We start from the raw sequence: 57,671 nt of genomic DNA on the forward strand, positions 1-57,671 counted from the left end.
ACTTTTACGTGCAGGAAGAGAAATAATGCACCCTCCTTTTACGGAAGCCTAACCGTAAGGTCGGGTTTAATACTTTCTTTAGCTTTAATGACAACTGTAACTATTTGTACTACGATTTAAGCTGAATATTCTATAGCTCTAAGAAATTAGAGGGAGAAAATGCTTCAAAAGCAATTCAACAAGCTCATCACTTATTCAAGTGCGATCGCACCTAAATCCACTATTCTATACAAATAAAGAAAATTATACTCAGTCTCTACCTTAATAAACTGTCTAAACAGCCCTCTCCAATTGGGGGGGATAAAATCACCTGAATAGCGCTTGTCGATTACAGTTGTTAACTTGTATCTTGGTAAGAGGTTTTTACTGATTAAAAACTATGAAGACTTTACCGTCCGTCAAACCTAGAGAGCTGCTATCCAACCATATTCACATTCGCCTAACTGACTCTGACTACAATCAAATCAAAGCAAGAGCAGAGCAAGTAAATTTAAGCATGAGCGACTTCATGCGCCGTGCAGCTTTGAGGAGAACCATGCCACGCCCTCTAGCTGCATTTGACTTGAAAGCCTATCAAGTTTTGTGCAAGATTGATACCCAATTGAGGATTGCAGGAAACAACCTCAATCAAATTACTAAAGCTTGCAATAGTGCTGTGGCATTGGGAGAACCAGTTGTTGTCAATAAAGGACTCTTAGAAAGCGTACAGCAACTCATTCGAGAGAACCAAGCTACAATTAAAGCAATAGTTGCAAACCTTACCAATTCTACAGTCCGCTAATTTTTAACAAGCCTGAGAAATTGATGTAATAAACCTACTGCGAAACGGTTATGATTGGCAAACAAATTAAAGGTACAGGCTTTCGGGGCTGTCTGAACTACGTGCTGGGCAAAAAAGACGCCGCTCTAATTGGCGGTACTATGTGCGGACAAACTCCTGAAGAACTGGCTGCTGAATTTGCGATCGCCCGACAACTAAGACCTAACCTGAAAGTAGCAGTTTTTCACGCCACTTTATCTGTCGATAGCACCGAAAAACTAGAAGATTCTGAAGAAAATGACCAACGCTGGCTGGCGATTGCAGCCAACTACATGAAAGCGATGGAATTTGACAACAACCAATACGCAGTTGTCAAGCACAGCGATACACAACACGACCACATTCACATCGTCGCCAGTCGCATTTGTCTAGATGGAGGTGTCGTTGACGATAGCTGGGATTATTACAAAAGCCAAGAAACTATTCGCCAACTCGAACGGAACTACAGCCTGGAAACTGTTACACCCAGTTGGGAAACAGACAAACGAGCTCAGACTACAGGAGAACACAGGCAATTAAAAAGCAAGGGAAACCAGAGCGTCAGGGTGCAATTACAAGACCTAATTGATGAAGTTACCCAAGACAACCCAAGTATGCCAGAATTCGTTGAGCGGTTGCAGCAACAAGGCGTAGAGGTGCAAGTCGGATTGACTCGAACTGGAATCGGCTTGAGTAAAGGCATTTCTTACAATTTAGATGGGGTCGCTTTAAGTGGCACTCAGTTGGGTAAAGCCTACACTTTTTCTGGATTGCAGAAGCATCGAGGCGTTAGCTATGACAAAGGGCGAGATAACGCCCTAATTGAGGCTTTAATGCAGCCACAACACTTAGCTATCGCCCTCAGTGAGGCAGAGGAAACTGAGCTAGAGTCGTCACAATCCGAGTTAGTAGCAACCGCACCTGCAACTCCTGCAAGAGAAAATAAATTAGAGTTGTCACAATTCGAGTTAGTAGCAGGCGCACCTGGAACTCCTGCAACAGCAAATGAGTTAGAGTCGTCACAATCCGAGTTAGTAGCAACCGCGCCTGCAATTCCTGCAACAGCAAATGAGTTAGAGTCGTCACAATCTGAGCTAGAAACAACTACACCTGCAATTCCTGCAACAGCAAATGAGCTAGAGTTACAACTGTCAATCCTGCCTGAAAGGAATGAAACTCAGTGGCAAAAAGTGCGATCGCATCTAGCAGTCGAGTACAGTTTACCTTTAGAATTGCTCGATTTATTGCACTCTCATTCTTGGCTGTATGCCGGCTCAGAAAAGGCTGTCTTTACAGGACGGACGCTTGAGGGGGAACCCAGGCTCGCTTTTGTCCTCGATGAAAGAGGCAACTTTACTACAACCCATCCCCTGTCATCTGAAGCTGCTTTCTGGGTAGCCACTACCGGAGAAATTGAGCGAGCTGTAATTGCCTGTAACCCAATCGAAGCCCTTTCACTTTTGCTTATTGAACAGGATAACTCTACAACAGCACCACCCACAATTTACCTAGGAATTGAACGAGCTTCACAACTACCTATACAATTCTTACAAGAACTCGATAGCGTTATTATAGCGATTGCCGAAAATTCTCAGCTCGCTCGAAATGCGATCTCGTTGCTACCGGATGCAGAACTTGTCAATCCACCGTCAAGTTGGAATGATATCTGGATACAATTAATTGAACAAGAACAGCCAACTCATAAACAAAATCACCAACAGCATAAACCGCACACCCAAAACCTCGAACTGGATTAGTTATTGCCACTTAAAAATTTGATTTTTATTAAATAAAAGCGCTAGCTAACAAATTTCCTGGTTGCGACATAAATTACTGGGTAGTTCTGGCATCTCAGGGTTTTGATAACGGTGGGTAAACCGTTTTATCCCCCCAATTATTCTTACCAGGCAGGAATACCAATTACTGATATTGCTACCACTAATTTTGACAGCTTTTTTAACGTATTTATCAACTATTTTGGCGTAACTATTAAGTAAATTGAGGCCGTGCTTGCTCAAATAATTTGTGAGTCAACATGGGTAAAAATAAATTATTTATACATTTTATCGTACTCACTAACATTTACGAAAAAACAAATTTATGAGCGCTGTCGCGCCCAAAAATAAAGCATCGGAAAAAAAAATGGAACTATCGCAAACCTACACCTATTACTTCAATAATTTAACCTGCGTCCACCAAACAGAAAACGAACTGTACATCATGGGCAAGGAAACAACACTTGTACTGAATTTTCAACAAACAAGCTATCAAACGCTCGACAAAATAATCCACGCTCTGCGACTTGTGAGAGACAAAAAAGTCCAAGATCGAAAGTCAATTATTGAACAAGAACTGCTGGCATTAAACTTCCAATTCCCTCTCGAAAGCAACAACGATAGCAACAACGACAGCAACAACGACAGCAGCAATGGTAGCAGCAACGGCAGCCACAAAAACTGCGAGCTAAAAATCGACTGGTAATTCAATTATGCCGGAGAGACAAGTTTGTTTCTCCGGCAGCCAATAGCCAACATTAAAACCACATTCAAAAATGGCAAACACAATAGCAGGATATGTATATCTCCTGCACTTTGAGCAGCCGATATGTCCGACTCGTCCGTCTCAACACTATGTCGGCTGGACTAAAGATTTGGACGAAAGGCTTTATCAGCATAAAAAAGGCAGAGGGGCTAAGTTTTGCGGCGCAGCCCGAGAACGCGGAATAAAATTTGTTCTGGCAGAATGCTGGGTTGCAGACAAAAGTTTTGAGAGAACAATCAAGAGGCAAAAGAACCACAAACGCTTCTGCCCTATTTGCACAAATTTGGTAAACTAAGATAATGCAATGTTTGCAACACTGATGCTTGACCGGAACTGTTTTGTCCTACAAATGCGTGTAGGCGTGAACTATCGTTCTGTATCTTTGACCTACTTAATTCTCTCTCAAATCCTGGCTAGCTGGTTTACAGATTACTGCTACCATACCTCACACTTAGTAGTAACCGCCATATTAGTTTAAGCTGATTAAAAATTAGGAGCAGAAAATCCGATGCTCCCCAAGAATAGCCGCAAAAAGTTACCATTATTGGCAGCGTTCTTAATCTCGCAATTTATCCCTTGGTTCTTGAGTGCGATCGCGCTATTTCTCAGTTTATGGGTCATCGTACCAGCACCCACGCTGTTTCTGTACCCTTTGGCGGTGGGAGCACCAGAAATTAGTCCTTGGTTAGTCGGTATCAATGCGATCGCCCTTCTGCTGAACCGGCCCAGACGACATCAACGCAAAGTCTACATTATTTTACCGATTTGTAACCTGTTCGCCCTAATTCTGAGCCTGCTTCCCCTGATGCAATTCCCAGAAGCCAATGCAGCAATAGCTACCGAAATGCAAGCAGTTCTAGGAACAAACTATTTAGCAACCGTTCCTCAAGCTCTACGCGCGCAGCTACACCCTCAACCGTTTATCCTAGCAGATGCGTTCCGGGGAATTCCGATTAGAGAGGTTAGGATCGATCGGGCTATTGGATTTGCCAACCCTGACGGAGTTTCACTGCAACTAAACCTTTATCGGCCGGTGGAAATTGGCAAATATCCGGCGATTATCACACTCTACGGGGGAGCTTGGCAGAGAGGCAATCCCGATTCCAATGAGGAATTCAGCCGCTACATGGCCGCCCAAGGCTATTGTGTGGTTGCAATTGCTTACCGCCACGCTCCCAAGTATCGATTTCCTGCTCAGCTTGAGGATGTACAAGCCGCTCTTTCCTATATCAAAACTCATGCTGGTGATTGGTCCATCGATCTCGATCGAATTGCTTTGATGGGAAGGTCTGCAGGTGCCCATTTAGCAATGCTAACTGCTTATGATTCTAGTGTGCTTCCAGTTAGAGCAGTGGTGAACTATTACGGGCCAAACGACCTTATTGGGGGATACAATGACCCATCTTTTCCTGATGCGATCGACGTTCGAGCCGTCTTGCGTGCCTTTCTGGGAGGAACCCCAAACGAACTCAATGAGCTTTACCACCGGGCTTCCCCCATTAATTATATTAAACCCAATCTTCCCCCTTGCCTACTGGTTTATGCAGGTCGCGATCATATCGTTCAGGCTAAGTTTGGGCGATCGCTCTAGGAACGATTGCGAGCCACGGGCGATTCCCTACGGGATAGCTTCGCCGCGCGTACTATTTTGCTCGAAATTCCTTGGGCTGAACACGCCTTTGATGCAGTTTTTAATGGCCCTAGCAATCAACTTGCTTTGTATTATACAGAACCTTTTTTGGCTTTGGCTTTGAAATATTCCGATTACCAGCCAATTAAATAAAAATTGAAATTTTACTCATTTATGCTTAAATAAAGGCGCCTCAAACTGTCTTAATTATTGCCATAAATCTCTTCTGTTTAAAATCTTATAAATTCCAAAAACTACGCCAGAAAGGTTTTGTGGCGCTGCTGAATCAAAGTATTATTTTGCCTATACGTAATTAGGGCTGACTGAATAAAAACAGAAGGCAGACCAGATAAGGGTTTCAATCTTTTTGGGCTCGAACAAGTACAAGTTATAAGATAAGCGAGGTTCAAAACCCTTGGACTTTCACAGGGAAGTCTCTGGGTAAATTTGGGAATTAGGCAACGAACCTACTATTTTTCAAGCTGTCTAGTCTCAATACTTCGGACAGTTTTTGAATGAGAGCCTGAAAGTGCCATTCTACCGTTTGTATCCGAGCTTGACGAAAGCCTGAAACCCTCATTATACCGTTAGCGATAGAAAACTGTCCGAAGTGTTGTAGTCTCGTTTATCCACTCTGTACACTTTTTTAGCAAGCCCTAATTATAAGAGTGCTTACCCGTCACGTCAGCGGTGGGCAACTACGGGGTGATTGCCCCTACAAATTTAATACCCAAATTCAGCCACGCCAACCAAAATTTTCCTCCTTGTTGATAGATGGATTAGCCCTCGGGAAATGAGCCGCGTTCGCGGCTAACTCTCAGCCAATTCAAATCCCTTCAAAAATATGGATTTAACTCTCACCTTACAACATTTGTCTGGGATTGCTGTTCCAGAAGCTCAAAAATTAGCAAAACTAGGTCTTCGCACCATTGCAGACCTACTCTACTATTTTCCTAGAGAACATCTCGCCTTCAAACGCACTCGGATTGCTGAGACAAAAACAGGAGATTGCGTAACAATTGCAGGCAAAATTATCAACCACAGTATCTTCGACTGCCGTACTAAACCAGAACTTACATTACAAAAATGGATTGTCTGCGACCAAACCGGCAGAATAGTTTGCACTCAATTTTACAACCACAGCTATTACCAATCGCAACTATGGCGTTCCCACCAAGCCGAACTTTACAAACAAGGTGCTATTGTATTAGTGACAGGAAAAGTCAAACAAGATAGCTATGGTAAAACCATCAGCAACCCAACAGTTAAAGTTGTTAGCTTTGAAGATGCTAAAGCCAGCACGACCTCTATTGTACCAGTTTACCGCTTAACTAAAGGCATAACTAACGAGCTAGTCCGGCATTGTATTCGTACAGCACTTGACTGTGTTGGTTTTATTGAAGACCCGCTGCCACAACGACTTCGCAAACGTTTTGGGTTAATAGCTCTCCAAAAAGCTATCGCACATATTCACTGTCCCCCAGACAGCAATACCCTCGAATCTGCCCGCCACCGCTTAGTGTTCGATGAATTTTTCTACTTGCAATTAAGGCTATTGCAGCACCGATATACCTTGCAACAACAGCCAGGATACTCCCTAAACTCAACAGGAAAACAGCTCAGAAAACTTTACAAGAATTTACCTTTTACCCTAACCAAAGCACAGCAAAGAGTCATTGCCGAAATTCTGTCAGACATGAGCAAACCAACTCCGATGAATCGCTTAGTACAAGGAGATGTCGGTGCCGGCAAAACAGTAGTAGCAGCAGTCGCCATCCTTGCAGCAATTCAATCCGGTTATCAAACAGCACTAATGGCACCGACTGAAGTGTTAGCCTCCCAACACTACCGCAAACTCAGTGAATGGTTTGAGCCGCTGGGATTGTCTGTAACGCTGTTAACAGGCTCCACAACAGCTAAGATTCGTCAAGAAATTGCCAAAGGATTAAACTTGGGGCTTCTTCCCTTGCTAATCGGTACTCACGCACTGATTCAAAATACTGTAAGCTTTAAGAAACTGGGTTTTGTGGCGATCGACGAACAGCATCGATTTGGAGTTCAACAGCGGCTCAAGTTGCAGCAAAAAGGCATTAGCCCTCACATTCTGACAATGACCGCCACACCCATCCCTAGAACTTTAGCCCTGACACTGCACGGCGATTTAGACATCAGCCTGCTGGACGAACTGCCACCGGGGAGAGAGCCAATTCAAACTCAGCTATTTACGAGTAGAACTCGCCACAAAGCTCACGAAATAATTCGACAACAAATCCAACTGGGCTATCAAGCCTACATCATTCTGCCACTTGTCGAAGAATCTGAACGGCTTGACCTCAAAGCCGCCATTGAGGAGCATCGGTACTTGAGGGAAAATATTTTCCGCAATGTCAATATCGGGCTGCTACACGGTCGCATGAATTCCGCCGAGAAAGAAACAGAAATCGCCAACTTTATTGCCCATAAAACTCAAATTCTCGTCTCTACGACGGTTGTTGAAGTCGGAGTTGATGTCCCCAATGCCACAGTCATGTTAATCGAACACGCGGAACGATTTGGCTTGTCACAATTGCACCAACTCAGAGGCAGGGTAGGACGGAGCACGGCACAATCTTACTGCTTGTTGGTAAGCGATTCCAAATCAAATAATTCTAGAGAGCGGCTCAAGATAATGGAAACTTCGCAAGACGGCTTCTTTCTAGCAGAAATGGATTTGAGATTGCGAGGGCCAGGTCAGGTATTAGGAACCCAGCAGGCGGGACTGCCAGAATTTGCCAAGGCTGATTTAATCAACGACCAGGCCATACTAGAGCAAGCTAGGAAAGCAGCACAGTTGGTAGTCGCAAAAGACCCCACTCTGGAAAGGTGGCCCGAACTTTCACAAGAATTGTTCGGGCGACAGCAGGTTAACAAACTCGATGCAGAAGCAGCACTTAACTAATAACCTGTTGTGCATCTAGATTAGACTTGAATTGCCTAAATCTTTGATTAATAGGTTAACCGCAGATTCAAGACAGCTCAACGCAAATAAACGCAGATAATTTCCTGATTGAAGAGCGAATAAATGCAATGCAACTCTATTGTCTATGGTGCAATACGCTTGGGTTAACGCTCTCTAACGAATTCTATCTCTGTTACGATTTTATGGCAATATATGCATCTTTTAAAAGTCAGATTGTTCTTAACCCAAGCATATTGGTCTATGGTGTTCGAGGGAGAGAGGATTTGACAATTTTTGAAGGTCATTGAGCTCTACAATTTAAATGCAGTACAACTTACTAATTGCATAAATAGTTGCAACTGAGTGTTGAGTTTTATGATTCTACTCAACACGCAGTTGCTTGTGCATAAGTTCTGTAGCTACTGCTTTTGCCAGCGAGCATCTACCCCTCGCCCCCGACATTGCAAACGCCCAGCATCTCTCTCCCGGCGCAATAAACGGCGAATTAAATCAATGCCCACTGTCGGACACCTTTCCTGCAACCCTCTAATTGAACTGCGGGTATCCCTTTTTTCCTGGTTTCTTGGCGAAAGCAATTAGCCCAAAAACGTTGGATAGCAAAAATGGCACGTTCGGCAGAAGCCTGACGTGCCATCGAATTAAGCTTACCTGCCCATTCAAACTCTTTTGCCATAATGGCGCATTGTTTGTACAGGTCAACTAACTTAACCCCTTGATTCTCTGTCCAATACCTAAGAGTTTTATTTCGGACAAATTGAGCCGTCCTAATCATCTCGTCAATGACTCGGTATTGCTTCCCTTTGGCTTTCAACTTAAACTCTAATGTTATCATTCAAATATCTTACCGTATTACGAAACACTATGTTTACAAAATGCGTATGTTTAATCATTCTTTACACTTTATAGAAACTAAAGCCGTCCTAGAAGGACGGGGCTTTAAACCCAATTTTTCTGATAAAATAAACCCTGTACTAAAAGGAATGTGGGTATAATTGGTGTGAATTGTAGTTAGCACGTCCCGATAACCCGCAATTTCTTGTTCTGAACTATCGCGCGGCGTTGTTTTTTCAGTTACTAATTTCTTAATCCGTTCTAGCGGCACAGTAATTCCTTCAATGCGGTTAGAAGATTCGGTACTCTGAATAACCGCAGCTTGGCGCAAAGTGCCTAAAACTTGTGGCGCTTGTTGCTTAAATAACTCCTGCTTTCCCTTGTACTCTCCAACTAAGCGAATCGTTTGCAAAAGTCTTTGGTTGAGTTGTTGACTTTCAATGAACCCCTCTTCAAATGACAGCATATCTATTTTATCTCCTTTGTATTAATTATAAACATTTATCGCAGTCAATAACTCGGATATTGCGTGTGCTTAATCAAAACTTTGAAAGCCGATCGCAAGCAGAACCGACACCAAATCCAGGTAAATAAGTAAGGCGATAGTTGCTTTTAGCCATAGCCCTTGCCTCTCTTGTTGTCCAAGGTTTGACGCTCAGCAAATCGGGTTGAGTTTCCAGTTGCTTTAAATAAGAGCGATCGCCCGTTACAAAGGCGATCGCAATCGCCAGGAATTTACAGCAGCTCAAAGGAGCCTGAACCACCTGCTTTTCAGTAAACCTAACCACAATCCAATTCCACTCTAAGAATAATTGATTGCGGCGCATATCCCTGTCAGCATCGCAACAGTGAGTGGGCTTCTTAGATTTGCCAGCATAAGGTTCATCAATCTCGACATCAATTCCGAGTCCAGATGGAGTGTGAATTACAGTAAAATCTGCTGAATAGCTCCTCTGAGATAACGGAATTTTAAACTCTGCTGCTTGGACAACTTCCTCGAAATATTGCTGTAAGTATTGCAAAAAGCGTTGTTCACTCACTCCTTGCCGAGCTTGAGATGTGCCATTAGGACTAACCCGAAGTGACATCAAATCCTTGAGCGCTCGATTTCTGTGATGTAAGTCAATTTTTACACTTTTAAAAACTGTCTGCAACCCTTCTTTTCCTAGCTTAAAACTAGAAAATTCCTGCTGTTGGTTGGATAATATCTCTTGTTGGTATAATATCTCTTGTTGGGATAATCTTTTTTGTTGGGATAATATCTCTTGTTGGGATAACATCTCTTGTTGTTTGTACTCAAGAACTTGCTGCTTATACCTGGATACCAGCTTTTGGCGACAACCAAACACATAACTATAAGCAGCCGCAATTAAACATGAATAAGCAGCTACTACCAACAGCATTTCCCACCACAGCCAACCCCAAGAAATAGCTAATAGCGGAAGTGCGATCGCACCATAGAGCCAAAACACCCAAATTAACCACAGCAACTTGACAGGTAACACCACAGGTGGTTGAGGCGGAGTCAGCAAAACAACAGGTTGCTCGAATTGTTGAGTTTCTTGAAGTTGGGATGAGGTGGCACAACTAGAAGTTGCCTCTGGCAAAGGATATTGATGGCAGAATTGCATTACCACTTTTGGGTAAAAAACTATAGGATAATTCATAACTTTAAATACTCCTTTTTTTAAGAGCGCGGTCGCGCTATTTTTAAGAAAGTTTTTTGAATTGTATGCAAAAAATCACCCAGTCAAACTCACAAAATTTAACTCATTCTCAACCAGTTAGCAAAATTCAAAAGGACAAACAAATCTCTCTTAAATCCGACCCGGAAACAATGGCTGCGCTTACTCAACTCGAAGAACGCCGCGATTATTATCACACCTGCATCAACGGAGGATACTAAGCATGAATTTAGCCACAGCGACGCTTGCTCAAAGTTCAATAACTGCGGCTCAAGTTTGGCATCAACTAGAATCTGCAGAAAGCTCAGAAGAAATCGACCAACTGCTGCAATCCCTTTGGCAAACCCAAGAAACCCAGGAACTCGCTGTTGATGCCCATGCCGACTTAGCCGACCAAATTGATGCCGAAATTGCAGGAATTACAGCGCGAATGCAGTATTTGATAGAACTGCATTCAAGAGCTCTCAACAAACTCCAGGGGTGGAGAGAGCGCTTAGACAAAACCGTTCTCTACTTCAACGAGTGCGGCGTGTTAACTTCCGAAGTTATTGGCAAACACCGCCGCATTACTGTCAAGGAAAATCCGCCTACCTGTGAAGTTTTGATTGACCCATCTCAACTGCCAGAACCCTATCGCCGAGTCGAAACAAAAATCGTAATTTCTGCCGACAAAAAGGCGATTTCAGACGCTTGGAAACAAGGAATGCCTGTAGATGGCACTAGGGTTTTTCGCAAGCGCAAAGTGGTTTACAGCTTGCTTCCCGGTAACAATTTGCACTCTCTTCAAGCCAACCAGACGCTTGAGAGTCGTTCTTCGGATAAAACGCCGTCCAAAAAACGGCGTTAGCCATCTCTTCAGGTGTCAGGAAGGCCTTGATTTGACACCTGAATTATTAGACATATCCGAATTAGACCCCTCCGAATTATACCATTTATGAAAAGTCATGCAACAGTAGCAACAGTAGGTTGATTTCGTGAAATAAACCCAACGATGCAAATTGTAGCAAGACTTTTTAGAAATGGTATTACAATGTGACACGTTTGTTTTGTAAGAGCGAAGACTTAATTTCGGTCGGTATCTCTTATAAATCAATCCAGTATTGAGGGTTCTCCACTTGTTCTTCGGTGACGTTGAACAACGTTGATGCTCTACCTTTAATAACCCCGTCAGCATCAAAACTCAAACCGCCAAACTGCTGACTGTTTTCACCTTCTCCAAAAGCAACGCGAGCAAGTGCATCGCTATCGCTATCAGAGAAATAATCCCGTTGGCTTTCCATAGCCGTAGTTGTGCGAACTACTTTCACTTTTTTTCTCCACATTGGGATTGTCATTCTGATTGTAACACGCTACTTCTTTCTTCTAAACCCTCCAATTGGAGGGGGAGAATATCACTCAGTAGCAGGAATTTGTGAAGTAACAACCTTGTCAAAATCGGGACTATTACTGTGCGTAAGTCCTAAAAATGTAAAAACTAGGATTCAGGAGCTAATCAATGAGCAGAAGAAAACTTACCCCAGAATATCGCTCCACAGAATGGGTAGCTGGGGAAGGACTAAAAATCCCAGTCTTTGATATGTCCTTGGCTGACGGTAGAGCAAAGGGGCGGTACCAAGCTGAATCAGAAGTGCTGCGTAACTCCCTGCTTGAACTGCTTTTTGAACCTGAAGAATTAGCATCCCTAACCATCGTTAAACCAGACCAAAATGATAGCAGCTTCGACCCTCTGAAAAACATCGATTTCGGAGATGGTATTACCAGAAGAGTTGCTTTCAGCTCCGGCAAAAATGTGTACTTTGCAGACATTGAACTCTCAACCCAACTGTTGAGCGTATTCAAAACCCAACCCGACCACGCCTGTCGCTACGGCTCACTGCTAGTTAGCAGTTGCAACCAAGGAGCCAAATTGTTAGATAGCTCCCTTGACGGCGAAACCTTGCGACTCAAAATTGTTGATTCTCAAAGCGATGACCAAAGTGAAAAAGCGAAAGCTCATAAGTGGCAAACCGGAGACTGTCACGGTAAAATTTCACCGGCACTAGCCCAACAATTAGGAGGGAATTACAACCGACCTTTTCAATTCAGATTTGCCTGGATGCAGGAATGGGGACAAGAAGACTGCCACACTCCAGAAATTAGCTTTCTTGCCAAAGGAACGCTGTTGCCTGATGCTAATTTAACCTCCGACTTGGATTATGATATCATTATGGATCGCTCCTCTATCAAAGGAGTTGCTAAAGAGCAATTAGCTGAACTTATCCCCTGTGGCGACTACGAATTTCCCAAAGCTATACTGGGAAACCGAGGCAACGCCAAAGTAACTGAATACGAAAATTCCTGGCAATTTTCGATTTGGTATTCCGAAGCAGCTATTGGGGCTGACATAGCCACACCGACCAAAATTGAAGCCCAAAAGCTAGCTGACTTGCAAAATAACCGGCTGCAACTTGCCAAATACTTAGTGGAGCAGCACGACAAAAAAGCTGCTTTTCAATCTAGCCTTCACGAAGACAGCAGCGGATTAGAAGACGAAACAGATGAAAAAGCCCAACGCAACGAATCCCGGCTAATTTCAATTTTGAGGAACGACAAACTCGGTCAACTCCTCGACTTTCCCAAAGTCGTCGATTTCATGCAAGAACAACTGGCTAAAAAGTGGAAAGACTTAGCAATTAAGGGAGCAATTCATCATGGTTCAGCAATGGCTCAACCTTGTGAAAACCTCCAACCCGGTACAATTGTGGCCCCCCACTTGCGACACGGCACAGAAGTCATCGTTACCCGATACCCAATTGTCAGTAAAGATAACATCCGCCGCTACACAGTAGACAACAAAAGCCATCGCGCATTAACGAAATACAAAGGGTGCGTTTTCATTCACCCAGACCAAGCCATGCAGCATCACCAATGCGATTTTGATGGCGATCAATTAGTGATTACGCCTGCTTCCCGAATGCCGAATATCGCCTCTGAAACCAGGCACGCTAATCAAGAGAATGAGTACGATGCAGTTGAGAAGCGAGAGAAAGTTGACTACACTAAAGCTACCGATAGTGATGGCGATCGCAAGTATACCAAATTGCGGCAAATTGCCGTAGCGATCGCCCAAAATAAAATCGGCTGGGTGGCTACCTTAATCGGGAGAGTGCAATCGTCAGCAGCAGAACCGGGACAGCCAGAAAGTTTATTCAATCAACAGAAGCGGCAGCTTCTTGGAAAGCTGTTTGATGCCCTGCAAATTGAAGTGGACAGTCCCAAAAGTGCTACTCGTACAGAAGACCACCACCCCACCTTGTTGTCCAAGGCTAAGCAGTGGTCAGAACAGCACCCAAGCTACCTATTTGACTACAAAGACGACCCCAGGCTTTACAAAACGGTGCCATTACCTATAGGAGACGGCACCGCTATCAATTGCATCGCTAAGGAGGCTGTTAATCCAGAGTGGGAACCGACTCGTCTAAAAAGCCGCCACCGCGACGAATTTCGCTACTTGTTTGAGTCTCCTTCTGACTTAGATGAGCGAGAAAAATGGGAGAAATATTATGTCAGGTGGGCACAAGATATTAAGGAACGCTATCGAGAAAGGATGGGCGAAATTCACTCGGAGTGCGGCGGCGATTCTAAGGCAATTAAAGAAGCAGTCAGCAAGTTATACGAGAGCTTAAGAGCCGATGTAACTGAAGCTTGGACTGACCCTGAAGAACGGTTTTTAGCTGCTAGTGCGATGTGGCACGTCGAAACCGCAAATCCCAACTTAGAAGTTCCTCGCAAAGCTTGTAAGGAACTTTCTCGCCAACTGGTGATTGAATTCACCCTTGAACCTGAGTACGAGCGACTGCACGAAGCAATGCCAAAAGACACTTACGTTCTGAGCGTCCCTTTCGAGGAATTTGAACTGGACGGCAGCGGTAAGACTGTCAGGGATAAGAAGCGACAGCCAGTTGGCAAAGACTTAGCTGGACATTGGAAAGAATTGTTAGACAGCAAAGGCATTAAATATGAAGCAACTTTGCATCTGAGTCTGCCAATGGTCAATTTTGCGTTAATTGAACCCAGCGACAAACTGGTGGGAATTCTTGAGAGGAAATTTGGCGAAAATCTCAACGACATCGACAGTTTAGACTTAACCTATCGTGATGGTCTTGGTCGCACCAAAGATGTCAGTTCACGCATTGTAGCTCCTGCTGATTATACTTGGCTTGAGTCCCAAAACCAAACACCTAAAGCAGCATTGGTTCTCAACTTGTTTACAGATGAAATTTGCCAGCAGTTGCAAACCTTTCAGTTTGACAGAGCTGAACTGATTGGACAGAAGTACAATGACTTGAAAGATGTTGACTTTAGCAGTCCCAAATGGAGGCAGAAAACATTGACTTTTGAGGTGGGTTCTGTTAGCGGTACCGATTCAAGGCGCGACGGTAGCCCTATTGTTCTCCTTGACGGACAAGAATTAGCCATGTTCTCTGCTAATTCACCTAAATTGCCGATCGGCACTACCTTTGAGGCCACTATTGAACCCTCGCCTAAAGGCAGCGCTCTGATCTTAAACATCAACCCTAGTTCTGTGCAACTAATTGAATCAGTTGAGGAACTTTCAGAAGTCGTACCAACTCCTTGTCAAGGGCGATCGCAATCCGTATCGCCAACTCCTTGTCAAGAGCGATCGCTTGTATCGCCAACCCCTACCCAAAACAAACCACCGTCTCAACCCCAAGACATTGCTGCCAGCCCCGCCCACCTCTCACAATTGCTGAAAGATGCGATTTCTGAAGCATATAAGCAAACTGGAGAAACTACAATCCCTGTGGGAAACTGGACAGCTTTTATTACCCAATCTCGCAACAATGTTAGGTGTTTAGTCAGAGATGAAGCTGATAATCCGGTCTTAGCTGCTGACTTGAAAACAGGTCAAATAATTAAGAAGCTTTCTGAAAACAACAGCTCTCAGTTTATCAAATACCTCAGAGAGGTTGATGTTGAATTAGCTTCTACATCTTCAAAAAAAAGAGATGCAGATACACAACTTTAATATCAACTACCGCACATCTAAGAGCGGGTAGGTGTGAACACCAGGAAAGCTCGTTGACCGAACAGTTAGTTTTTTAGTGAGTTTCAAACAGGGGATAAGCTGTCGCGCCTTTAAATTGTATACTTCAATCTTTGTGGGAAAAGCGTCAAAGTCTCTCCCCCTCTCTCTTTCTCCCCCTCTCCCCCTCTCTTTCTCCCCCTCCCCAACCAACAGATACTTTAGATGCGTAGCAGCTTAATTATTAGTGGGCGACGATTCCCCCTCCGATTGGAGGGGGTCACTTTAACTCCCCAAAACCGCACTTTAGAGTGAAGTCACTAGCCATACTGCTCGAATTTCATGGGAAATATCCACTCACCCCGCCACAAAGATTATGCCCACAAAAACAGCATCCCGAAGCCGAAGCCAGGGAAATTACATCACCCCTAACACAGCCGAGGGCAAGAAAATCCTCAACTACCTAAGAAATCGCTGCGAGAAAGCTTTAGATTACTGCCAGGAAAATGGACTCACCAGCGTAGAAGATTTTGCCGATGCAATTGAAGAACTAACGGAAGCCGACGGCAAACCTGGCATTAGCGTGGAGGTCAAGCACAACGGACTCGTCCTCAGTTTGAGCGATCGACCTGAGTACGGCTCTACCACAGGAAAATACATGATGGAACACTTGGGAGAGCCGGACGACAACCGATTTACTAAAACAGGAATTGAAGCATTACTCGATTCGCCTCGAACTAAAACAAGGTCTAAAAAAGACAATTTACTAGATGAATTGGATGATGAGCAACCCTCCCCCAAGTCTAAATCTAAAGCTGCAACTAAGTCTAAAAAAGACGATTTACTAGATGAATTAGAGGATGAGCAACCCTCGCATCGATCGAAATCTCAAACGGCAAACAAGTCTAAAAAAGACGATTTGCTAGATGACTTAGAAGATGATGAACCATCGCACAGATCGAAATCTAAAGCCAATATCAAATCCAGAAAAGATGAAATAGAAAATTCGGATGACGACGAGCCATCACCCAACTCTCAAACCAAAAGAAGATCCCGAAAAGATGACGTAGATGAGTTGGAGTCGGAAGAACCACTGGTTAAATCTAAAGCCTTAAGCCGCTCTCCGAGAGATGAGCTAAGTGAGTTAGATGAGTTTGAAGTCAAAAAACCTCAACCTAAAGATAAGTCTCCAACTAAAAGCCACCTTCAAAACTCTGAACAAGAAGATTTGGAAGAAGAAGAATTATCAGCTAAATCCCAAACCAAAAGAAAACTTCAGACAGATGAACCGGTAGAAATTGCTGAATCCTTAGCAGCCACACCTTCCAAAACCAGAACTAGCCAACAGCGACCTCAAGGCAAAAAATCAAACGACCAGAACATCGATAGTATCCTCGATGCTGCTGTACAAGTCAGTGGTAGAACAGCCATTTCTGGAAGTGAGGTAGAAGGTACAACTGTCAGCGGCATGAGTGCTCAAGTTGCGGTTCTCGCTACTCTGATTGGCAAAAAAGCAGCTTCTCAAATTATAGAAGCTGCTCTTGGGGCTGGAAAAGAGCGCCAAGTTGCCGATATTGTCAAAAGGCTCAAAGCTCAAAGCCAGCGAGCTGACTCGCTCTCCCAGCGAGTTACCAACTTGGTTGAAGCGGATTCAGTTGCAGATGCAATGGTTGAATCCGAAGCTTTACCAATAGCTGAACCGGAGCCAGAACCGGAACAAAACATCTTACCTGAACCCGATGCCGAACTTGTGTCAACACCCGGTATGCTCTTAGCTAAAGCTGTTAACAAAGTCCACGGAAAAGTTGATAAAATTTCCGGGAGTGTGAGAGACAACGATTCTGAAAAAACGGCTTCTATTAAAATTGACACAGAGGCGAGTTTTGAAGAACAACTCGTACAAATAAATGAAGCACTCAACCGACTTGAAAAGCGACTCGATACCCTAGAAGAGCGAATAGAAGCTTTAGAGAACAAACTTTCTCTTCAAAGCGAGACAGGCGTTCAAGCTGTGGATACAAAAGTAGAACCGCCCGACAGCTCGACTCCATCTCTCAGCGACCAATTCGTACAAAACGCAACAGAAATAGATGAAAAACTTTCATTAGAATCAACAATTCCAACTAGCAGCGCTAACGCTACTGCTAAAAAAATTACTCTGACAGCCCAGAATTTTACTCAGGACTCCCAACTTGCAGCAACACTGGCAAAAATTTACAGCCTAGCTGAAGAAGAAGCAAATGCGGAAGGCATTGCATTAGAAGATGGCGTTGATTTGGGAGAAGCCAAACTTTATGTAACAAATTTTGACTCCTCTACCGCTATCAGCTTAAAAACGAAAGAAGGCGAGGAAATGTTCTCAGCAGTACAGGATAAAACTGGAGAGTGGAAAGTGACAAACGACTTCTTGAAACCTGAAGAAAAAGAAGAACTCGACCGCTTAAAAATTTTTCAACAAGCTCTCAACCAAGAACGTTTAGCTGAAATGGTAAAGAGAAGCAATCAAGATGAAATCAGCTTTACCGATTCCCAAGGCTCGCGCCTCGACTTTGAAGTCGAATTCAGCGATAAATCCAAGTCGAAGGGTACTGTCAAAGGCTTTAACTCTCACAGCGAGATAGTTTTTGAGGCTAGCCTCCAAAAAGGTAATGTTGAGGTACTTCTGTGCGACATTCCACCAGAAGTAGTTGAAAATCTCCTCTCCCAACAGCAACTTGCTCCAAACCAGAACTCCAACAAGCAGGAAGCGAGAAAAACTGAGGTGGAAATGGAAATTTGAAATAATTTTTTTCACTTGTACCCTCCATTTGGAGGGGGTCACTCTCACTGTATAGAATCACCTTTTTTGGCGATTTTGCAGGGATTAGATGCAACTTAAATTAGCATTAAAGCACTAAATTAATCGAGATAGTGACATGGCTACTTACTTAGACCAAACAAGAAATGAACGAAACCGCAACTCATTATCACGCTGGTTAAAACAACAGAAAATCAAACTGGGCGACCTTCCATTCCTCGGCATTTGCCTAGCCTCGCTCATCTACTTCAGCATTCACGACCCGCTCCTAATAACAACTTTAGGCTGCTCCAGCATAGTCTTTTTGAGTTTGTGGCACACCGCTAAAGCAATCCCAATTGTAGAGCGATATATCGGCTGCAAAATTCGATTTTGGCACATTACCACTGCCATCATCACCTCCACTGCACTGTGCTCCGTGCTCGATTCCCCCGCCAACGCCATCTTCCTCTCCGGCTTAGAAGAATTCATGAAAGAGCTAGCAGAAGGAGCCTCTTCAGCGGGAGGCGAAGCCATTGATGCCGAGGTCATCGAACTGATTTTTAACCTCATTCGTGGTGCTTTTCTTTTATTAGTAGCATCCGCGTCTCTTTTTGCTTACAACCAAGCGCAACAAGGTAATGACTGGCGACCAATTGTTACCCAAGTCGCCTTAGCTTTTGCCATTGTAATTGCCATTGATGTAATAACTTTCCTCTTCGTTGGTAATGGCGGTGGCGGAGGTGGAGCTTAGGGAAGAAGGGGAAGGGGAAGGAAGGATAATTTTTCTAGTTTGGAGTTGAACCTTATTCTCTGATTTGTCAAATTGTAAAAATCAAAGACCGATTTGATAATGAGGTTATTTTAAGCAACTGTTTCCACCCCTACTCTTATTTATGGAACAAAACCAACATACTGAATAGTGGGGATTAACAGGTAATAATATAGCACTCTGTTTTTCTTTCCGTTTCCCTGCTTTAACTCCGAAAATCGCACAAGTAGCAACAAAAGCTATTAAAAACCCGGTTTTCCCTTCCCCTTCCCCCTCCTTTTTCCCTTCCCCCTCCCCTTACTACCATGCTCAAAGACCCAGACAAAGACTTCATCTCCGTCAATAAAATTCTTGGCAAACAAGCCAGCATCGGCATCATTCCAGCGGAACAGCTAATTCCGTGGATGCTAATCACCGTAATTTCCTACATCCTCACCAACGGCTTATTCAGCTTAGGAATGCCTTGGTTTTTCACCACTACTTTCTGGCTAATTGTAAGCTGGTGGCTCCTGACAGGTAACAAACCTCACCTTTTTGTAGACAGGTTTAGACCTCCGCCGGGGAACGAGTGGTACAACGGTAATCTTTTATACCTTTCTCCCCTTCCCCAACACCGACCAAACCCGATTCGCCACCGAATCAGCGATTCACAAGTCCGAGTCAAACTTAAACCCAAAGTTGCTCCCACTCAACAAGGAGGTAACAGCCGACTTATGCCCTTCCAAAACTACCAAAACCTCCTGTGTTTAGTCACTATCAAAAAGGATGGTCGAGAAGTTTCAGGTTACTTACTGAATGAAGGCAGTCAATACCAAATTGTATTCGGATTCGAGACGGCTGGCTTTCACAACATTCTCTACCGCCATGAAGTAAACAATGCAGCCACCGCCTTAGAAGAGGGACTAAAAGACATTCCTCCAGGCGAAAAAATGACCTTTCACACTGGCTGCTACAGCAGCGATTGCGTTCGCCAACAAGAGTTAACTGAATTGGCTGACAACTGTCACCTCAAACCCATTTCTGTACTCGTTCGTAACGAACAGAAACGCATTCAAGAACTCAACTTAGCAGGCACCCGACAACTGTGGAACCAAACTATTTTCTGCACTTGGACATTCAACGCTCAATCTGGCTCCAAATCCAACGACCCTCTGAGTAAATTCATCAATGGAATTATCAACACAGCCAACAGCATTGCTGCACAATTTACAGGCAACGAACGCATCTACTCTGAACGCTTTTACAAACAACTGCTACTCGACGCTTTCGAGCAAGGCTACATCCAATGGGAACTCTTACTAAACACCAAAATTGGACTGGAAATTCAACCCATGAATGCCCAAGCACTATGGGGCTGGCTGTGGCAAAAATTCAACAGCGCACCCATACCCCCTATCCCCCAACTTCTCACCTTAAAAGAAACCGCATCCGACTACAAACTCACCGAAACCATCAACAGTCACAAACACGCCTGCACCATTTTAATTGAAGGTATGAGCGGTCGTTCGAGCTGCCCGGAACACAGAAAAGCTAGCTCACGCATTTTGCTCCCCGGCAGAAACGCAGAATGCGGCGTGCTCACAATGGAAGACAGCCCCGGCGGTTGGCTCAATACCAGAGAGCAACTGCAATGGCTGTGGAAAATTATGAGCAACAGCTACGTCCGCGATACTGAAGCCGTTGTCGAAATTAGCGCCGCTCCCAACTTTATTATTCAAGACAACTTAGCAAGGCAAGCTAAACAATCTAAAACTGCCAAAAAACGCGCTTTAGAAAAAGGTCAAGGTCGCGATGTAGGAGCCGAAGTCAAACAGGAAGAATCCTTTGAAGCCCAGAAAAAAATGTACAAAGGTGCAAGAGCAATTCACGCTGCTGTCACCTTCTTAGTCTACCGACCAACGCCGGAGCAACTAACACACGCTTGCCAAATGCTCTCCCACAGCTTCGGCTCTGCCAAGGTATTAAGAGAGCGCAACATTGCTTGGCAACTGTGGCTAGAAACTTTGCCCATTACTGTAAGCTGGCTGTTGCACAGCAGTTCGCTAATTAACGAACGCCGCCTCACCTTAGACACCGAAACTGTCCCCGGTATTTTGCCCTTAACTGCTGTAAGGGACATCGACTCAAAAGGAGTTGAATTCATTACCAAAGGCGGCAAACCCGTGTACGTTGACCTCATGCACAACCAAACCAGCCGCGCCGTTATTACAGGTGAATCCGGTTGCGGTAAAAGCGTTGTAGGATGGCGATTTGCGGTCGATGCTTTAGCCGCTAATATTCCAGTAGTCGGTATGGACATCTCAGCAGGAAGCGGCAGTACCTTTGAGACCGCAGTGAAACTGTTAGGCGACGACGGTGCGTACTACGACATCACCTCTGGCAGCTCGAATCTACTCGAAATACCCGATTTGAGGCGTTTTGACAGAGAAGAGCGATCGCGCCGACTAGACCAATGGAAAGAGTTTATCAGAAAAGCGCTGACTATTATCAGCATGGGTAAAGTCCGCGACCCAAAATTAGCGCAGCGAGTCGATGCCATTTTGCTGCTAACTCTGAAAAAATTTCTGGAAGACCCAGACATTATCGAGCGCTACAATACTGCCTTTGAAAAAGGCTGGAAATCGACCGCGTGGCAAGAAATGCCAACCCTCACAAACCTCCTGAAATTCTGCACAAAAGAGCAACTAAACCTACAAAACTTTACCGACTTCGACCGCATTGCCATCAACCAAATTATCACTCAATGCAACGCATTACTAGCCTCACCTTTAGGGAAAGCAATTGGCAGACCGAGTACATTTTCACCCGAACCCGCTGTTAAGTTTTTTGCCCTTAGCGGTCTGGGCAACGAACAAGACCAGTATTTAATGGCTATTAACGCCCACGCTGCTTGCATCCGCAACGCACTTTCTCACCCTAAAAGCCTATTTATCGGAGACGAACTTTCGATTTTGTTTAAGAAAGACGGATTTGCTGAAGTAGTAGGCGAACTCTGTGCAGTGGGTAGAAAGAATGGCATTTCAGTGCTCTTGCTAGCCCAAGATATCGACAGTATTTGTGACTGTAGTGCGGGAACTATGATTATGCAAAACATGGTGTATCGAATTACCGGAAGATTGACATCAAACGGAGCCACTTCTTGGATTAAAAATTTGGGATATCCGGCTGAAATTATTAGCCAAAATGCCACAGAAGCTTTCCTTCCCCGAGCTGCCGACCTTTATTCCAATTGGCTAATTGAAAAAGGAGGTCGTTTCTGGCAAAGCCGATACTATCCAGGCGAAATGATATTAGCAAGTGTGGCTAACAATCAAGCTGAATTGATGGCTCGCGCCCGAGTGATGGCTCAATATCCCAATACGTTAAAAGGGCAATTGCTAGCACTCAAACAATTTGCCTCTGAATATGTACAAGCCGTTAAAGAAGGACGTTCATTAACCAATATTGGCAAGAATGCAGTCACTGATATCAACGGACACAAATCCCCTCAAGACCTCATGGCTAGCTAGAACGTTTGGTGGATTGAGAAGTGCGTTGATTTTTGCCATAAAAATTCTGTAGGAATTGGTTGAATTAAAGTGATGACAATTATTGCTCAAACATGACTAATGAAACCAGCTATAGCAATCAGAGCGAAGATTTACGAACAAGTTTTTTTGAACCACAGAGAACACAGAGGACACAGAGTATGAAAATAGAGAGAGAAAAAGGGGTTTATAACTGATAAGTGAGTGCTGTTTGTAAATCGAAATAGGAGCACTAATTGCCTTTCCCTTATCGTTCCTTAACTCAATTACTAATTACCACTCCTCAAATCACTGCACGCATAACGGAGAAAAACCGATGAAATCACCAAAATTTCTTGTCAAACTTGCCCTCGGCATTCCTGCAATTTGGCTGAGCTTAATACTGAATTCTGTTGAAGCAAAAGCTCAAACCTCTGACAGCAATCCGACTGCAACACAGCTTCCCACCTCAAACAATCCTAACAGCAGCACTTTCAACCGCTCCAGCTTCACAGTTGCCAATCAACAAATAGAAAGCAAAATCCAACAATCAGCTAATAACTTCTTGAGCAACCCGAAAGAAATAGGAGGTATAGAAAACAAAATTAGCGACATAACAGGCGAAATTTCAGATACCATCTCCACCATCTCCGACAGCATCTCAGGCATCTGGGACAATTTGTTAAACAAAGTCGAAAATTTCAGCAGTGAAATAGAGTCAACCCTCTCTTCATTCCTGGGAGAACTGAAAGTTCCAGACCTAAAAGAAGCAGTTAAAAGCATAATGGACGGCAACACCTCCGAAAGTGAAGGGACAAAACTATCCGCTGCTTTAGAGAAGAGACCGCAAGATTCTTACAGCCTCAAAGAGAATACCGCAGAACTCGCAGAAAGAGAAAGTGCTGTCAGTGAAGCCAATAAAGCCACTCTCAGTAAAGAAGCTCAACAAAAGCAAGCTCAGATGAAAGAAATTGTCCAGCAGAACGTAGAGCAAACTAATCGCGAGAGCCAAAATTCAATGGAATTGGGTGCTGATTCCGAAGGTCAAGATGTCACCCAGAACATTATGAGAAACATATCTCAACAAAGTGCGATCGCAGCTAAGCAAGCAGCCTTATCAGCAGAAAATCAAAGTGCCTTAGTCATGCAGGGCCAGCAAGCTCAAATCGATCGCAGTTTTGCCAACATTCTCAATGCTCAACAAGCTGAAGAACTCAACGAAATTAACACAGCCCAGAGACGGCAGGATGCTGCGGCGGCTACCGCTTCTTCTACTCAAGCTGGATTGTTTCAAATGCCGGGAGGCATCGCTCTAGGGGCAAACGAAGACTGAAATCACCGTAAGGAGATACCGCAATGTTTATACAATTTATTGCCCAAACTAGCACAGCAGGACAAGCCCTGGACACTCTATCTGATGCCATAGAAGTCTCTCAAAAAACTGTCGAATCCTGGAATTTAGTTTGGTTTAACACCTTCAATACTCAAGAATCCTCTCTCTGGATTGCCTTAGTCAAACTAGGACTAATTCTGGCGGGAATATCTGTTACTTACCTCGCTGTCACCAGTGGCAAAGAAATCATCGAAAAACAGTCTTGGTCAGAGCTAGTAGCCATGTTTATCTGGCCGCTTGTGATTGTAGTATTTCTCAGTAACAACGGTAAAGTCTTAGCTGAAAGCGTCAAATTCATCAAAGCTGTAGGCAGCACTCAAGTGCAAGAAATTATGAAGATTCAAGTCGGAGAAATGACCTTCAGAACTGCCCTGAGCGACGTTAACCTTACCAGTGCTGGCAAAGAAGAGATTGAAAAACTCTACAGCGAATGTCAGGGCAAAGTTGGATCAGCTTTAGTGGAATGCTGGAACAGCAAAAAACAGCCAGCTCAACAAATCCTTCAGGCAGCGGAACAGCAAAATGGAGGCCCCCTCAAAAGCTTGCAGCGGTTTGTTGAAAACTTAGGCAATGTTGCCAATCTTCAAGATATAGGAAATGGCGATTTTGCAGGACAAGTTTTTAGGTCTACTGTCTTGCCCATCATTCGCTTAATTCTTAGATCAGTACAGTGGGCATTTGTCAATATTTTAGAAGCAGCATTGTTGCTAACAGCTCTATTCGGGCCGATTGCAATGGGCTTGTCGCTGCTGCCGCTGCAAGGAAAACCAATCTGGGCTTGGTTAATAGGGTTTATGTCGTTATTTGGAGTGCAATTGGGCTACAACATCGTCGTTGGCTTAGTCGCTGTAGTGATTGTCAAATCCGATGCAGAGTTAGTTACAGATATCGCCTTTTTATTCTTTTTAGCTGTGTTTTCTCCCATTCTTGCCGTGTTAATAGCCAAGGGTGGAGGAACTGCTTTGTACAGTGCGATCGCCAATAGCACCAAACAGCTTACAGATATTGCCAGTAACGCGATCGGCGTTATTGCCGGAAAACTGATCTAGGGGAAGGGGAAGGAAGCATAGATTTTCGCTTTTTTGAGTTGAATCAAAACTAGCACTAATTAGTAGCGATAAAAGCTAATAATCACTTGTTTTTCCTCCCTCTCTCCACCCTCCCCCACTCTCCAACTCTCCCTCTCCCTTCCCCTTCCCCCTCCAATAAAATCATGAAATTTCCACAATTCCAACCCTTACTCCCTGAATCTAAAAACACCTTAGCCTTGTGCTTTGTCCTGCTAACAAGCTTTGTTTTCCTCCTGACAATTGCTGTTTTAGTGAATACAGTCAGTTTGAGAGCCTTATCTCAAAGAAAAGTTACCTTTGTCCAGTTAAAAGACGGAACCGCAGCACGAATTGCAGAACAAGATGAACTGTACAGAGAGCCGAAAATTATCCAAACTTTCGTATCCAGTTGGGTCAATTTAACCTGGGCTTGGTCAGGCAAAATTCCTGGCACAAATGATCCAGACCCCGGCATTAAAGTTAAAGGCAGTGCCAAAGTTCCTACAACTGCTTGGATGGGTTCGTTGATGATGGAATCAGAGTTTGGTAAAGCTTCCCTTGTCGAACTCGCCCAACTCGTTCCCAACACCATCTATTCAGGAAAAACCCGCTCTGGAGTCTATATCTCTCACATCTCAGAACCGAGAGAAATAAAAAGAGGAGTTTGGGAAATAGATGTAATTGCTACTCGCGTCGTGCTGGAACAAGGCATTGGAGAAAGCCGAGAACAGTTTAATCGAACCTTCACCGTCAAAGCCGTAGAAATTCCCAAATCCCCTCTCAAAGAAAACGCTAATGAATTAGAGAAGACTATTCACTCTTTGAGAGCAGCCGGATTAGAAATTTCCCGAATAGTCGAATTCAAACCTTAGAGGGGGAGGGGGAGGGGGAAGGGGAAGGGGAAGGAAAAACAGGGAAGGGGAAAGGAGTACCGCCCCTACAGAAACCGATTTGTTTGTACTTCACTTACCTGAAAGGGGAGGGGGAAGGGGAAGGGGAAGGAAAAACAGGGAAGGGGAAAGGAGTACCGCCCCTACAGAAACTGATTTGTTTGTACTTCACTTACCTGAAAAGTGCTGTATATGAACTTCAAGCGGTTGTATTTTAACAACAAAGAAGTCCTAATTTTCTGCTCTGTCCCCCTCACATACAAGCCAATCATTTGTTAATTAACCATCGTAATAAGCAACAAGACAGTAGCCATGAGTAACAGACAAGAATCTTCAAACAATTCTCATCAAACAAAGTTGACAACCGCAGAAACTGAGCCAAATAATTCACTCCCTCTTGATAGCGAAAGTATCCTTAATAACGATAGTAGCAAGATGTCAGAAGACAACTTTTTCCCTTCCCCTCCCCCTTCCCCTTCCCCTTCCCCCTCCCCCTCGAAAGATGATGATATTGATGAAAACTTCATTGCTAATTTCGACCCCAATGCACCCCTAACACTTGAAACTCAATATCAACTCGCTCAAGATGAGGAAAGACCACTGCCCCCGCCTGTTTCCGAAAGAGGCGTTCCTAGAGCAGTGACAATACTGCTATTGACTGGTGGAATACTATTGCTAGGACTGCTGATTTGGCAATTTATCAAGCCTAAATCACCTCGCGAACCTATCGCACAATCAACACCAAAAGAAAGCTCTTCTGGCACCATTAAAGATGAAAAACCGGAGTTGCTGGCTAAATTAGCTTACCAAGACCAACAAAAACTGTTAGCCGAAAAACCGCAAAAAACCGCAAAACCCAAAACAGAACCGTCGCCCAAACCGTCAAGAGCCCCACGAAATCCGCGAACTCCGCGTCTAGTCGCTACCCGGAGCGCTGCACCGCCACCTACTCCTCTACGCGAACCCCTACCCGCACCCAGAACAGTAGTGCGGACGGTAACAGTACCCGCACCCATACCGCAAAGAACACCCGCGCCCCCACCAGCCCCCATACCCAAACCGTTAATACCCCCACCTTTAATTCCAACTCCAAGAGAAGAAAAAATCGACCCGTTTGAGCGGTGGAACCAACTCGCTCAACTCGGACAAATTAGGGGAAATTTTGACCCTAACCGAATAGCGAATGCCGTGAGTGCAACACCAAGCACTCCAGCGACAACAAGTGCTACCGCCGCCGCTAGTACGAACCCAACTCCAACAAGTGAATTCCTAACAGTCAATATCGGCAACCAAAAGTTGCAACCCTCATACGTTTCTTTGGAACAAATCCCACAAGAATTTTATAACCGCCCAAATAACGCCACCGGGGAAAGGCTACACCCGGAGTTTCCCGCAGGAGAGGACAGCCTCGAAACCACCGACAACTCCCAAAACCCCACCAACCAATTAACTCCGGCTGCCCTTTCTCCCCAAACAAGTTCCGATTCTACCGATAGCCCAATCGAGACTGCGGCTCGACTGAGCGCGAGCCGAACATCCTTGCCTGATACAGAATTTCAAACCCTTTCCCCAGAAGCTGCTCCAGAGGCTTCTGCCTTAACAAATTCCCCAACTCTGGAACAAGTAAACTCCCCAGGGGCAAAAGGCATTCTCAACCGCACGCCCCAAAGTTCCTCAACCTCCCAAACAGCTCAGGTTCCCCTTGGAACCACAGCCAACGGCGTAGTTTCGGTTCCCCTGCTGTGGGATGAAGGCTCAGGCAAACAGCTTTACGACAAATTTGCCGTCACTCTCACAGCCGACGTAACGGCAACTGACGGCTCTATTGCCTTTCCTGCCGGCACAGTTGTCATTGTCAAAGCCAACACCGTCAGCAAAACCAATCGCATGGTACAAGCTAGTGCTGTAGCGCTCGTCTACTCTGATAGAAACGGTCAGATTAAACAGCAGCCCATTCCAGAAGGCGCAATTTTGATTGCAGGAGAGGGCGGACAGCCGCTGATTGCTTCAGGCTACTTCGACCCAGGTTCAGATATTGCCGGACAGGATATCCTTACCGCAGTGCTGTCGGGAGTTGGACGAGTCGGTCAAGTGTTCGCAGACCCTAAAGTCAGGAGCTCTAGCAGTATTAGCGGTAGGTTTGGGAGCAGTACAACCACCGTTGAAAGTCGAGACCCCCAAATTTGGTCAGCCGTCCTCGATGGCTTCTTCAGCCCCCTGGCAAAACGGATGGAAAGCCGCTCAGATAGAGCAACTGAAGAACTTTTAAACCGCCCCAATGTAGCTGTGGTTAATAAAGGAACCCCGGTTTCTATTACTGTTAACAGCTTTCTCAACATTTACCGATAACCAAACCGTCGGTAAACGGTTAAGTCGCCCCAACGCGACTGCGGCGATTAGTAAAGGAAATCCCCGTTTCTACTGTCAACAATTTTCTCCACATCAACGAATAACTGCCATGACGAATCGCATCCAATCCCCAAGAATGCTTTCCCTCGGAGGGCTTTTGTTCACAGCAGTGTTCGCTACTGCAAGCTACCCCAACTGTGCTTTTGCTCAATCAAGAGTAACAGGCTATCAAACTGTGGGTCGAGATATTGCCGTCAATAGTGCGATCGATATTTTAGTCTATCCCGGTCGCGCGAGTGCGATCGACTTCAGTTCAACCGACGAAGCTCTGGCCTACGTTTTAATTGCCGACCCCTCAAAAATAGTTTTCAGCACCGATGCACAGTTGGCAAGCGGCCAAGCCAAAACTGTTTTCTTGCGTCCCATTCAAGCGCTCAATTTTCCGGGAGCTACCACAGCTACCATCACTAACCTTTCAATCAAAACTGTAGATTCAAAAGGGAAACAGCGACTTTACAACTTCAACATCGTTCCTACCAACAAAGAACCAGAACACTTAGGAATTCGCATCGCTCCCGTCACGCCAAGAATGGAGCCGACTGTGAACGTTGATAGAGGTCGCGCCCCCGCAGTATCAGATGTCGAAAAAGGATTGCTGATTGCCATTCAAAAAGGCTACACAGCAGCCAACGACCCAGTAGTCTACAGCGTGCGGCAATTTTTAGCTCTGGTAAGAAATCAGAATCTATCGGCGGCAGATGCTGCTGCACGAGCCGGAGTAGACTTGTCTGTGATTGTCGAGCTGAGCCGCATTGCACGAGAAGAATTGAACTACCCTGGAACAAGATTTCAACAGCGACAACCGCCAACAGCCCGAACTACTCGGCTTCTTAAAAGTCGCTCTGCTTTTTGATTGGAGCCGGAGCTGCGGGAATAGGTAACGGGAATGGGGAATGGGGAGTAGGGAATAGGGAGTGGGAGAGAATTTGACTGACTGTCTCCTAACTTCCTATTACCCATCCGATTATCGAAAAGTTGAGATGCGAATCCTCTCCTCAATACTGCCCGCGCTGAGTCAGGTTGGAGCCTGTGTCACTAACCGCTCGCTCTGAGAACTTATGGCTTTTGACTGATTCTGATTGCTTTGAAGCTGCGCTATTAATAATAGCAATTAGTGAAACAGCATAATGAGAGTGAGCAGGGATGGTGAGTGAGAGGGGATAACTCTTTTACTTCCTACTCAACGCAAAGCTGAGTTATCAGTTTTGAAAAGACATCTTAAATAGGTATTTTTTGAACGGTTCGGCAGTAATACTTTCTCGGAAGAACGTTTTTTCCCTCATTCGCACTCCCTTTTTTTAACCAATGTTCCGCCCAAAAAGCTCAGTTCAAAAAAAGTCTGCCCTCCCGCTGCGCGTTGTGCTTACAGTCCCCAACGCTCTCCTGATTTCGACTTTACTATGTCTGACCGGATGGCTTTCTTTTCAAACAGGGCGGCAGACAATGAATGACTTAGTTGCACAGCTATTGGGAGAAGCAACGAGCCGCATCTCTGACCGCCTTGACAACTACTTAAAAGAAGGGGTTGGGGTTGGGAAAGGAGAAGGGACTTATAAAAAAATGCAAACTGGTTCGGTAAACCAACTTCGCCCAAGTCAAACAGCCGGAGTCACAATCAAACCAAATGGGAAAAGAAATGGGTCAGACTCTCCAAAAACAATATTGCCTCAACAAAAAACAAATCCTGCTTTTCCCACCCCAACCTCAACATTCAACTTGCACGATTTCCACATCAGCCCTAACTGTCAAGCCTTTATCTTAGACCGTTCGGGACACTTAGTTGCTTGGAACGAGGTAACTGAACTAAAACCGTCTATTTCTGTTGACTCCCAGCAGCGAATTCGCGCCCAAGCTCTGCAACAAAAAGTAATCCAGCTTTCCACAGAGTATTTGCTTAAACATTATGGCAGCCTCGCTGCTATTAACAGCAGCCAAAATCTTAACTTTACTGCCAGCAACTCATTATACTTGCTGCAAGTCAGACCTTTTGAAAACTCGAAAGGCTTAAATTGGCTGATTGTGGCAGTTGTACCCGAAACGGACTTCACGGAAAAAGTTCAGGCCAATACTCGCAACACTATTTTGCTCGTGCTGCTGGCTTTGATTCTTTCTATCTGCCTTTTGCTGTCCATTTCCCTAAGAATAGAACAGCGGCTGCTGCGGTTAATTTCGGCAACAGAGGCGATAGCTGGCGGCGACTTCGACTCAACAGTTTCAGGTAGCGGCGTTGCCGAACTCGAAGCCCTAGCCTGTGCTTTCGAGCGCATGAATTGCCAGTTAAAAGCATCTCGCCAGCGGCTAGAAGAATATTCCGGCGATTTAAAGCGGCAAGTTGCACAGACAACGAAGGAACTAAAACAAGCTAAAATTGCCGCCGAAAGCGCCAATCGCGCTAAAAGTACCTTTCTGGCTAACATGAGCCACGAATTGAGAACGCCTCTGAATGCGATTATCGGTTTTGCTCACTTGCTTGTGAACTCTAAAAAAACTGCACCGGAACAGCAGTCGAGTTTAGATATTATCAATCGCAGTGGCGAGCATTTGTTGAAACTAATCAACGATATTTTGTCGCTGTCCAAAATTGAAGCAGGTCAAATCACCCTCGAAGAAACTGCTGTTGACTTGTACAGTTTGCTCAAGGACATAGAACGGATGTTCCAACTCAAAGCTCAGTCGTCGGGATTGCAACTTGTTTTTGAACTCCGGAAAGATGTACCGCAATACGTCCGAACTGATGAAAGCAAGCTGCGCCAAGTTTTGATTAATCTGTTGGGTAATGCTGTTAAATTTACTGAGGCGGGTAGGGTGAAGCTGACTGTAAAATGCCTTCAGCCGCTGGCAAAAAAACCGTTACCCAAATTCTTTCTCCAGTTCTCAGTGAAGGATACAGGCCCTGGTATTGCCCCTGAAGAGATTAGCCGTTTGTTCAAGCCGTTCGTCCAAACTGAAACTGGCAGGAAATCACAAACGGGAACGGGCTTGGGATTGCCCATCAGCCGCTCTTTCGTCAAGCTGATGGGTGGCGATATCAAGGTCAAAAGTTCTGTGGGGAAAGGAACGGTTTTCAGTTTTTACATTAAAGTGAGTCGTGCAACACAGAGCGAAGTCCGTGACATCCAGCCTCAAAAACAAGTGAATGGACTGGCACCCAACCAACAAAATTATCGCATTCTGGTAGCGGACGATGAGTCGGCAAATCGGTTGCTACTAACTCAGATATTGAAGTCAGCCGGCTTTCTTTTGTGGTTTGCGGATAACGGAACTGAGGCTGTTAAATTGTGGCAAAAGTACAAGCCGGATTTAATTTGGATGGATTTGAAAATGCCGCTTTTAGACGGCTTTCAAGCTGCTCGAAAAATTCGTTCTCTGCCTGACGGCTCCAATACAAAAATTATTGCTTTGAGCGCTAATGCGTTTGTTGAAACCAAGAAACTCGCTTTGTCGAATGGCTTCGATGACTTTGTTGCCAAACCGTTCCGAGAAACAGTAATTTTTGAGAAGATGGCGCTTCATTTGGGAGTTCGCTATATCTATGAAGAGGAGTCGTCTAGGAAGTCCGAACAGGATGAGCCTGTTGTGCAACTGACTTCTGAGTCGCTGTCTGTGTTGCCGAGGGAGTCGATTAAGAAGCTTTATAAAGCAGCCGCTTGTGGAGACGAGCAAGCGGTAAGGCTGTTGATTGAGCGAATTCCTCGCTCCCAGAAACAAATTGCTGGGGCTTTGACCAAGTTAGTGGAAAATATGAGTTTAGATATTATCAGCGATTTGACTCAGAATTGCATTTCGGCCGATTGTACGAGCGCAAAATCCCAAGACTGCGATCAAAGTTAACTCGGTTTTTAGATTCGTACCTCAGATATCAATATATGAAGTTCAACCTTAGTCTATCGCCAAATCCCAAGACTATTCTCAAAGTTAACTCGGTTTTGAGAATCGTACCTCAGATATCGATATATGACGTTCACCGAGTGCATTTCGGTAGATTAGGCGAACTCACCATCCCAAGATAGCGATCAAAGTTGACGGGTGTTTACAACCCTACCTCAGATATCGATATATGACGTTCGGCAGATTGTACGAGCGCCAAATCCCAAGACTGCGATCAAAATCAACTCTGCGGTGAGAGTCTGTACCTCAGATATCGATATATGACGTTCGGCAGATTGTACGATCACCAAATCCCAAGACTGCGATCAAAGTTAACTCGGTTTTTAGAGTTCGTACCTCAGATATTGATATATGACGTTCGGTAGATCGCAAAGCATTAGGACGATTTTGTTCAGAGCAGCACGATTTGACAGAGCAATGCCGAGCAGAGGTACAGCCGATAATCTGCTAAAAACTCACGCTCACTTGATTGTTTACTCCATGCTATCGGCTGTACCTGTCTGTACGTAACGACAGATGCGGGTTCGATCCGCAGTAGCAAGTCAGCGGATTTGGTCTGGGTGGAATGTGGCAGCGGGTCGAGCAGATTAGCGCTCAGTTGGAGATTCAGAGCGAGCTGGGATCGGGAACAAAGGTTATTATTGGTCATATCTGTTGGGAACATCCGTTCGTAAAAACCTACCAAAATCGGGACAAAGCTATGAATAGCTTCCTGGCTTAACGAACGCGATCTAAATATAAAATTAGAGCGACGGAGTGAAAGGTGCAACTATTATGTCTTATAGCGAATTTTCCCTAGATGATATTAAGCATAAACTCGGCTTAACAATTAGAGAAGTATCTGAAGTCTTTACGGCTGTAGAACCGATCGCACCCAGTCAGCTTTTAAAGGAAACCTTAGCCGAAAATATTCCCTTAGCCTTGGGAATTGACACGGAAAAAGCGCGATCGGAGATGATAGTCGCTCCGGTATTGATTGAACTCCGCAGGCGGTGCGATCGTCAAATCAGCCTCTTTTCCGGTACGGAATTTAATATTGATCGAGTCAAAGGACTGAATGGCATTTGTGACTTTATGATTAGTCATTCACCAGAACAATTATCTTTAAATGCTCCCGTGTTTACACTTGTCGAAGCCAAGAATGACAATATCAAATCGGGAATTGCCCAGTGCATTGCAGAAATGTTGGCAGCCCAGATTTTTAATATTCAAAAAGATAACAGCATTTCCTGTGTTTATGGTGCAGTGACAACAGGCAGTATCTGGAGGTTCATGAAACTAGAAGATAGGACGGTTTATATTGAAACAACAGAGCATTTTATTGAAAACATTCAACTAATTCTAGGTATTTTAATGCAAATTGTTCAGTTGACTCGCCCAACCCTTCCGTGCCTTTGAAGTTCCCTAGTACATTGTACGCTCGCACCGTCGCAAGACTGCGATCGAAGTTAACTCGGCGGTTAGATCCCATACCTCAGATATCGATATATGACGTTCCGTGTTTCAGTCTAGCGATCGAACTTAAATTCTTTTCAACAATCTTCCCCGTACTAAACTTGACGATAATCTACTCGTCAGACTAAATATTAACTTGCTGGATCAACGTAAGGCAGAACGGTGGTTAGCGGCGATGCCCTCTCATATATCGATATCTGATGCCGACTCTCGATATATCATACTTAAATCATCTACTTAATTCAAAACCATGCAAATTCGACTAGCAGTCATCAGCAATGCTGGCGGCACTGGCAAAACCACACTTTCAGTTCACCTCGCCTACGAACTGGGGTTAAGGGGTTTGAAAGTAGCCATTATGGATCTCGACCCCCAAGGCTCCCTGACCCTTTTTTGCGGTCTAAATCCGCCAGAGCCAGAACACACACTGTCCGCCATAATGCGAGAAAGCTTCAATGGCTCTTGGCCTCTTACTCAAGGCTGGAGTTCCCACACCAATAATATAACCGTTTGTCAAGGCGGAATGACGCTGACGCAAACAGCAGACGAGTTAGTTCTGCACAAGCGTGGCGCTTATCTTCTGGGCGATTGCCTGAGTGACTATCCAATGGATCACGACCTAATTATCTTCGACTGCCCCGCTACCCTCGGCCCCTTGCCCTTGATGGCACTAACTGCTTGCACTCATATAATAGTGCCCGTACAGCTCGAACCAAAATCAATTCAAGGAGCAGCTCACCTGCTGGAGTGGTACTACCACCATTGCAAACAATTACGCCTCAAGCCGCAACCAGAAATCTTAGGGTTTGTACCCAACCAATACGATACGAAACGAGCCGTCCACCGACAACTTTTAGAGTCCTTGCCAGCCCAGCTAGAGCAGATGAATATCCGCGTTTTTCCACCTATTCGGGACAGTGCAGAATTTGTTAATGCCAGCGGTCAAGGGTTGCCATTACACCTTTATCGCCCGCTTCACCCAGCTTTAGGCGACTTCAAAGAAATTGTTAAGCACCTAGCTACTTTAATGGGAAATGGAGTTGCTCCGGCTATTGCCAAAAAAGGAAAAAAAAAGAAATAGTGTTTGATTCACAGTCACAACTTGCGCCGGCGAAAACGAATCCTTCGTTTTTGGCTTATAGCCATGAACTGACTTCTTCCAATCCCCAATTTAAAATCTAAAATCGCTATGGCCACCCGTAAAGCTCCCGACTTGGGAAATTATTTTTCATCCGCCAAGCAGTCAATGCACCTCTCTGAAGCTGAATCCGAGATTCAGGAACTCAAAGCAGAAATTGAAGAACTGCGAAAATCGGGTTCAACGGAATTGGAATCTCAATTGACTGCACTGCGAGAACAACTAGAATCCGCCAGCGGTATCCTCTCCATTTCACTAGACCAAATTCAGCCTAATCCTGAACAACCCAGACAGACATTTTTGCCGGAAAGTATCGAGTCCATGTCCCGTTCCCTTGCTAGTGACGGACAACTGCAACCCATTATCTTGATTCAACGGGGGGATTTGGTGATATTCGATGGAGAGCGGCGCTGGCGCAGCGCTAAAAATCTGGGCTGGGAAACTTTACAAGCTGTGATCGTTCCAGAACCCGCGGCTTTGCACCGCAAAGCACTGCTGACTTCCCTGCACCGGGAAGATCTCAATCCCCTCGATAAAGCAGAAGCTATTGTGCGGGAGTTGTCTGAAAATACGGGTTTGGAAGCTGCAACTATCCCCCGCATTCTCTCGACAGTGGTGCGACGCTTGAACGCGCAAAAACGGATGAACTTGGTTTCCGAGTTGGTGACGGTGGCACCTGACGAGCAGCAACAGGGTTTGGCCGCTTTGGGTTTGGATGAACAAGAGTTGGCCGTTTTGCGGACACTGTTGGATTTGCAGCTCAATCCCGCTTCTATCGATGCCAACATTTTCCCGATGCTGTCTTTGGCTGATGACCTTAAGACTGCTATCAGGCAATTAGGACTTAAAGGGGTTCATGCAATGGCTCTTTCTAAACTCTCTGCTAAAAATTTAGTCTTGCCAGAGGAAGAAGCGCTGCCGATTAGAGTTAAAACAACTAATCAAGTTATTGCCGATAAATTGTCAGTGACCCAAACTCGTAAATTGGTGCAAGAAATTATCAGTTCCACTCTGGATGATTTCCCAGGAGCAGCCCGCCCGTTCAAGCAGGTCAAGTTGGCAACCGGGAATTTGAAAAAGCTGTCACCGCAAGTGTTGGAGCAAGCTGAGGTTGAACAACTGGTGGAGTTGCAGGAGGTTTTGCGCCAAAAGCTGGCGGAAATTGAGGCGGTTTTGAAACAAAATGGTGGGGAATAATACCAATTTCATAAATTTCTGCTACAGAGGCAGTTCTAACTCCTCCCCTCGAACGGGGGAGTTGAGGGGGTAGATATTTAGCGATATTTTATGAATTTGGTATAACAACAAAGTTTCGATGGGGCTGTCTGCTGAAATCGATCGACTGTTTCTACCCATCGTTTTTATCGATCGCCTTCGATCTGATTAGCTGCCAGACAATCTATAATAAACGAATTGCATTGTGGAGGTAGTTATCCATGAGGCAATGCAAGCTTGTGAGTCAGTTTTTGAATTTTTTGATAAGTTGTTCTGTCTGACGGTAATTTCGATCGCAAAACAGCTTTTTGTTGGTTGTAGCAAGCACCGATCGCCTTGAGGATTTTACCATTAATAGTCGGCGGGTTAAATCTTGCTTGATTCGATATATGTGGCAACCTGAAAACACATTGTCCTTATGAGAGACCGCGATCGCATCCAACAATACGCTCTCAAACTAGGTAGAGAAGGTAAACTCCTATCTTCAATATTAGTGAATATTGCTACCCGATTGCATCATGTTTTGAAAACAATTATATCTCAAAACAGTGGAATAAAACACTTACCGTATCGCGATTTAAAAATCACCCCACAATTATTAGGAACTATTGAAAAAACATTCGAGAAATACTTTATATCTGATTTTCTGGAAAAGAATGCAGAGTGGATACTGAATCAATTAGATATCTGCGAGCGAGGAGAAAACCTATCGGATATTCTGCCTGGAACGATCGCTTTTCACCCTGACGCATCCTTACCCAAATCCGAATCCCGGACAGAATCTCAGATAATTAGTGCGTGTGGATATCATGCTGCCGATGAATTACTACAACAAATAAATATACAAAATCTATCAGCAGCTCAGTTGGCAAAAATCTTAGAACTTGCACCCCTTCCAATTCCAGTAACCGAACCCCCATTATTCAAGAATAAATCTGTAGAAGCTGTTCCAACAGCAGCTCTGATGGCTTCCAGTCTCCGCGCGCAGATCCGACCTGATTTGTGGTATGAAGCTGCCAGCAGTATTGCTGTTTTTCAACATGAAGCAAAGGGTAACTCAAACAATTATATCGAGCATTACATTTCCAGCCCAGGTGACATTACCCTGCTGCCTTGGAACGAAGCCCAGCAAATCATTGATAAGTTTGGGTTTACCAGCGCAAAATTGCACATTATTTTTGCAGCTCACACCATGAAACAAGAGACTCCTTGGCACAGCAGCTTTACACTAAAAGCCAGCGATATTGTTAAGGAAATGGGATGGGATAAAAATCACAAAAAAACTCAAATAGAAAAACTGCTAGAGATTGCTAATACAGCATTTGCCCTTGATTGTTTGTTGGTCAAAGCTGTTTGGATTGAGGGAATGAACAAGAAAGGGCAAATTATAGCTAGTGCTCCTGTAGGGAGAATGTGGAATGTCTACATCAAACCCCAAGGTCAGTTAAATTTTGAAGGTAAGATAGACAACCCCCATGAAATCTACATCACAGTCCAACCCGGATTGTGGACTCAGGATTTTTTGAACCGAGCTGGAGCCAAGTCGAGAGAAGCGTTATATCAGTTTGGCTATCTTTCCCAGCAAGTGCTGAGAATCGATCCGTACCATAACGAATTTGCCTTAAGACTAGCAATTCATGTCACCATAGAAAGCCGATTTCACGCCAGTGGTGAATACCGAGTTTTAACGCTACTAAAAGCGATTTTACCATCTCCACAAATTGACTCAGCTCGCAGCGATAATCGCAAAGCCTACAAATTAAAGCAGAGCTGGGATAGTGCCTTAAAACTATTAATGAATCTGGAGTGGCAAATAGAATTTGACCCGGAAACTTATCCAGATAAACTTCAGCCTGAGAACAAAGAAAGAAACCCAAAAGGCTACCTGGAATGCTGGCTGGCGGCCAAAATTACCATCCTTCAGCCAGAACCCATCCCACTTTTAATCTCAAAGAAGACCCAACCCAAACAATTAAAGCGCGCTTCGGCAAAACCACTCTCGATAGCAGGTGCTTCCGTGCGAAAAGCCCGTGAAGGTAAGGGGTGGACTCAGAGAAAATTAGCTGGTTGGTTGGGGGTTTCACAGTCGCTGATTGCTCAGATAGAGCGTGGTCAGCGGACTGTCAGCCCGGAAATAGAGACTAAATTGCTCGCTCTATTGGATATCGCTGAGTGAAGTCGATCGCATTTGAGATTGGAGATTTTAGATCGATGGGGGTTTGAAACTTGTCGGCTGTTGAATTCAGTTTTGGGGCGCGGTACTCGTACCAAACTGACTCGTCGCCTCACTGGTCGCTGCTTCGGAAAACTTATACCATTTCTCCAAAATAATGCAACAGTAGTTTGTACCGCTCGAATCTAATTGTATTGGGTACTCGACCCGCATTGTAGCAGCATTTTAGAGAAATTGTATTACCCAAAGCTGCTCATAGATTGGGTTAGTGTTTTTTATCCTACGATCGTGACTTCAAGCAGATAAAAAACTTTGACCTTGCGCTGTGTCGATTTTAGGCACGTTAGAGAATTTTGATGTTACCCAGCAAAAGCCTTACTAATCAACAGCAAGCAAAAATTTTTTACGCCCGATCAATAAAAGATTGGTTATTCAAGTTGTTATTCAATTTGAGCGATCGCAGCGACAGAGCCTGGGGCTGGCTGCGTATCTTGCGGGTGCCATGACTTTCTTAACGCAACCTCAGTCCAGACTTTACCGGGCTGTATCTTTACTGGTTTGAGCTGGTTGTCCAGTTTTGTCCGGTATCTCGCGGATAGCTATGCAGGTGAACGCATTCAAATACTCCTATTTTCAGAATTAGCGAGATCCAGCGAGCCTAAAGGGCTAGTTGCCGTAATCAAGCTGACAGCAGCCGTGTAATCATAAAAAAAACTTAAAAAATCGAGCTTGAACCCTTACAGTATATGGGTTTAAGCTTGATTACAAAAACATCCACATCCCAGGACAATTTTATCCACATCCCAGGATAATCTTATCCACATCCCAGGATTATGATTTTTTGAAACTCTTGCTATATATAAGTTTCAGCTTTTGATTACAACTCTTATAAGTCTGACAAGACTGATCCGCCACCACATCCCGCGACGATCGACCTGGCAGGATGGAAAAAATAATCGCACGGGCTCGACGATCGATCGCCAATGCAGCGCGATGGAGCGCATCTCGCCTTCCTGCTGCAAGCACGAGCGGATACCCCGCGACCAAATCCGACCAAATCCATAACAACCCCTCTCGCACGCTTCTAGTAGCTACCACAGCCGCTAAAAGTGACACGCTCATTTTTACCGCGAACAAAAAATGGTTGCAGATACAACTACCTGGCACAAACCACCACTCACCAGATATGCCTCAATTTACGAAGCCCTGGCCGACGTACTCGAAGGCGCTACCCCCAGCGCCATCAAACTCGCCCTCTACCTGTACAGAACCTGCATCGGCGGCAAACCAGAGGAAATCGACATCTATGACATCCCCTTGGGCGAAAAACGAGCCACAAGAGTCCGCAATGGCAAGCCCTACAGCCCCAACACCAGGCGGACAGCCCTCAGACAGCTCGAAAAACTCGGTTTGGTCAAAATCCTGAAAAACTACGGACGCGGCATTTTTCGCATAGCAGTGCAGCACCTGGGCGACGTTCGCCCCTTCACTCATACCCACTCAAAATTCCAAAAACTGAGCAACTCATCAAAAAATCAACGTCAACAGTCAAAAATTGAGCAAATAGAGGGTTCAAACCCTGATGGCGCCGTACTCTTTACAGAGGATAAGAAAGGACAGCAAAGCACTGAAAATGTTGCTGCTGTTTTTTTAAGTTTTTTTGAAGAAAGAGAAAATTTAGCCAAGACAAATGTAAAACCAAAAAATGTAGAACCAAAACCTGCTACTCAAATCCAGACCAAAGACAGTCAGTCAAATAAAAATTCACAACAAAGACTAAAAATTCTAACTGAGGATAAATATTCCGCCCCAACCGCTGAATATCTGAATACTAATTCAGATAAAATTCAAGCGATCGATGATGCGACAATACCTTGCAGTTCAGAACAAACAGGTTTAACCTCTGAACCCCCGCAAAAACTACCCACAAAACTCGACAGCCTCGACCATCAAAGAATCTCTGGCGCCGAACCAACAATAACCAACAAAGCTGTCCGGTTAAATCTCGAAACATCTTCGTTCGTTAATCCTCAAGTCGCTAAAATTGTCGAAACAGTTGTAATTGCCAATTCCAAAGCAACTGAAATTGCCGAAGTGGTTGCAATTGCCAATTATGAAGCGATTGCAATTGCCAACCCTGATGTAACTGAAATTGCCGAAGCGGTTGCGATTGCTAACTCCGAAGCAACTGAAATTGTCAAAGTGGTTGCAATTGCCAATTCCGAAGCGGTTGCAATTTCCAATCCTGATGTAACTGAAATTATCGAAGCGGTTGCAATTGTCAATTCCGAAACGACTAAAATTGCCGAAGTAGTTGCGATTGCTAACTCTGAAGCGGTTGCAATTACAAACCCCGATGCGACTCAGATTGTCGAGATAGTTATGCAAGCCACAGGAGGGATGAATCCCGAATTGAGAGTTTGCGTCCTCCAGTACAACTTAGAAGAAATTCAAGCAGCCATAAACCTGCTGCAAATCAGAAGCCAAACAAAGCAAATATCTAACCCTTCAGGATGGATTGTTGACTGTTTGCGCGGTCGTTGGTGGGGAAAAACTAATGGTTTTCCAAACTCGAACCCAACAAATGTTGTTTCGTCTCCAGCTTCAGCAGGCTCTTCTCCAACTCCAAAAAATTCTCCTTCTGCACAGACAACAAGAATAACTGAGGATTATATTGACCCTCAGTATATGCCATTAACAACTCACCGAAAGTTATCCGAACAGTTCCAAGAACTAGGCGAAGAAGCTTTCGCAGCGCTAGGTATTCAGCAGCAAATTTACTTGCAGTGGATACAGCGATTTCCTCAGCAAGCAAAACAAATTGTGAACAAATTGTCTACTACTTAGCTATTTAGCTTAGCTGTGAAAACAGTTATCGTCCAACCCATTTAGACAGCTTTTCATCTTTTAGACAACTTTTCGCACAGTTGAATTAGCAACAAGATCAAAGGAGAATACCAGACATGGCAGTCAGTTTAGTTGACAAAATTATTCCGAGCAATATTGATGCAGAGGAAGCAATTTTAGGCGGAATTCTGATCGATCCAATAGCCATTAAAAGAATCGCAAATATTCTGCGTCCCGAAGCATTGGCAATTACAGTCCACCAACATATTTATCGGGCCGCTTTGGTGCTGCATTCTCTAGACCAGCCCACAGATTTGATGAACATCACCACCTTCCTCGACGACCACAACCTGCTGGAAGTAGTAGGAGGTCAAATCAAACTGGTAATGCTGGTAGACCGAACTGTTTCAGCCGTCAATATCGACCAGTATGCCTTGCTAGTCATGGACAAGTTTGTCCGGCGCGAACTCATCAAAGTTGGCAATGACATCGTGCAGCTTGGCTACGAGACTTCCACCGAATTGGATGCGATACTAAATAAAGCCGAGGAAAAGATTTTTGCCCTCAATAAGTACAGAGAAGAGCGACAAAAAGCTATTCGACCTCTCTCCGAATACTGCGGAGAGCTTTGGCGATATCTAGATGAAATTGAGGAAGAGCGCTTGGAGACTGCTAACTACTTTCCTGGAATCAGCACAGGGTTTTACGACCTCGACGACCTCTTGGGAGGGGGATTTTACCGAGGTGAATTGATTGTCATAGGAGGTCGCCCCGGCAGCGGCAAAACAGCTTTGGCTTGTGCCCTTGGCTACAACATTGCTTCCCTTTCCACGAACGGTCGAGTTTTGATGTTTTCGATGGAAATGCCAGGTCGGGACTTGGCAGCACGACTAATGGCACTTGAGAGTGGGGTGTCGGTGAAAGATATCAGGAAAGTTAACCTAGCTGGTAAGTACGAAGTCCTAGCTTCGGCTTTAGGGAAAGTTAGCGATGCTGATTTTTGGATAGACGAAAGTTTGGAACCGTCTCCCTTGGAGATTCGTTCCAGAGTTAGGGAGTTTGTTTGTGAGCGCGGCCCATTGGGTTTGGTAATTATTGATTACTTGCAATTGATGGTGAATTCGGCGGATGAAAATGTTGTCAATAAAATTAGCGAAATTACGCGGCAGATGAAGATTTTGGCTCGCGAGGTTGACGCGCCGGTTGTGCTGCTTTCTCAGCTCAATCGGGGGGTAGAGACTCGCACGAACAAGCGTCCAAGTTTATCGGATTTGCGTGGCTCTGGTGGAATTGAACAGGATGCGGATGTTGTGCTTGGAGTTTACAGGGACGATTATTACAATCCTGATTCTCCCGATCGGGGAATCGCTGAAATTATTGGATTGAAAGGGCGCAATAGCGGAACGGGAACGGTTAAGTTGCTGTTTGAGGCTGAATGCTGTCGGTTTCGGAATATCTATAAACTCCGGTAATATTGAAGGACAGGAAAATATTGAGCTCTGTCGCCTTACTTCAAAAGTCCAATCGCCTTGACAAGCTGTTCCGGCTGTACCTCCAAATAGCGCTGGAGACTCGACAAATTTTTGTGTCCCGAAATCTCCATAATCACCCGCAGCGGCACCCCCGCATTGCTCAAATTAGTCAGCGCCGTCCGCCGCATCGAATGTGTTGAAGCCCCCTTAATTCTTACCCGCTTGCAAGCTTCTTTAAAAATCACATCCGATGCGGCGCGAGTCAAAGGCTTCGTATTGTCTCGCCCCGGAAACAAAAAACCTACATCTGGATTGTAAGCCTTTAAATACTTAGCCAGCATAGGATGGAGCGGCAGCGTTCGCGTTGCTGATTTCCCCTTTGTCGTCGCTTTCCGCAACGTGACTGACCCCCCAACAATGTCGTGAGTTGTTAAAGCTAACGCCTCTGAAATGCGGCAGGCGCAGTAAAAAGTTACAGCAAACAAAAGCCTGTCCCTTGCTGTAATAAAACCCCGGTCAAACAGTCGGTCAATTTCTGCGGGCGTCAAAATCTTAGCGCGCCCATTCCCTTGAACCTTCACGGCGCAGCCCTCTTAGCGTAAATTCCTTCATTATTGGACGAAAGGGGGTTTACGTCAAGTAGGCTAACTGGCTTCTATTCTTTGATGGCTAACCAAATCCGGCTCAATCGCTTTCTGGGCAATCGGAGGCGCTTATTGCAACTCACTTCCCGCTTATTGCTATTCAACTGACTCGAATTCTCGGAAAAGTTGATAATCGGTAAGGTGGCGATCGCGTCTATGAGGTCTCTGAAAGTAACAGGTTTTTGGGCGTTCATAACACCGCGCTACCAATAAAATTATTATTCACTAATCTAATTATACTATTGTTTGATTCTACCTGCAACCTTTTTTGCGGCCAGTTAGAGCCTGAAGAACAAGTCATCAATATTCTCCAATAACCCTTCTACTTCCCGGTGTGGTTCGATTTGGAGACGTTTGTCCATCATCGCACCTCGCTGACGAAAGCAACTACACCTTTACTATACAAGTCGGCTGCAACCGGACTTGACATCAACGCGATTGGGGGGTATCTCAAAAAACTGATAGCCTAGCCCGAGTTGGGCTTTGAGAATAGTTCGTCAAATATAGATTCCAATTGATTGATTTAAGGAAATATCGCGCTGCAATTTCTTTATCAAGAAATTGGCATAAAAACCTATCAAAACAAATCTGTTGCAGTCGATGCACAGTTAAGAACTCATGTCAATCTCAAAAGGAAAGCGAGATTTGATTTCGACCCTGCCACTAAAACAGTTGAAGGATATGCCGCCTGCAATTGAATTTCCTGTAAACTTTGCCAAAATTCATCTCCCGCGCTTTAAGTGCGGCGAGATGGTGCGCTGGACGGGTGTTAGCGAAGAAGCTGACAGAGGAATGGTTATCGGCAAATTTTACAATTACGAACAGTGTCAATGCTGTTGGATGTGGTGCTACATAATTTGCCTTACTCCTGATTCCAAAAGTGCAACGTGGTGTCAGTTTGATACTGCCTGGGAGGAAGATTTGGAGAAGTTTGAGGATGATAAAAAAGCAGCAGAATCTGACCGATAGAGAACGCAATTTGATTGCAGTTTACAGTCAATGCCAATTCGGAATGACACCGAGGCAGTTTTATGCAAAGTGGGGAGTGAGTTATGAGGAAATTGCTTTTATTTGTTCTCGTTCTGATTCTACAGTGCGGGGTTGGTTTAGAAAGGGGAAAAATCGCAGATTTCCTACTGCTGTCGATTTGCGTCATTTGGCTTTAATGGATTTTCTGCTGGAACACTTTGAGGAAATTCCAGAGACATTGGTGGCTTTCCTGTGTCCGCCTTGCGAAGAGAATAGCCTGGATTAATAGTGGCGGGTATAACGGAAAGACTGTTCAGGGCAACGACTGTATACGTTGTCGCAATCATATACTGCTGACTTGTTCCAACAGTTTTGGTGGCTGCTATACATACACCAAGCTTTTTCAGCATCAAAAGATAATTTGAGCTTGTCTTAGCACAAACCTCATCAAATATCAATGTCACCGTGACCTGTCTTTGACAAGATTATTCAATTACTGTCTTGGCAAGCAATGAAACAAGAGCACAATCTGTTACTTTTACTGCTGAGGTACTAAAATGACCTACTCTGAAAAATTGCACCCGTGGTGTATCATTAGCCTGCTTCCTAATTGTCAGCGTGTTATTGTGGCACGATTTCGTAAGAGAAACGATGCAGATGATCATCTACGGGTTTTGCAGCGATTAGTGAAAACGCGCACATTTGTGATTATTTTTGACATGCAACCAAAGCCTACTGTGCCTAAAGAATAACGGCGAATGCAGCGAAGGTTTGAAATCGAATTAATCGAGATACCTGCGTTAGTTGAATAAACCGACTTTCCAGCGATTTCTCCCAGCGACAGAACCTACTGATAGCTGGGAGAATTTTTTATATATTTTACTGATTCTCTACTAACTACAACTTTTTATCATAGTATTGATTGACGCTCTAGAGCGATCGCATTTGTACGGATAGTTACAATTGCATAAGTAAATATGCTCTGATTGATAGCTGTGCAATCGTAGATGTGGCTAATAGTAATATAGCTTGCGAGCGCAATAGATATTCCTTCTCTATCAATACTTCGGAATTTTGAAGAGTTTTTTTGGGAGATGGCTCTGGCGCAAGGTTCGTAGGTGGCTAATGTTGCGCTGAGTTTTTGGATTTCTTGCCATAGCTCTACTATCAAGGCTTCTTTTGCCTCGTTCAATAGTTGCTTTAAGCCGGGTAGTTTTTCCATTCCTTTATCTAATGTCTATCTCGTCTTCTTGTCAAGGGGGTTGAGCAATTACAATCAAAGAATCAATAGAGACAAGTGCGACCGCATCTTGTCGGACAGATAATTAATGGGAATTAATTAAGAAATTTCTTGGGAAACACGCTTACCGTTAAAACTTTACAAAAAATAGATCGTTAAAAGCAAGGCCGCGATCGCGGCAATTTTTGAGAATAAGCTGCACTTGCTTGTACTGCGAATCCAGCCATGACCCAAATAGAACCAAATTCCGAACCAACTGGAGAGGATATTCCACTTTCAGCTACTCAAAAAGTGGGTGAAACCATCAACAAAACTGAGAACACTTCACAGAGTCCTGACTTACTTGATGAAGGAGAATCAGAACCTTATGAATTCAATTTTTGTACAATCAAAATCCACATTGTTATGCGACCAGACGATGGGCATCCAGAAGGGCGAATCGTAGAAATTACAGCAACGAGCCATGACGACTTACCACTATTAGTACAAGTTAGAGAAAACTCGATTGGAGCTTGGCCAAACCATTTACAAGAATTGCTCCAGCGGTTAGCCTCTAACCTACCTAACCGAAAAGTGAGCGCTCAAATTCGTTCTTCTGTTGGTCAACCCCGGAAAAAAGCCAAACCAAATCTTCAAAATCCTGCTAACCACCCCGTCAACAAAGGTGAAGCTGGAGTACAAATCCCCCTGTTTTAAAGAGGTAACAATGAGTCTAATAGAATATGAAGGCAGGCAAATCGAACTGCCCAACGAAATTACTGCAAATGATGAAAAATTGCTAGAAGTCCTACTTCCTTACTTCCCTGAATTAAGCTCCGCTACAATTGAACGAAAAACAGGTCAACCCATTAAAATCATCAAACAAGCCAAGACAAAGGGTGTAGAAGAAGATTGGAAAAAAGAACTATGCGTACTGCTCACTCCCCATTCCCCACTCCCCTCACTTGTCTCCGCACCGGAAGAACCGAATCAAGCTGTCCAACTCACTTGGGCTCTGCAATGCGACTCTATCAGCGGTTGTGTTACTCCGCTAACCTTGGCAAGTCGGGCTCAAGAACTCTCTGACGCGATCGCTCTGGGTGAGCAAGAACTACAGCGATTTAGAGACACTCTCAAAAAACTCCAACTTGCGCCAGCTATTGCTTGTCTCCAAATTCCTCTTAATTTTTAATGCCTGCAACTATTTTGTCTGTGTCGCAAGCCATTGCCGCTTTGCGACACTCCTACCCAGTAACTAAGCCACTTGAAGCGATTGAATTTCTCAGACAAACGCTCAATAGCGCTCAACTTCTCAATCTTTACCAGCACTTTTTTTCAACTGAATTTGCTACCAGTACCAGTTCTATTTACTCGGATACTCCTGATAATCATAGCCCCCGCGAATTAGAATTCTTCCGTCTTCTTGACGAAACAGAACTTATCCCGATCAGCCCCTGGCAATTAGAAATAGCACAAGAAGAACGCCTCGACCAACTCCTGATTGAGTCTTGGGGGTTGGATTGGTTGAGCTATGAAGATATTGATTCCTTAGCTCCTGAATGGCAAATCCTGCTTTCTCTAAGTTCTGAAGGACTAAATTGGCTAACTGAAAATGAGATGAAAGATTGGTATGAACAAGAATTTGAAGTTTCATTTTCTCAGATTCTACCACCAGATAGGATCAATCATCAGCAATTCCAACAGTTTTGCTCTCTGGCTGAATTTCCCGTAAAAGGGATGCCAATTGTACTGAGTTTCCTCAATTACTCAACGGGTAATATTTGGCTTGACGGCTGCGCTCAACACGAGTATCAATTTGGAGAATGGACAGTCGAAAACTTGATATTTTTATCAGAACAATGGCAAAGTGCTAAAGAATTAATAACCCAGGCTCAACAGGTCATTGACTGGCTTGCTACTGACCGCCATCGACATTTTCAGCAAATTCTTGAACTCTGGAACAAAAGCACCTTGTCAATTTGAATTACCCCTGAATCCGAATAATTACGAGTGAACCAGCAACCGCTAGTGCGGTTGTAGTTGTTGGAAATTGAGGCCTTAATTATGACTGAAACTCTAACAACAGCCGAAAGAATTGCACGTCTTAATGACCAATTACGTCAAGGAGATACCAAAATTGGTGAAATTCGGATTACTCAAGCTGTAAAAGCTCTTCTTCCCGAACAGCAACAAAAGTTACTGCAATTACTAAGCTGTCAAACATCTAAACTGCATTAACTAAGTTACCTTTATTTTTTACTTTTCGGTTCCATTTTATAATTAATTCTCCTTCATTTAATAATTTATTTAACAGTGATTCTAGTTTTTCAATGGATTCAAATAATCTATTAGCAACATATTCCTTAGCCGAATGCCATACCAATTCAACTAAGTTGTAGTCCGGGCTATACTTGGGCAGAAACTCTATGATTAGATTAGGCATCTCTGCTGCTATTTTCTGCAAAATCTCTGCTTTTTTATGAAAACTAGCATTGTCCAAAATAATGACAAACTTACAGCCTTTATCTTGAAAATCTTCCGCTAAATTCCCTTGCAATATCCACTCTTCTCTTAAATCTCCATAAAAATTTTTCAGCACTGCATAAAAATTAGCAGAATTTCCAGATGGAATAAAATCTACCCATCTTTTCTTGTCTGAATACCTCACTCCACCCATGACATTAATACGACCCTTTCTTCGGTCTCCTTTTTTCTTTCTTCGAGTCCCTTTTTTACACCAGTTTTTCCTTCTAATTACTCTTAAACTAAATCCACTCTCATCCCAAAACCATACCTGTAGAAGAGCTGGAGATTCTTTGGCTATTCTTAGATACTCAGCTAATTTATCTTTAAATAAACTCCTCTGTACGGTATCTTGCTTAGACTCTAAGCTATATTTAGCCCAGAGGTAAACATACTTTTTTGATTTTAAAATCCTCCTTACTTGGGTACTACTCAACTCGATTCCTGTCTTCTCTCCTAGATATATTGCCAGTCTGGCTGTCGTCCATCTCCCGAATTCATAGCCACATTGTTCCGGCTCTAGTTCAATTGTCTCTAAAAGTAAATTAATGTATTCTTCTGTAGCTTTTCGGTAGTTACCCTTCATTCTCTCATCTTTAAAACTATCTAAATTATCAGGGTCGCCCTGAATGCTCCAGTAAGCGACTTTTCTTAGAGAACATCCAATTAATTCAGCAGTTTGAGCTTGTGTATTTCCGTTATTTAGTAACAAAAAAATTAAAGCTCTTTGCCGAATGTCTGGATGTTCATGCTCTTTTAATGCTTGTTGCAGAGTTTCCTTTGTCTCGGAACTGAGGAAGTTTTTAGTAGGCATTGACTTTTTATAAATATCCTCATATTATACTATACAATATGCGTTTTAGATGCTGAACAGCTTAAGAGATTTTAACACCTTTGAAGCTGGCAACAACCCCTACGGAGAACGAGATTTTCTTAGCATTCAACTTGACAGTAAAAGCTATTTTTTCAAAATTGATTATTTTGACAGGAAAGCATGGCTGGAAAATCAGGAAGTTAGTTCACAATGTCCAGAAGACCCCGACAAAACTTGGAGAGTTGCTACCCTAATGCAGTCGAACGAATATTAATTTTCAAGCATGAGCTAACCTTACCTATCGGGTTAGCTCCATAACCTCTATCGATTTCAAGTTATTATGCAACATTTGTCAGGAGAAGTCTTTCGTGAAATTCTGCAAACAGCTCCCCGACAGCTAGCAGAAATTGATGCTGAATTACTGTTCATCAAAGAACAATATCTGTTCCATTATCGAGAAGGAACAAAGGAACACTACAAACTACTCTCCTCTGTCAGTTTGAGAACTGCATTTTCTCACGAGCCGATTGATACGGATTGGATGCCCCCAGGAGTCATAAGGTGGGGAACTAACTCTCAAGGAAATTGGGTAGTAAAATTCATATCTCCTGCCCAATATAACCTCCAATTTGATGAGAGTAAACCCATTACTATTCCACTAACTGCCTTGGTATTTGTAGGACAAAACACTCAATATTGGGTATTTGCAACTGATTTTGCTACTTTCAACCCAGAGTCGAAAGCTTACCACACTCCTTTACCAAACATCCATCCAAACGGTTTAATTTGCTGGGGTAAAAATACTCCACCTGTTGCTTCAACTCAAACCATTGATATTGCTTGGCAGAGCTTCATAACCACTCCTTTCAATGCTGACTTATCAAGCCAAAAAAGCCGAAAGTTTCCCCAAGATGTCAGAGAACATCTGAAAAGTTTAGCCTTGAGAAAAAGGCGTACCTATCCTGTTAAAGATTTAGTTGAAGTGAGGTACAGTCCTTCAATTGACTCTTTAGTGCAACACCTCCTATTGATTGCTAACCCTACCTAAATCAAAACTTCTATGTAGGGACTGCACTCAATATTTATTGTTCAACACAAAGTTTAAGTTAATGCTAAAACTTTTTAACCACATTCATGCCTCTATTCCCTTGCCTCCCATTGCTACTGGGGTATTCTGCGAATACGTTACAGCCTCTAACGGCGTGTTTGTGCGTTCAGTTCGCCCCGGACTAGAGGCCATGATTCCTGTTGCAAATTCAACGCCCAATACTATCAAAGGGTTGCCACCTATAGAACCATACTTGCACCTTGAGACTCGTTTAGTACCATCAGAACTGCTACTTTCTATATTGACAAAAGCTGTATTCACCAAAGATAGCAGTGGCAATCTCACAGAGATTTTATTTCACCTATCCCTTGACAGTAGTAATCAATGGCAACTGACAATTCCAGTCCAATTGACTACACGAACGAGCTGCCAGCCTTTTGACAATTCATCCTACTCAACTGCTTTAATTGAGTGCCACTCTCACGCAGAATTGCCTGCTTTCTTTAGCAGCACAGATGATGCTGATGAGCGGGGTTTTCGCCTCTATGCAGTCTTGGGTAAAGTTAATACCTTGACTCCTGAGATTTTAGTGAGAATCGGAATTTTCGGACACTATAGCTTAATTAAAGCTAATTCTGTATTTGAAGATCCACATTTTATCACTGATGCTTACCAAAACTCCCTTAAACCTCGACTTTGAGTACGCAAATTCCACACCTCTCCTTCTCAAAGATTACTCTCACCTTCACTTATGGCTCGTTGGCTGTGGCGGCACTGGCTCTTATGTAGCTGAAAGTTTAGCACGATTAGCTTACGTTTTCAAACAAGTTGGGAAAAATGTCAATATTACCTTTGTAGATCCCGATATTGTGGAAGGGAAAAATTTGGGGAGGCAGAGATTTTGTCAATCTGAACTTGGACTGAATAAAGCCACTACTCTTGCCTTGCGTTACAATCTTACCTGGGGGCTAGAAATTAGTGCAATTCCTGACTATTTTGACCCCAAATTGGTAAAATCATACTGGAATGATTTGGTAATTATCATTGGCTGCGTTGACAATAGTGCTGCTCGCCGTTCCTTGGGCAAAACGCTAGAGAATAACCGCCACGCTGAGATTCCTAGAATCTGGTATCTTGATGCTGGCAATAACTTTGATAGCGGTCAAATTCTACTGGGCAGCCATAATAGCCTTGAAGAGCTAACTCCGCACCTGGATAAGTTCAAGAAAACAGGCATTATGGGAGCGCTTCCCTCTCCTGTTTTACAATGCCCCAATTTGATAGAATTGCGACCTGAAGAATTGGGAAATACCCATTTATCTTGTGCTGAGTTGGCTAATCTTAACGCTCAGAGTCTCACAATTAATCAAACAATTGCCTCAATCGTTACTGACTATCTATTCCGCCTCAGTTTGACAAAGGACTTGCGTAATTTTGCCACTTTCCTTAACCTTAAATCTGGTTCTATGCGCTCAGAATTTATCAGTTGTTCATCTCTCATAAAGTTTAGTTGTACTTGATACAAATCCTGGTTAGCTACACCTAACGGGATAACAACCCCGTCAAAAGCTTGATAAAATCAAGGACATAGCCCTCATACCCATCTGAAAAATCTGAGAGAGTAGAGGGGAGGGTAAAGGTTGAACAATACACCTTTACCCTCCCCTTCCCCTTCCCTTTATTTTGCTAACTTTATTAAGATTTTTTTTGGTTTAATACTGTGTTGAGTTGTAGCGTTTCGTGTAGGCATCGTCGGCAAAGGATTGAATCAGCTCAATCTGACTAGGATTGACTGTAATTTCCCAGACCTTGACTCGCTCAGGCACTGTCCAAGTTGCTTTCTTTTCATAGAGCCTCACGATACGCGGGAAACTCAGGTGCTTCAGCCCTGAGAGTAGTCAATACTAGGAGAGTTACCATTTTGAGTAATTGATGCAAGGCTTTTTTCGGAAATTTCAGAGTGTTCTGTATCTTGTATTGCAGTGAGATCGCTACTGCTGCCATTCTCTAAAATTCCTGTATTTGTTAAGTATTCTTCTAAGATGGGAATTAGAGAGCGATACCACTTTATTTGAGAACCACTCCATTTGTTTGTTGTTGAAGTAGCCAGCAAGGAAATACCATGAGCTGAGCCGGCTTGTGTCAGTATCCAAATTCGCTTGGCTTCATTACGCTCTTGATACCCCAATGAAACTAGAGCTTTGTTGACTAAATCTGGCTTGATTTTGCACTCTAAGTTATCTGTGAGTATTGCTGCTAGTTCCGTTACTGTCATCCCAACTTCTGTCAAAGGGGAAGCTGCACCAATCAGTTGTTTTGCCGTCTCTGCTACCCCTTTGAGTTCTGGGTACATAGAGGCCAGCGAGTTGAATTTAAACTGGGCGATCGCGGACGCACTCAGTCCGGTATCTTGTAGCCAAGCTACCAAGTGGTCTATCGTCTCTATGGCGGCAGCAATTTTTTCAGAAGTGGGCATCTTTGCTCGCTTAGTTTTCCATATCGTGATCTTGACAGCATGGCGATATATCTAGCGGGACTTAAACAAATTTAAAGCCTAAATAAAGCCTAAATTTGCTTTATATGCACCAAAGATGCTAGCGAAAACTAGAAAGTTTTAGGCTTCTGTTCGAGAAGATACCCCCTAACGGGAGAAGTTGAAAAAAAATTAACTTCTCAAAGGTTATGGACTCTAACACCGCTTTAATCGGTCTCTCAAATATTTGCTCTAAATCTGACAACACTCCCCCCAGTGAAGTTAAAGAAGTGGTAGCGGTAATTTTCCCTTTTCTCACTCCGCATCCTTCCGATCAACTTCCCTTTAAAGTAGGCGATATCATCAAAACTGGTAAGCATTACGGTACTGTCACTTCTCTAAATCAAACCGATCGACCTGTAAGAATTACCTGGGATGCTAGTAACAGCGAAGACAGCTTTTCTTGGAATTATACACTTGATGAAATTCGTGTCCTCAAAATCTCCCTTGTGCCTCAGTTTATTCCTCAAAAAACTACTGGAGAACTTCCAGCTTGCACAACCATCGTACTTGCTAATTCGCAACAGGTACAATTCAGTAACACAACTATTTTCCAAGTAGAATCGCTGACTGAACACCACATTTTCATCTCGACTCTCGACCAATCTTATCTCTTTCCCATTAACTTGTTTCCAGGCTTCCCGACAAGTTGTACCATAGATATTCCTGCACCTCAGCAGTTAAAAGTCGCTCGCAGTTTGTCTGTTGCTGACCTCAAAATCCGAGCTAAGACGTATTTAGCTCTCGAAATACCCGACAACTTCTTAGAATTCGCTATGCCAATTCAAAAACAGCAATTCAAAGAAAAACTGGCTCGACAATTGAGCGAAGAAAATTACGAACTTCTCGACTTTAACATAGCTTGGGAAGAAACCTGGAAGCAGCACCTAGAAAACCTAGCCAAGAAACAAGGATTATACGGATTTAAAGAGGGAGATTACATTTTAAAATGCCGAGAAGGAGTTCAACAAAGGGGGACAGTCCAACGCTTGAACGTTGAAAATCTACGTCCATTCCAAATCGAGTGGAACAGCGGAGAAATCCAAAATTACAGTTTGACCGAACTCAAAGGTTTGGGTATAGCTCGTATCGAATCTATTGTTAAATTATCCCCCAATGTGGCTTATCAGATTAGCGAAGACGGCTCCTACTTTAGAGCTTGGATTGGGTTCCGTACTAAAGCGTTAGCTAAGGCTTGGCTAATACCTGTCAAAAAGCTAGTCGGCTACCTTAGCAACTTAATTGATTGCCAAGTTCCAGATATTCAACATACAGGCTCTAAATACGAATACGCTGTAGAATCTCCCCGGCATAAAACTTTAAGTAAGCGCTTAGAAACTCTCCGAAAAGTTGCTGAATTTGATTTAGAAAAGATGCCAAGATGATGGAACAAATGGGAAATCAAATATAATTGGCTAGTTTATGACAGTGTAAATGCGATAAACAACTCTGTTACTAATCCAAAATATAAATTGCCTAATGGCATAAAATGTTGATTTTTTCTAGTCGTAAATATCAACTCAAGGAACAATCTTTGAGTTTGAGTGCTATTCAATTCACCCTTGACCCTACAATTCCAGGATCGCATGAACAAAACAGTAATGATTTCCGGTAGTCGTTCCATTAATGAATTGCCTTTAGGAGCAATCGCATCTCTCAATCGCATCATTGAACTAGGATTTGAAGTTATAGTCGGTGATGCTTCTGGTATTGATAGCTTAGTTCAGCAGTATTTGCAGTCTAAGAATTACCAGAAAGTCTTGGTTTACTATGCCTTATTTAGCGGCAATGGCAAACCTAGGAATACTTTTGGTTATCCCACCATTGGCATTCCCGGAAACTATAGCGCTCGCGACATCCAAATGTGTTCGCATTGTGATTACGGACTAGCCATCTGGGACGGACAAAGCAAAGGAACAGTAGCTAATATCAAGCGAGTTAAGAAGACCAAAGTTGTTATTGTTTAAAAACCAACAACCACTGTTCATATTATTAATCAACAAATAAATCAGCGATCGCCCTCTAGTGTACCAGAGCGCTATCGCCTTTTTTTTGTTGATTTAACCTGCTTCGTGAAACAGTCTTGCACTCAAGCTAACGCTTATTAGGGAGGCGATAGAGTTATTATCTAGCACTAATAATGATTCAAACCTTACTAGAACGACCGCAGGAATTTAAACAAATTCCCTTCACTCTCAAACCACAACAGCAGCAAACACTCGACAAATTGAGAACATTTGCAAGCAGCACTGAGTCATTCTTTTTGCTCTGCGGTTATGCAGGCACAGGAAAAAGCACACTTATTTTTCTTCTAATCAAAGAACTCTTGGCTCAAAGCAAGCGCATTGTCCTCACTGCACCTACTAACAAAGCCGTCGGTATTCTCAGAAAAATGGCAGCCTCTCAAGGTATTTTCGGAGTAGACTTTCTGACAATACACCAACTTTTAGGCTTAGGCATAGTTCGCAAAGAACAAGAGAAAGTCTTAGAACAGACAAGCTGTTGTTACCTCCACCTCTACGATATCATTTTTCTTGACGAATGTTCGATGGTTGGAACTCAATTATGGTCTTGGATTGAGCGTAGATTTGAACGTACCCTGTTCAACCACCGCAAATTAATTCTCATGGGCGACCCAGCTCAGCTTAACCCCGTCGGAGAAAAACGCTCGCCTGTCTTCAGCATTACCAATAAAACTATGCTAACCGAAGTTGTCAGGCAAGCTGGAGAAAGTCCCGTCCTCGACTTCATCACCGAATGCCGTTCTTGTGTCAAGAATAAAACCGATATGTTCTTGCCACATTCTACCTACACTCAAGGGAACAAATCTAACGGTGCATTCAAAGTTAAGCCAGAAACACTCCTGCAATACGCCCTCAAAACCATCAAGCGCGAATTCACTTCCAACCCTGACTGCTTTCGGATTCTGTGCTGGACAAACAAGCAAGTCAACTATTACAATCAGGCCCTCCGAGAACAAGTTTACGGTCAAACAGCCCCCAGATTCATACCGGGAGAAAGGCTGATTACTAAGAAACCAATCATGGCCCCTGATGGTAAGACCGTTATTTTGCCCACTTCAACTGAATTTACCATTAAAGAAGTTGAAACGAGCCAACACTACGGCTATCGAGTATGGCTTTTAAAGATTGTGACCGATGACGGTTTATTTCGGCAAATCTTTGTGCTGCATGAATCCGAAAATAAACGCTACCAGGCTGAACTTAAGGAAAAACTCAAGAGTGCCAAGCGCAGCGGATTTTTATGGCGCAAGTATTATTGGTTTAAGGACGACATATTTGCCGAAATTGACAATTGCTTTGCCCTGACTATTCACAATTCTCAAGGCAGCACTTTTGATGAAGTGGGTTTGGACATTAATGACATTTTGACTCGGCTATTGGTGGGAAAAGAAATGAGCAGCAAACAGAAACTTAAAGAATACCACCGCCTCTTGTATGTCGGAACGAGTCGCTGCCGCCAACGGATACTATTTGTTCCTCCAATTTCATCCCGAGTTCAACTTGCATTAGGATACTTAACTAAATCTGGTTCAAGTAACTTTTGATGATAGGCAGTAGAAAGTAGGGAGAAAATAGCAATAAATCGGTTTGTGAAAAAGGCGACATCTCACTTAGAATAATATATCAGTAGGGCGAAGCATGACCTCCGTAAATATAAGACGTTCACCAATAACTTATATGCCGGAATGCTTCGCTCTCTTTTTTTCGACAAGATGCACTCCCAAAAACTGCTACTTAGATTACGATTTTATTAATCAACAAGCTCAAATTTATCATCCTAAAATAAAGGTTGATTATTACCTTTAATTGTTAAAAAATAATTACAATAATCCACCTGCTCTCAACCATATTGGTTCCACTCTTTCCACACTTCGACTCTCTTTTTTCAGCCACCGCTCGCGAGTGCTGCTACCGCAGCGGCAAATCGAACTTCTGACACACAACTAATTATGGCAAAATCTAGACTTACAGAAACACCCCCTCAGCAAAAAGTAGTACAGAGAGCAACCAAGAAAAAACGATCTCCTGAAACAGCGACTAATTCCGCTAAGGCTGAAAAATCTGTTACAAAAATCACAAAAGGTTCTTCAACTTCTGAACCGGAAACAGCACTTTCAGAACAAGTAGAACCCTCTGAAAAATCCACAGAATATACACCAGTTTCAGCCACAGATGCTTCTGATTTAGGAGCTAAATCAAACGATGAGACATTGCCGGAGCCTTCTCCTTCCCCTTCCCCTTCAATCGTTGAATTTGCCTGTGATGCCAGAGAATTAAATGATTACATCCAAACTCTCAAAAGCAGCATTTATAGCAATAACAACCATGTCATTTTATCCAATATTCTCATAGAAGCAGATGCCGCAACTAGACAATTGCATTTAACTGCTTATAACCTGGAATTTGGGATACAAGCGAGTTTTGAAGCTAATATCAATCAATCTGGAAAGCTCACTCTCCCTGCAACCATACTCGCAGACATTCTCGGAAAATTTCCGAAAAGTCGCGTTACCTTAAAGAGTTCTTGGGAAATTATCAAAGGAAGTGACGTTCCATCAGTCAGTGCCACTCTGACTGCATCAAGGAGCAAGCACGTCATTCGTGGGCTAACTGCGGACGAATTCCCTGCTATCAAGAGCCTTGAACAAAAACTTGTGACCATTCCTGCTAGCGTGTTAATTGCTGTCCTCAAAGCCAGCTTATTTGCTGTAAGTTCTGAAGAAACCAAACGTATCTTAACTGGAGCTAACTTTCAACTAAGCCACGACGCAGAAAGGGGACTTTCTCAATTGAGAGTTTGGACAACAGACGGACATCGGATAGCAATGGTTGTAGGATTCAGTGAAAGCAGTGATTCCGATATTTTGAACACTCGAAACGTGCAATTTACAGTACCCACTAAGGTACTCCGGGTATTAGAGCGGACTTTGAATCCCACTGACAGAGTAGCTATTTACTATGAGACTGAGCCTGACAATAGCAATAACTTTGTTGCTTTTGAGTGGAACAATTGGCGGCTGACAGCGCAGTTATTAGAAGGAAAATACCCGAAGTGCGACCAGATTATTGCTCCTTATCGGCATGAACTTAGCCATCAAATTGTGGTAGAGAAGCTCAGCTTTTTAAAAGCCTTAGAGCGGTTAGCTTCTCACAGCGATAAGTCCCATGTTACAGCAATTTTTGAATTCGATTTAGATAGTCAACAAGTGCGAATTTCACTAAATAATACTCTCAGTTCTGGTACTGAGATAGTTGATGCCAAACTATTCGGTTGTGACTTTCGGATCAAGTGCGACATCCGCTATTTAATTGATACAGTTAAAGCTGTTTCTAGTTCGGATTTGCGGATGTTAATGGCAACTCCTACGGCTCCCATACTGATTGCACCGTTTGGAATACCAGCGTCGGGTACAGAGGCTTTAGAGTGCGAATACATTATCGCT

51 protein-coding genes (1 of these 51 only partly in view) are annotated in these 57,671 nt (G+C 43.8%); 39 read left to right on the plus strand and 12 right to left on the minus strand.

Annotated elements, in window-relative coordinates:
- The first annotated feature begins 379 nt into the window (after nucleotides 1-379).
- The 7 genes from QT984_RS03515 to recG all read left to right on the plus strand — a co-directional run bounded on the left by QT984_RS03515 (nucleotide 380) and on the right by recG (nucleotide 7,908).
- Nucleotides 380-781 carry a plasmid mobilization protein gene (locus QT984_RS03515; protein WP_333147757.1) on the plus strand — a complete coding sequence of 134 codons (402 nt, stop codon included), beginning with the start codon at nucleotides 380-382 and terminating at the stop codon, nucleotides 779-781.
- Between the two features lie 50 nt (nucleotides 782-831).
- Nucleotides 832-2,556: a relaxase/mobilization nuclease domain-containing protein gene (locus QT984_RS03520; protein ID WP_333147754.1), complete on the plus strand. Its 1,725-nt coding sequence runs from the start codon at nucleotides 832-834 to the stop codon at nucleotides 2,554-2,556.
- 385 nt (nucleotides 2,557-2,941) lie between these two features.
- Nucleotides 2,942-3,280: a hypothetical protein gene (locus tag QT984_RS03525; RefSeq protein ID WP_333147752.1), complete on the plus strand. Its 339-nt coding sequence runs from the start codon at nucleotides 2,942-2,944 to the stop codon at nucleotides 3,278-3,280.
- A 70-nt stretch (nucleotides 3,281-3,350) separates the two neighbouring features.
- Nucleotides 3,351-3,635 (plus strand): GIY-YIG nuclease family protein, encoded by a 285-nt coding sequence (locus tag QT984_RS03530; protein ID WP_333147750.1) that lies wholly within the window; start codon nucleotides 3,351-3,353, stop codon nucleotides 3,633-3,635.
- Nucleotides 3,636-3,848: 213 nt separating this feature from the next.
- On the plus strand, nucleotides 3,849-4,931 hold the full coding sequence (locus tag QT984_RS03535) for an alpha/beta hydrolase (protein WP_333147748.1): 1,083 nt from the start codon (nucleotides 3,849-3,851) through the stop codon (nucleotides 4,929-4,931).
- Between the two features lie 6 nt (nucleotides 4,932-4,937).
- Nucleotides 4,938-5,123, plus strand: coding sequence for a hypothetical protein (locus QT984_RS03540; RefSeq protein ID WP_333147746.1), 186 nt, complete (start codon nucleotides 4,938-4,940; stop codon nucleotides 5,121-5,123).
- A gap of 691 nt (nucleotides 5,124-5,814) precedes the next feature.
- On the plus strand, nucleotides 5,815-7,908 hold the full coding sequence (gene recG, locus QT984_RS03545; RefSeq protein WP_333147743.1) for an ATP-dependent DNA helicase RecG: 2,094 nt from the start codon (nucleotides 5,815-5,817) through the stop codon (nucleotides 7,906-7,908).
- Nucleotides 7,909-8,413: 505 nt separating this feature from the next.
- On the opposite strand, the gene QT984_RS03550 is transcribed toward recG, so the two are convergent.
- The 3 genes from QT984_RS03550 to QT984_RS03560 all read right to left on the minus strand — a co-directional run bounded on the left by QT984_RS03550 (nucleotide 8,414) and on the right by QT984_RS03560 (nucleotide 10,427).
- On the minus strand, nucleotides 8,414-8,761 hold the full coding sequence (locus QT984_RS03550; protein WP_333147741.1) for a transposase: 348 nt from the start codon (nucleotides 8,759-8,761) through the stop codon (nucleotides 8,414-8,416).
- Nucleotides 8,762-8,815: 54 nt separating this feature from the next.
- Complete coding sequence (locus QT984_RS03555) at nucleotides 8,816-9,226, minus strand: hypothetical protein (RefSeq protein WP_333147739.1); 411 nt, start codon at nucleotides 9,224-9,226, stop codon at nucleotides 8,816-8,818.
- Between the two features lie 73 nt (nucleotides 9,227-9,299).
- Nucleotides 9,300-10,427 (minus strand): hypothetical protein, encoded by a 1,128-nt coding sequence (locus QT984_RS03560; protein WP_333148364.1) that lies wholly within the window; start codon nucleotides 10,425-10,427, stop codon nucleotides 9,300-9,302.
- A gap of 65 nt (nucleotides 10,428-10,492) precedes the next feature.
- On the opposite strand from QT984_RS03560, the gene QT984_RS03565 reads away from it, so the two are divergent.
- Both QT984_RS03565 and QT984_RS03570 read left to right on the plus strand, forming a co-directional pair.
- Nucleotides 10,493-10,666 (plus strand): hypothetical protein, encoded by a 174-nt coding sequence (locus QT984_RS03565; RefSeq protein WP_015179625.1) that lies wholly within the window; start codon nucleotides 10,493-10,495, stop codon nucleotides 10,664-10,666.
- 2 nt (nucleotides 10,667-10,668) lie between these two features.
- Nucleotides 10,669-11,292, plus strand: coding sequence for a siphovirus Gp157 family protein (locus tag QT984_RS03570; RefSeq protein WP_333148362.1), 624 nt, complete (start codon nucleotides 10,669-10,671; stop codon nucleotides 11,290-11,292).
- A gap of 235 nt (nucleotides 11,293-11,527) precedes the next feature.
- Here the strand turns inward: QT984_RS03570 and QT984_RS03575 are convergent, their stop codons facing one another.
- The gene (locus QT984_RS03575; protein ID WP_015179627.1) at nucleotides 11,528-11,752 is read right to left on the minus strand and encodes a hypothetical protein; all 225 of its coding nucleotides are present in this window, start codon (nucleotides 11,750-11,752) and stop codon (nucleotides 11,528-11,530) included.
- Nucleotides 11,753-11,940: 188 nt separating this feature from the next.
- On the opposite strand from QT984_RS03575, the gene QT984_RS03580 reads away from it, so the two are divergent.
- The 13 genes from QT984_RS03580 (at nucleotide 11,941) to QT984_RS03640 (ending at nucleotide 35,944) form a co-directional block, all read left to right on the plus strand.
- Nucleotides 11,941-15,474, plus strand: a complete 3,534-nt coding sequence (locus QT984_RS03580; RefSeq protein ID WP_333373169.1) for a hypothetical protein — start codon at nucleotides 11,941-11,943, stop codon at nucleotides 15,472-15,474.
- Nucleotides 15,475-15,847: 373 nt separating this feature from the next.
- Entirely contained in the window at nucleotides 15,848-18,250 is a 2,403-nt protein-coding gene (locus QT984_RS03585; RefSeq protein WP_333147373.1) for a hypothetical protein, read from the plus strand.
- A 136-nt stretch (nucleotides 18,251-18,386) separates the two neighbouring features.
- On the plus strand, nucleotides 18,387-19,001 hold the full coding sequence (locus QT984_RS03590) for a hypothetical protein (RefSeq protein WP_333147371.1): 615 nt from the start codon (nucleotides 18,387-18,389) through the stop codon (nucleotides 18,999-19,001).
- A gap of 323 nt (nucleotides 19,002-19,324) precedes the next feature.
- The gene (locus QT984_RS03595; protein WP_333147369.1) at nucleotides 19,325-22,528 is read left to right on the plus strand and encodes a hypothetical protein; all 3,204 of its coding nucleotides are present in this window, start codon (nucleotides 19,325-19,327) and stop codon (nucleotides 22,526-22,528) included.
- 334 nt (nucleotides 22,529-22,862) lie between these two features.
- Nucleotides 22,863-23,858: a hypothetical protein gene (locus QT984_RS03600; RefSeq protein WP_333147367.1), complete on the plus strand. Its 996-nt coding sequence runs from the start codon at nucleotides 22,863-22,865 to the stop codon at nucleotides 23,856-23,858.
- 23 nt (nucleotides 23,859-23,881) lie between these two features.
- Nucleotides 23,882-24,967, plus strand: coding sequence for a hypothetical protein (locus QT984_RS03605; protein ID WP_333147365.1), 1,086 nt, complete (start codon nucleotides 23,882-23,884; stop codon nucleotides 24,965-24,967).
- A 164-nt stretch (nucleotides 24,968-25,131) separates the two neighbouring features.
- The gene (locus QT984_RS03610) at nucleotides 25,132-25,839 is read left to right on the plus strand and encodes a hypothetical protein (RefSeq protein WP_333151786.1); all 708 of its coding nucleotides are present in this window, start codon (nucleotides 25,132-25,134) and stop codon (nucleotides 25,837-25,839) included.
- Nucleotides 25,840-26,169: 330 nt separating this feature from the next.
- A complete protein-coding gene (locus tag QT984_RS03615; RefSeq protein ID WP_333373174.1) occupies nucleotides 26,170-28,206 on the plus strand; it encodes a hypothetical protein in 2,037 nt (678 codons plus the stop codon).
- Between the two features lie 109 nt (nucleotides 28,207-28,315).
- The gene (locus tag QT984_RS03620; protein ID WP_333147665.1) at nucleotides 28,316-29,119 is read left to right on the plus strand and encodes a hypothetical protein; all 804 of its coding nucleotides are present in this window, start codon (nucleotides 28,316-28,318) and stop codon (nucleotides 29,117-29,119) included.
- A gap of 590 nt (nucleotides 29,120-29,709) precedes the next feature.
- Nucleotides 29,710-32,097, plus strand: a complete 2,388-nt coding sequence (locus QT984_RS03625) for an ATP-binding protein (protein WP_333151791.1) — start codon at nucleotides 29,710-29,712, stop codon at nucleotides 32,095-32,097.
- 831 nt (nucleotides 32,098-32,928) lie between these two features.
- A complete protein-coding gene (locus tag QT984_RS03630; protein WP_333151794.1) occupies nucleotides 32,929-33,552 on the plus strand; it encodes a hypothetical protein in 624 nt (207 codons plus the stop codon).
- Between the two features lie 307 nt (nucleotides 33,553-33,859).
- Nucleotides 33,860-34,690, plus strand: a complete 831-nt coding sequence (locus QT984_RS03635; RefSeq protein ID WP_333151796.1) for a ParA family protein — start codon at nucleotides 33,860-33,862, stop codon at nucleotides 34,688-34,690.
- A gap of 108 nt (nucleotides 34,691-34,798) precedes the next feature.
- Nucleotides 34,799-35,944, plus strand: coding sequence for a ParB/RepB/Spo0J family partition protein (locus QT984_RS03640; protein WP_333151798.1), 1,146 nt, complete (start codon nucleotides 34,799-34,801; stop codon nucleotides 35,942-35,944).
- Nucleotides 35,945-36,177: 233 nt separating this feature from the next.
- On the opposite strand, the gene QT984_RS03645 is transcribed toward QT984_RS03640, so the two are convergent.
- Nucleotides 36,178-36,360, minus strand: coding sequence for a hypothetical protein (locus QT984_RS03645; RefSeq protein ID WP_333151800.1), 183 nt, complete (start codon nucleotides 36,358-36,360; stop codon nucleotides 36,178-36,180).
- Between the two features lie 20 nt (nucleotides 36,361-36,380).
- Here QT984_RS03645 and QT984_RS03650 point away from each other — a divergent pair, with 20 nt between their 5' ends.
- A complete protein-coding gene (locus tag QT984_RS03650; RefSeq protein WP_333033765.1) occupies nucleotides 36,381-38,138 on the plus strand; it encodes a helix-turn-helix transcriptional regulator in 1,758 nt (585 codons plus the stop codon).
- A gap of 828 nt (nucleotides 38,139-38,966) precedes the next feature.
- Here QT984_RS03650 and QT984_RS03655 read toward each other — a convergent pair.
- Nucleotides 38,967-39,257, minus strand: a complete 291-nt coding sequence (locus QT984_RS03655; RefSeq protein WP_333033766.1) for a hypothetical protein — start codon at nucleotides 39,255-39,257, stop codon at nucleotides 38,967-38,969.
- Nucleotides 39,258-39,275: 18 nt separating this feature from the next.
- On the opposite strand from QT984_RS03655, the gene QT984_RS03660 reads away from it, so the two are divergent.
- Entirely contained in the window at nucleotides 39,276-40,982 is a 1,707-nt protein-coding gene (locus tag QT984_RS03660; protein ID WP_333033767.1) for a hypothetical protein, read from the plus strand.
- Nucleotides 40,983-41,098: 116 nt separating this feature from the next.
- A complete protein-coding gene (gene dnaB / locus QT984_RS03665; protein WP_333373180.1) occupies nucleotides 41,099-42,454 on the plus strand; it encodes a replicative DNA helicase in 1,356 nt (451 codons plus the stop codon).
- 35 nt (nucleotides 42,455-42,489) lie between these two features.
- On the opposite strand, the gene QT984_RS03670 is transcribed toward dnaB, so the two are convergent.
- Both QT984_RS03670 and QT984_RS03675 read right to left on the minus strand, forming a co-directional pair.
- Nucleotides 42,490-43,035 carry a site-specific integrase gene (locus QT984_RS03670; RefSeq protein WP_333085761.1) on the minus strand — a complete coding sequence of 182 codons (546 nt, stop codon included), beginning with the start codon at nucleotides 43,033-43,035 and terminating at the stop codon, nucleotides 42,490-42,492.
- 74 nt (nucleotides 43,036-43,109) lie between these two features.
- Nucleotides 43,110-43,292: a hypothetical protein gene (locus tag QT984_RS03675; protein ID WP_333151806.1), complete on the minus strand. Its 183-nt coding sequence runs from the start codon at nucleotides 43,290-43,292 to the stop codon at nucleotides 43,110-43,112.
- A 424-nt stretch (nucleotides 43,293-43,716) separates the two neighbouring features.
- Here QT984_RS03675 and QT984_RS03680 point away from each other — a divergent pair, with 424 nt between their 5' ends.
- Both QT984_RS03680 and QT984_RS03685 read left to right on the plus strand, forming a co-directional pair.
- A complete protein-coding gene (locus tag QT984_RS03680; protein ID WP_333151808.1) occupies nucleotides 43,717-44,067 on the plus strand; it encodes a hypothetical protein in 351 nt (116 codons plus the stop codon).
- 10 nt (nucleotides 44,068-44,077) lie between these two features.
- Nucleotides 44,078-44,353, plus strand: coding sequence for a helix-turn-helix domain-containing protein (locus QT984_RS03685; RefSeq protein WP_333373184.1), 276 nt, complete (start codon nucleotides 44,078-44,080; stop codon nucleotides 44,351-44,353).
- Between the two features lie 624 nt (nucleotides 44,354-44,977).
- On the opposite strand, the gene QT984_RS03690 is transcribed toward QT984_RS03685, so the two are convergent.
- Nucleotides 44,978-45,289 carry a hypothetical protein gene (locus QT984_RS03690; protein ID WP_332946638.1) on the minus strand — a complete coding sequence of 104 codons (312 nt, stop codon included), beginning with the start codon at nucleotides 45,287-45,289 and terminating at the stop codon, nucleotides 44,978-44,980.
- 243 nt (nucleotides 45,290-45,532) lie between these two features.
- Between QT984_RS03690 and QT984_RS03695 the strand changes: the two genes are divergently transcribed.
- The 4 genes from QT984_RS03695 to QT984_RS03710 all read left to right on the plus strand — a co-directional run bounded on the left by QT984_RS03695 (nucleotide 45,533) and on the right by QT984_RS03710 (nucleotide 47,524).
- Nucleotides 45,533-46,003: a hypothetical protein gene (locus tag QT984_RS03695; RefSeq protein WP_172186659.1), complete on the plus strand. Its 471-nt coding sequence runs from the start codon at nucleotides 45,533-45,535 to the stop codon at nucleotides 46,001-46,003.
- 10 nt (nucleotides 46,004-46,013) lie between these two features.
- The gene (locus QT984_RS03700; RefSeq protein ID WP_172186658.1) at nucleotides 46,014-46,478 is read left to right on the plus strand and encodes a hypothetical protein; all 465 of its coding nucleotides are present in this window, start codon (nucleotides 46,014-46,016) and stop codon (nucleotides 46,476-46,478) included.
- Entirely contained in the window at nucleotides 46,478-47,269 is a 792-nt protein-coding gene (locus QT984_RS03705) for a hypothetical protein (RefSeq protein ID WP_332946641.1), read from the plus strand. Before QT984_RS03700 ends, QT984_RS03705 begins: the two co-directional genes overlap by 1 nt.
- A gap of 81 nt (nucleotides 47,270-47,350) precedes the next feature.
- Entirely contained in the window at nucleotides 47,351-47,524 is a 174-nt protein-coding gene (locus tag QT984_RS03710; RefSeq protein ID WP_333373188.1) for a hypothetical protein, read from the plus strand.
- Here the strand turns inward: QT984_RS03710 and QT984_RS03715 are convergent.
- Entirely contained in the window at nucleotides 47,511-48,623 is a 1,113-nt protein-coding gene (locus tag QT984_RS03715) for an IS630 family transposase (protein WP_333373191.1), read from the minus strand. The two genes, QT984_RS03710 and QT984_RS03715, sit on opposite strands and share 14 nt — an antisense overlap.
- A gap of 49 nt (nucleotides 48,624-48,672) precedes the next feature.
- Here QT984_RS03715 and QT984_RS03720 point away from each other — a divergent pair, with 49 nt between their 5' ends.
- The 4 genes from QT984_RS03720 to QT984_RS03735 all read left to right on the plus strand — a co-directional run bounded on the left by QT984_RS03720 (nucleotide 48,673) and on the right by QT984_RS03735 (nucleotide 51,191).
- A complete protein-coding gene (locus QT984_RS03720; protein ID WP_333373194.1) occupies nucleotides 48,673-48,897 on the plus strand; it encodes a DUF3768 domain-containing protein in 225 nt (74 codons plus the stop codon).
- Between the two features lie 66 nt (nucleotides 48,898-48,963).
- Complete coding sequence (locus QT984_RS03725; protein ID WP_216670293.1) at nucleotides 48,964-49,671, plus strand: prokaryotic E2 ligase family D protein; 708 nt, start codon at nucleotides 48,964-48,966, stop codon at nucleotides 49,669-49,671.
- A gap of 61 nt (nucleotides 49,672-49,732) precedes the next feature.
- Nucleotides 49,733-50,371 (plus strand): hypothetical protein, encoded by a 639-nt coding sequence (locus tag QT984_RS03730; RefSeq protein ID WP_333151815.1) that lies wholly within the window; start codon nucleotides 49,733-49,735, stop codon nucleotides 50,369-50,371.
- Entirely contained in the window at nucleotides 50,337-51,191 is an 855-nt protein-coding gene (locus QT984_RS03735) for a PRTRC system ThiF family protein (protein ID WP_333151816.1), read from the plus strand. Before QT984_RS03730 ends, QT984_RS03735 begins: the two co-directional genes overlap by 35 nt.
- Before the next feature lie 192 nt (nucleotides 51,192-51,383).
- Here the strand turns inward: QT984_RS03735 and QT984_RS03740 are convergent, their stop codons facing one another.
- Both QT984_RS03740 and QT984_RS03745 read right to left on the minus strand, forming a co-directional pair.
- The gene (locus QT984_RS03740) at nucleotides 51,384-51,530 is read right to left on the minus strand and encodes a hypothetical protein (RefSeq protein ID WP_333339930.1); all 147 of its coding nucleotides are present in this window, start codon (nucleotides 51,528-51,530) and stop codon (nucleotides 51,384-51,386) included.
- 23 nt (nucleotides 51,531-51,553) lie between these two features.
- Nucleotides 51,554-52,147, minus strand: a complete 594-nt coding sequence (locus tag QT984_RS03745) for a hypothetical protein (RefSeq protein ID WP_333121257.1) — start codon at nucleotides 52,145-52,147, stop codon at nucleotides 51,554-51,556.
- Nucleotides 52,148-52,353: 206 nt separating this feature from the next.
- Here QT984_RS03745 and QT984_RS03750 point away from each other — a divergent pair, with 206 nt between their 5' ends.
- From QT984_RS03750 to dnaN, 4 genes are all read left to right on the plus strand, one after another.
- Nucleotides 52,354-53,589 (plus strand): hypothetical protein, encoded by a 1,236-nt coding sequence (locus QT984_RS03750; RefSeq protein WP_333151819.1) that lies wholly within the window; start codon nucleotides 52,354-52,356, stop codon nucleotides 53,587-53,589.
- Nucleotides 53,590-53,790: 201 nt separating this feature from the next.
- Nucleotides 53,791-54,171, plus strand: a complete 381-nt coding sequence (locus tag QT984_RS03755) for a hypothetical protein (RefSeq protein ID WP_172186651.1) — start codon at nucleotides 53,791-53,793, stop codon at nucleotides 54,169-54,171.
- 173 nt (nucleotides 54,172-54,344) lie between these two features.
- Complete coding sequence (locus QT984_RS03760) at nucleotides 54,345-55,772, plus strand: AAA family ATPase (RefSeq protein WP_333151822.1); 1,428 nt, start codon at nucleotides 54,345-54,347, stop codon at nucleotides 55,770-55,772.
- Nucleotides 55,773-56,177: 405 nt separating this feature from the next.
- A protein-coding gene (gene dnaN / locus QT984_RS03765; RefSeq protein WP_333373201.1) for a DNA polymerase III subunit beta crosses the window boundary here: on the plus strand, nucleotides 56,178-57,671 show its 5' portion. It continues 12 nt past the right edge of the window; only the first 1,494 of its 1,506 coding nucleotides appear in the window; its start codon is at nucleotides 56,178-56,180; its stop codon lies off the right edge, out of view.

This window comes from Microcoleus sp. Z1_B2 (genome assembly GCF_036700325.1).
In the GTDB taxonomy this organism is placed as follows: Bacteria; Cyanobacteriota; Cyanobacteriia; order Cyanobacteriales; family Microcoleaceae; genus Microcoleus.

Bases quoted from the DNA above. Each gene is read 5' to 3' on its own strand.
- QT984_RS03745 (WP_333121257.1), bottom strand. From the start codon at position 52,147: ATGCCCACTTCTGAAAAAATTGCTGCCGCCATAGAGACGATAGACCAC.
- QT984_RS03630 (WP_333151794.1), top strand. From the start codon at position 32,929: ATGTCTTATAGCGAATTTTCCCTAGATGATATTAAGCATAAACTCGGC.
- QT984_RS03625 (WP_333151791.1), top strand. From the start codon at position 29,710: ATGAATGACTTAGTTGCACAGCTATTGGGAGAAGCAACGAGCCGCATC.
- QT984_RS03695 (WP_172186659.1), top strand. From the start codon at position 45,533: ATGACCCAAATAGAACCAAATTCCGAACCAACTGGAGAGGATATTCCA.
- QT984_RS03655 (WP_333033766.1), bottom strand. From the start codon at position 39,257: ATGAGCGTGTCACTTTTAGCGGCTGTGGTAGCTACTAGAAGCGTGCGA.
- QT984_RS03640 (WP_333151798.1), top strand. From the start codon at position 34,799: ATGGCCACCCGTAAAGCTCCCGACTTGGGAAATTATTTTTCATCCGCC.
- dnaB (WP_333373180.1), top strand. From the start codon at position 41,099: ATGGCAGTCAGTTTAGTTGACAAAATTATTCCGAGCAATATTGATGCA.
- QT984_RS03720 (WP_333373194.1), top strand. From the start codon at position 48,673: ATGCTGAACAGCTTAAGAGATTTTAACACCTTTGAAGCTGGCAACAAC.
- QT984_RS03580 (WP_333373169.1), top strand. From the start codon at position 11,941: ATGAGCAGAAGAAAACTTACCCCAGAATATCGCTCCACAGAATGGGTA.
- QT984_RS03525 (WP_333147752.1), top strand. From the start codon at position 2,942: ATGGAACTATCGCAAACCTACACCTATTACTTCAATAATTTAACCTGC.
- QT984_RS03725 (WP_216670293.1), top strand. From the start codon at position 48,964: ATGCAACATTTGTCAGGAGAAGTCTTTCGTGAAATTCTGCAAACAGCT.
- recG (WP_333147743.1), top strand. From the start codon at position 5,815: ATGGATTTAACTCTCACCTTACAACATTTGTCTGGGATTGCTGTTCCA.
- QT984_RS03710 (WP_333373188.1), top strand. From the start codon at position 47,351: ATGACTGAAACTCTAACAACAGCCGAAAGAATTGCACGTCTTAATGAC.
- QT984_RS03730 (WP_333151815.1), top strand. From the start codon at position 49,733: ATGCTAAAACTTTTTAACCACATTCATGCCTCTATTCCCTTGCCTCCC.
- QT984_RS03520 (WP_333147754.1), top strand. From the start codon at position 832: ATGATTGGCAAACAAATTAAAGGTACAGGCTTTCGGGGCTGTCTGAAC.
- QT984_RS03705 (WP_332946641.1), top strand. From the start codon at position 46,478: ATGCCTGCAACTATTTTGTCTGTGTCGCAAGCCATTGCCGCTTTGCGA.
- QT984_RS03755 (WP_172186651.1), top strand. From the start codon at position 53,791: ATGAACAAAACAGTAATGATTTCCGGTAGTCGTTCCATTAATGAATTG.
- QT984_RS03690 (WP_332946638.1), bottom strand. From the start codon at position 45,289: ATGGAAAAACTACCCGGCTTAAAGCAACTATTGAACGAGGCAAAAGAA.
- QT984_RS03615 (WP_333373174.1), top strand. From the start codon at position 26,170: ATGAGTAACAGACAAGAATCTTCAAACAATTCTCATCAAACAAAGTTG.
- QT984_RS03535 (WP_333147748.1), top strand. From the start codon at position 3,849: ATGCTCCCCAAGAATAGCCGCAAAAAGTTACCATTATTGGCAGCGTTC.
- QT984_RS03600 (WP_333147367.1), top strand. From the start codon at position 22,863: ATGAAATCACCAAAATTTCTTGTCAAACTTGCCCTCGGCATTCCTGCA.
- QT984_RS03620 (WP_333147665.1), top strand. From the start codon at position 28,316: ATGACGAATCGCATCCAATCCCCAAGAATGCTTTCCCTCGGAGGGCTT.
- QT984_RS03735 (WP_333151816.1), top strand. From the start codon at position 50,337: ATGCTTACCAAAACTCCCTTAAACCTCGACTTTGAGTACGCAAATTCC.
- QT984_RS03650 (WP_333033765.1), top strand. From the start codon at position 36,381: ATGAGAGACCGCGATCGCATCCAACAATACGCTCTCAAACTAGGTAGA.
- QT984_RS03635 (WP_333151796.1), top strand. From the start codon at position 33,860: ATGCAAATTCGACTAGCAGTCATCAGCAATGCTGGCGGCACTGGCAAA.
- QT984_RS03530 (WP_333147750.1), top strand. From the start codon at position 3,351: ATGGCAAACACAATAGCAGGATATGTATATCTCCTGCACTTTGAGCAG.
- QT984_RS03700 (WP_172186658.1), top strand. From the start codon at position 46,014: ATGAGTCTAATAGAATATGAAGGCAGGCAAATCGAACTGCCCAACGAA.
- QT984_RS03660 (WP_333033767.1), top strand. From the start codon at position 39,276: ATGGTTGCAGATACAACTACCTGGCACAAACCACCACTCACCAGATAT.
- QT984_RS03550 (WP_333147741.1), bottom strand. From the start codon at position 8,761: ATGATAACATTAGAGTTTAAGTTGAAAGCCAAAGGGAAGCAATACCGA.
- QT984_RS03555 (WP_333147739.1), bottom strand. From the start codon at position 9,226: ATGCTGTCATTTGAAGAGGGGTTCATTGAAAGTCAACAACTCAACCAA.
- QT984_RS03715 (WP_333373191.1), bottom strand. From the start codon at position 48,623: ATGCCTACTAAAAACTTCCTCAGTTCCGAGACAAAGGAAACTCTGCAA.
- QT984_RS03605 (WP_333147365.1), top strand. From the start codon at position 23,882: ATGTTTATACAATTTATTGCCCAAACTAGCACAGCAGGACAAGCCCTG.
- QT984_RS03675 (WP_333151806.1), bottom strand. From the start codon at position 43,292: ATGAACGCCCAAAAACCTGTTACTTTCAGAGACCTCATAGACGCGATC.
- QT984_RS03760 (WP_333151822.1), top strand. From the start codon at position 54,345: ATGATTCAAACCTTACTAGAACGACCGCAGGAATTTAAACAAATTCCC.
- QT984_RS03750 (WP_333151819.1), top strand. From the start codon at position 52,354: ATGGACTCTAACACCGCTTTAATCGGTCTCTCAAATATTTGCTCTAAA.
- QT984_RS03610 (WP_333151786.1), top strand. From the start codon at position 25,132: ATGAAATTTCCACAATTCCAACCCTTACTCCCTGAATCTAAAAACACC.
- QT984_RS03680 (WP_333151808.1), top strand. From the start codon at position 43,717: ATGTCAATCTCAAAAGGAAAGCGAGATTTGATTTCGACCCTGCCACTA.
- QT984_RS03585 (WP_333147373.1), top strand. From the start codon at position 15,848: ATGCCCACAAAAACAGCATCCCGAAGCCGAAGCCAGGGAAATTACATC.
- QT984_RS03570 (WP_333148362.1), top strand. From the start codon at position 10,669: ATGAATTTAGCCACAGCGACGCTTGCTCAAAGTTCAATAACTGCGGCT.
- QT984_RS03595 (WP_333147369.1), top strand. From the start codon at position 19,325: ATGCTCAAAGACCCAGACAAAGACTTCATCTCCGTCAATAAAATTCTT.
- QT984_RS03565 (WP_015179625.1), top strand. From the start codon at position 10,493: ATGCAAAAAATCACCCAGTCAAACTCACAAAATTTAACTCATTCTCAA.
- QT984_RS03515 (WP_333147757.1), top strand. From the start codon at position 380: ATGAAGACTTTACCGTCCGTCAAACCTAGAGAGCTGCTATCCAACCAT.
- QT984_RS03560 (WP_333148364.1), bottom strand. From the start codon at position 10,427: ATGAATTATCCTATAGTTTTTTACCCAAAAGTGGTAATGCAATTCTGC.
- QT984_RS03590 (WP_333147371.1), top strand. From the start codon at position 18,387: ATGGCTACTTACTTAGACCAAACAAGAAATGAACGAAACCGCAACTCA.